Source organism: Arthrobacter sp. 'calajunan', from assembly GCF_046940185.1.
GTDB lineage: Bacteria > Actinomycetota > Actinomycetes > Actinomycetales > Micrococcaceae > Glutamicibacter > Glutamicibacter soli.
On sequence record NZ_JBKZDY010000006.1, the window covers coordinates 172363 to 230033 of the forward strand.

Here is a 57671-nt window from a genome sequence, read left to right on the forward strand (position 1 = left end):
CGAGCAGGACGGCCTGTTCTATGTGTGGCACGACCCGCAAGGCAATCCGCCGCCGCAGGACCTGTCGATACCCCGCCTGCGCAGCGGCACCGGCTCGGAAGACGACGAAGACCTTGAATGGTCGGCTTGGGCGTGGAAGGAAACCACGCTCGCCGCCAGCACCGGCCAGGTCATGGAGCACGTAGTGCATCTGGCCGATTCGCCCCACGTCACCGAAAGCGAGCAGCTGTACTTCAAGAATGTTTTCGAAGGACAGCTGGCCACGCAGTACTTCGAGGGGCCGCTGCACCACAGCTATCAGCTGCAGGATCCGGGGCCGAATGCTGCGGCGATCCAGCTGGCGGACTCGGTGGCCGGCTACTACGGGCCGGCCGTCATGATCGCGCAGCTGGACTACGTGATGGAAGACCGCAATCTCGACGCCATCGTGCTCACCGCGCACTACCCCATCGACGAGCAGCACCTGGTGCTGATGACCGGGGTCATGGTCCGCACCGAGCAGCCCCCGGCCCCGGAACTGAAGACCGCCGCCGCCGGGCACGCCACGCAGATCCTGCGCTCGATCACCGGGGCCGTGCGCGCGCAGCTGGACGACGCGGCCGCAACGGGCTGCAGGGCCGCACGCGGGGCCAGCAGCCCCGTCGCGGCGCTGCACCGCTGGTACTCCCAGTTCTTCGTCGACGAGCAGGACGTTTCCCCGCAGATGACCGAGCGCTTCGAGTACGAGGTGGACACCACCATGCCGATGGACCTGTGGACCAGGTCCTCGGCCCGCAACCTGATCCTCCGCCGAGTCAACGGAAAGCAGCTGGCGTAATGTCGAACCGCGAGCAAGAACTAGACACCGCAATGCAGCAGGTGCGCTGCATCGAATGCCTGGCCAAGGTGCAGGTGCGTAAGAGCGCGTGGGAGCAGACCAGCGTCCAATGGACTGAAGAGGCGCTGGACCTGTGCCGCGAGCGCCCCGCCCGCGCTACGGGCAACCTGCCGCGCGACCAGTTCGTGGGCTGCGAGACCCTGCGCGCGGCGGTGCGCGATGAGACGGTGCAAGGCAACCTCAAGCTCGCAGATCGGGCCGCGGCTTCCTGACCGGGCCCAGCTGCTGCGGTTGCCCGGGGATTGCCCCGGCCTGCCCCTGCGGGCTCGCTGTAACCCGAAGTCATACCACCAGCCCCAGTGCCGCCTTCTGCCTGGCGACGGGTCACGGTTCCCTCCCCTGGTGAGCCACTGCGCCGGAGTGGAGCGCTGCCCTCCTGCCACCAGTTCCGTATTCTCCGACGAGAAGAACCCTTCGGTCGCCTGCGGATGGATTCCCACCGGGAGTGGCGCCATCACGTAGGAGAGCCCCGGCTGCGCTGCAGCGCCTAACCGCGGCCAGACCAGGCCAAGCAGCTCGACTGTTTCCCGGGCCGAGAGGGTGGAATCCAAGAATTGGGCGCGAGCGACGGCATTCTTTGCAGATGCCCGCGCAACGTCGAGTTTTATGCCGCGAAGCCCCTCATCCCGAACTTTCCGCTCCTCACGGGCAAATCCTGCGGTGTCGATGCGATCCCCGAGGGTCCCGGCATCATCACGAATCTTCTTTTCGAGCGCATACAGCACGTGGGGCATCGAGGTCATTGGAACCCTCTCCTTGCATGCACTGCACAACAGCGGGGAATGCTGCGGGAATCCCGATAGAAGAATTTCAGCCAAAAACAGCAGATGCCCCGCCATTGGCGGGGCATCTGCTGGTGGTTCTAGCCTTCGTAGGTAATCTTCACCTTCGGGCTCAGCGCCTTGGCCTGGCAGGCCAGGATCAGGCCCTCTTCCAGGTCCTGCGGTTCGAGCACCTCGTTGCGCTCCATCTCCACTTCGCCTTCCAGCACGATGCAGGTGCAAGCGCTGCAGGCGCCCTCGCGGCAGGAGAACGGGGCGTCGATTCCCGCGTTGAGCAGGACGTCGAGCAGCTTGTTGCCGGCAGGCCAGGCAACGTTGCTGATCTTGCCGTCCAGTTCCACCTCGACCTGGGCCGTTTCGCCATCGGCATCCACCACCAGCGGGTCCACCGGGGCGAACGGATTCGCCTCCAGCGAGTTGAAGCGCTCGATGTGGATGCGCTCCGGGGCGGCGCCCAGGTTCTGCAGCACTGTCTCGATGCAGTCCATGAACGGGCCCGGGCCGCAGATGAACGCTTCGCGCTCCGCGTAGGGCTTGGCCAGCGCGGTCATCGAGGCGAGGTCAGGGATGCCCTGGACGCTTTCCAGCCAGTGGATCACGTGCAGGCGGCCCGGGTTGGCCTTGGTCAGCGCGACCAGCTCGTCCTTGAAGATCACGTTCTGCTCGTCGCGGTTTGCGTAGATCAGGGTGATCGACCCGGTGCCGGCGATCAGCGCGGACTTCAGGATGGAGAGCACCGGGGTCACGCCGCTGCCTGCAGCGAACAGCAGGAAGTCGGTGTCCAGGGAGGACGGGACGAAGGTTCCAGCAGGCTTGAGCACCTCAAGCACGTGGCCGGCTTCCACGTTGTCGCAGATCCAGTTGGACGCGTACCCGTCGCGAGTGCGCTTGATGGTGACCTTCAGGCGTTCGTCCTCCTCCGGGGAGCTGCACAGCGAATAGCAGCGCGCGGCGTCCTGGTCGCGGTCGCTGGGGATGCGCAGGGTCAGGAACTGGCCCGGGCGGTAGCGGAAGCTGTCGGCCTGCTCGGCCGCAGGCTCCAGCACCAGGGTGTGGGCGTCGTGGGTTTCCTTGATGACCTCGACGACGCGGGTTTGCAGCGCGGTGATCCGCGGGGTGCTGACGATGCTGGTCATGACGTGCTCTCCTCACGGTTCAGGAATTCAACGACAACGCTTTCGAAGGCGGCCTTCTGCTCGATCATGGCCCAGTGCCCGCACTTCGGGAACACGTGCAGTTCCACGTCCGGGATGGTGCGCATCGGGATCAGCGAGGCGTCCATCGGGGTGACGCGGTCATCGCGGCCCCACAGGATCAAGGTCTTGGCCTTGACCTTGTGCAGCATGGACCACGCCGGCGGATCATCGGATTCGGCCTGGGCAGTGATCTGCGCCTTCATGGCGGCGGAGCTGTACATGCGGCGCGCGCTTTCCAGGGTCTTCGGCTCGGTGGCCAGGGCCCAGCGCTTCTCGATCAGTTCCTCGGTGACGGTTTCCTCGTCGAACACCATGGAGCGCAGCCACTGGATCAGCCGCTCGCGGGTCGGGTCCTCGGTGAAGGCGATCAGCAGGTTGATTCCCTCGGCGGGGAACGGCGCGAAGGCGTTCAGGCCCAGGCCGCCCACGGTCACCAGGCGGCGCACGCGCTCGGGGTGGCTCATGGAGAACAGGGTGCCGACCATGCCGCCCATGGAGTTGCCGATGATGTCGACCTTGTCCAGGCCCAGCCCGTCCAGCAGGTCGATGACCGCCTGGCTGGCCGCCGGCATGGGGTGCTTGTCGGTGGGGTCACTGACGCCGAAGCCCGGGAATTCAATCACGTAGCAGTGGAAGTGCTCGGCGAAGGCCGGCAGCACGTCGCCGAAGTTCTGCCATCCGCTGACGCCCGGTCCCGATCCATGCAGGAACACCAGGGGGCGGCCCTGGCCGGCTTCCCAGTAGCGCAGCGTTCCCTGCTCGGTGGGCAGTTCACGCAGGATTGCGTCGGCGCCGGCTGCAGGCGATCCGCCCGGCGCATTGCGAAGTTCCGTAGTCATCTGATTGGCTCCTCGATCTGCGGATACAAATTGGTCTTTGGTGAACCTTATTGCGGTGGAGCAAGCCAAAACAGGGCGGATCCCGATGACCGGGATGCCGCATTCCAGCCCGGGAAATCGAGTCGAAATCGACAATCCCGATGGCTGAGACATAGGTCACGTTAAGACGATTCTTTGCCTAGATTTTAGCCAGCAGCAAAGTTTGACGAGCTTGATTAGGAAGCGAGAATTCCATGACGATTACCACCGTGAGCGACGTCCTCACCACCCGTGCCGATGAGCTGCGCGCATTGGCCTCCGTCAACGAAGAACTGGGCAAGCTCAGCGACGAGACCGTGCAGATCATGCGCGAGTCCGGCGTCATGAAACTGCTGGCACCGGTGGAGTACGGCGGAACCCGCGCCCACCCTGTGGAATTCGCCGAAACCGTCATGAAGCTCGCAAGCCTAGACGGCTCCGCCGGCTGGGTTGCCGGCGTCGTCGGCGTGCACCCGTGGGAACTGGAACTCATGTCCCCGAAGCTGCAGGAAGAAATCTGGGGCGAAAGCGACGAAGTCTGGGTCTCCTCGCCATATGCACCGATGGGCACCGCCACCCCGGTCGAGGGCGGCTACCGCTTCTCCGGCCACTGGCAGTTCTCCACCGGCACCGACCACTCGGACTGGGTCATCCTGGGGGCCTTCCTGGGCGACTCCGAGGGCAAGCCGGTCCAGCCGCCCCGCTTCCTGCACGTGGTGGTTCCGCGCAAGGACTACACCATCGTCGAGGATTCCTGGGATGTCGTGGGCCTGAAGGGCACCGGCAGCAAGGACGTCATCATCGATGACGTCTTCGTTCCCGAGTACCGCGCCATCGACCAGGCCGAGCTGTTCGCCGGAGAGGTAGCCCGCAAGGCAGGCAAGCAGGAGCCGATCCACCGCCTGCCGTTCTATAGCATCTTCCCGGTCGGCCTGACTGCCGCCGTCATCGGCATCGCCGAAGGCGCACTGCAGGCCCACCTGGACTACCAGCGCGAGCGCGTGCAGATCAACGGCTTCAAGTCCGTCGAGGATCCGTACACCATGTACGCGGTCAGCGAGGCGGCCGGTGAGATCAGCGCTTCCCGCGACACCCTGCTGGCCAGCATCAACCGCCTCTACGACACCGTGGCAGCCGGCGGCGAAATCAGCCTGGAGCAGCGCGCCCTGGCCCGCCGCACCCAGATCCAGGCCGCATGGCGCGCCACCAACGCCATCGACATGATCCTCTCCCGCTCGGGCGGCAACGGCCTGCGCATGAACAACCCGGTCCAGCGCTTCTGGCGCGACGCCCACATGGGCCTGGCCCACGCGATCCACGTCCCGGGCCCGAGCTACCACGCCGCCATCATGACCCAGATCGGTGTCGAACCACCAGCAAATCTCGCCGCCGGCGTCTAGCCAGCCGCCGCGGAACTGAAAGGAAAACCCCATGGCACGTCAAACAGATTGGACGAAGCTCGCAGGCAAGCGGGTGGAACTGCGCAAGGGCGGACAGATAGTCCGCACCGGATTCGTCAAGGACGTCCTCGACTCGGCCGATGTCCTCTGGCTGGAGCCCGAACGCTTCCGGCAGCGCACGCTGATCGACAAGAGCATGGGGTTCACCATTCGTCCGATGCAGGATCCTTCACTGAACTAGCGGGCCATGCCCGCACCGCAAATCACCGATACAAAACAAACGAGGGAACATCATGACCCACATTCGTGGACTTGGATATCTCAAGGTCCAGACCCAGCACATCGCCCGCTGGCGCGAACTGACCGTCGAAGCCCTGGGCTTCGCCGAAACCGTAGGCCCGAACCCGGACGGCCTGTACCTGCGCATGGACGAGCGCGAAGCCCGCCTGATCGTGCTCCCGGGCGACGTCGACCAGGTTGTCGCAGTGGGCTGGGAGGTCCGCGACCAGTTCGCCCTGGCCGCCGTGGCCAAGGACGTCGAGGCCGCAGGCATCGCGGTGACCTGGCTGACCGAAGAGGAAAACGACGAGCGCGGCCTGGAGCAGGTCATCACGTTCACCGATCCAGCCGGCCACCCGGTGGAGATCTTCTTCGGCCCGCGTATGGACCACACCCCGCTGATCACCGGCTACGCGCAGAAGTTCATCACCGGCGCGCAGGGCATGGGCCACGTCGTGCTGCCGACCACCAAGATGGAGGAGACCACCTCCTTCTACACCGAGGTGCTCGGCTTCCTGCCGCGCGGCGCCGTCCGCCTGGGCCCGGAGCGCCCGGCCACCCGCTTCCGCTTCTACGGCTGCAACCAGCGCCACCACTCGCTGGCCATGGGCCCGGCACCGCACGGCGAGGCACCGGGCCTGGTGCACCTGATGGTGGAGGTCGAGGACCTGGACACCGTGGGCCGCGCCTACGACAAGGTGCGCCAGATGGACTTCAACATCACCGCATCCCTGGGCCGCCACACCAACGACCACATGGTTTCCTTCTACGTCCGCGCACCGGGCGGCTGGGACATCGAGTACGGCACCGATGGCATGCTCGTCGACGAGTCCTACTACACCGCCGAGGAAATCACCGCTGAGAGCTACTGGGGCCACTCGCACGAGGGCGCCGAACCGCTGGCGGCCTTCATGCCGCCGGCAGCAGTCGCCGCGGCAAACTAGTCGCAGACGCGCAGGACGCTCCTCGGGGCCTGGTTGGAAACAGCCAGGCTCCGGGGAGCGTTTTTCTGTCCGGGACGACCCGTGGGGCGGATGCGCAAGACCGCTGGATGCTGGCAAGGTGGAGGCATGAAAGAACACGGACCGCGCGGCGGGTGGTTCCACCGCTCCGCGATGCGCCCCTGGCTGGCGCCGACGGCACTCGGCTCGGCGCTGCTGCTGGGCGCCTGTTCGAACACCGAGCCCCCACCACCGACCGAAAGCGGGCAGCATACCGTGGACACCGAAGACCAGACGGCAGCGCTGCAGGCGGCGGTGGACTCCGGAAATCTGGCGGCAGCGCAGGCGGCCATCGCGGCCGGAGCGGATGCCAATGCCCGCTACGCCGACCGGATGCCCCTGCTGGTGCGCGCGGTGAAGAACGAGGACACCTCGCTGGCCGCAGCGTTGATTGAAGCCGGCGCTGACGTGAACGCAAAGGATCCGCTCGAGGACTCGGCATTCCTCTATGCAGGTGCCGAAGGCCTGGACAACATCCTGGAACTCACCATCGCGCACGGCGCCGACGTCGCCAGCACCAACCGCTACGGCGGGACCGCGCTGATTCCCGCCTCGGAACACGGCTATACCGAAACCATCAAGATCCTGCTGGCTGCCGGGGTGCCTGTGAACCACGTCAACGACCTGGGCTGGACCGCGCTGCACGAAGCCATCGTGCTCGGCGACGGCGGCCCGAAGCAGGTCGAGTCGGTACGGCTGCTGCTGGACGGCGGGGCTGACCCGGGCATTCCTGACGGCAATGGTGTGCTTCCCCGCGAACTGGCAGATCTGCAGGGGTATACCGAAATCGTCAACGTGCTGGATGAGCACCTGGCGGAGCATTGAACCGCTAGTTGCTGGCCGCCGACTCCTGCTGGCGCTCCTGTTGGATCTTTTCCACCGTAGCCACCGCATCCGGGGCGAAGGCGTAAAGCTTGCCGTCGCTCTGGTGGACCCAGAAGCGTCCGCACAAGTCGGTGGTGCGGGACTGCGCTTCGTCCGGCCACCAGTCGGCTTCCAAGGTCCGCGTTGCTGAAATCTCTTCCGGGTCCATGCGCTTGACCCGCTCATCCGTGGCATAGGCCGCGGCAAGTTCCTTGCCGCTCGGCTTGCCCGGTGTTTTCACCGGGGTGCAGGACTTGCCCGGAAGTTTCCCGGCATAGTCCATGACGAAGATCCGTTCGCTGCCGGTGTTGCGCTGGACCAGTTGGACGTTGCTTCCGCCGGACGGGACCCAGCCCGGCAGGATGCCGTCCTTGACGGCCTGCTCAGAGGTGGCCGCGTTGCGGGTGGTCGACTTATCGGCCTTGTCCTGCATCAGTTCGCCGACATCGCAGCCGGTCAACGCCGCGGCGAGGGGCAGTGCCAGCAAGCTGGCCATCACATACTTTTTCTTGGGCATGCTTCAACCCTATGAATTACCGCCGCGGCGAGCATCAACGCAGGGGCGGAACCATCCCGGATACGTCTCCTACCCTGGGTGGACTCGATGCGGGACGGTTTCCGCACCGGCCCCGGTTTGGCTTCGTGTCTCGGTTCGGCTGCCTACTGTTGGCGCGCCAGCCGAGAACGCTCTTCCGGAAGGGCAAAAAACCGGGGCCAGTGCCCGGCGACAACCCGTACGCCAGTTCACCACGTCCGAGCAAAAAGAAACATCACTGGAACATGAGGTGGACATGGTGCGCCGACGTACGGCGGGTTCTCGCGGGCTCCGGCCCCGGAGCTCTAGGTGGAGATCAAGCTACAACGTGATCTGGCGGTTCTGGTCCTTGTACAGCAGGTAGCGGAAGTTGCTCGGTCCGCCGGCGTAGCAAGCCTGCGGGCAGAAGGCGCGCAGCGCCATGTAGTCGCCGGCTTCGACCTCGACCCAGTCGTCGTTCAGGCGGTAGACTGCCTTGCCCTCCAGCACGTACAGGCCGTGCTCCATGACGTGGGTTTCGGCGAACGGGATCGATGCGCCCGGCTCAAAGGTCACGATGTTCACGCCGAAGTCGTAGGCCAGGTCCTGCGGATCTAGCATGCGGGTGGTGCGCCACTTGCCGTCGGTGTCCGGCATGTGGCCCGGCTCGATGTCCTTCTCGTTGCCGACCACTGCCTTCGGTGCCGGCACGTAGTCCAGCGCCTCGTAGCGCTTGCGGATCCAGTGGAAGGTCACGATCTCGGACTCGTTGTTCTTCAGCGACCAGACGGCGTTCGGCGGAACGAAGGCGAAGCCGCCCTCGTCCAGCACATGCTCTTCGCCGTCGAGGGTCAGGGTCAGCGCGCCGCCGACCACGAACAGGAAGCTGGAGACCCCTGCCTGAGGTTCCGGCTTGGCGGCGCCGCCGCCCGGGGCGATCTCGACGATCACCTGGGAGAAGGTGGTGGGGCCGCCGGCGACCGGGCGGTTCAGCACCCAGGCGCGGGTGTCGGTGAACTCCGGGAACACGCTGGTGACGATGTCGCGCAGCACACCCTTGGGGATCACGGTGTAGGCCTCGGTGACGATCGCGCGGTCGGTCAGCAGGTCGGTCTGCGGCGGGTGGCCGCCGTAGGTGTTGTAGTACGCGCTCTTGACCTGGGCTGGAACGGTCATGGGAAAATCTCCTAGTTTGCGTGGGAGCGATTCAGTGCGATCGCTTCCAGTTCGGCAAGTGTAATTTGGGCAAGATCGGTGACTTCCTGGGCGGTCACCGCGCCGCAGGCCACGCCGCGGTGGATGTAGCGCGCCAGGGCACGGGCGGTGGCGGGCTCGTCCATGATGGCCGATTCGATCTTGTGCACGTAGTTGCGCAGCCGGGTGCCGGCAGCTTCCAGCCCTTCGCGGAAGAAGGCGAAGGTGGCCAGGTAGCGGGTCACCAGGTGGTTTTCGTGCATGTCCCAGCCCTGGTAGATGCCGCGGGTGAGGTGGCGGTTGACCAGGCGGGCGTGCAGCGCCCAGGCGGCGGCGATGTTCTCCGGGTCGCCGGCCGGGATGATGTTGGTGGAGCCGTCGGACAGTTCCACGCCGGTGCCGGCCACGGCGACCTGCATGACGTCCTTGGCGAAGTCGGCCGCCGGGTGTTCCATGGACTGGTAGCCGGCGGCCACCCCCAGCGAGGCCGAGTAGTCGTAGGTGCCGTAGTGCAGGGAGGAAACGCGTCCCTGGCCGGCGTGGATCAGGGCGGCGACCGGGTGGCTGCCGTCCGCGGCGATGATCACCTGCGGGGTCTCGACCTGGACCTCGAAGCGGATGCGCCCGGCTTCCAGGCCGTGGGCTTCCTCCAGCTTCTGCGCCAGGAAGACCATGGCTTCGACCTGGTCCACGGTGGTGACCTTGGGCAGCGTCAGGCGCAGCCCCTCGGGAAGGGGGCCGTTGGCGAGAAGCCGCGAGATGAACAGGTCCAGGGTGCGGATGCCGCGGGCCCGGGTGGGGGCCTCGAAGCACTTGAAGCGGATGCCGATGTAGGCCGGGGCCTTGCCGGCGGCTACGGCGGCGGATACCGAGTCGGCGGCGGCCAAGGCCGCTGCATCCTCCTCGGCATCCGGCCGGTTGCCGTAGCCGTCTTCAAAGTCCAGACGCAGGTCTTCGATGGGTTCGCTTGCCAGCTTCGCGGCCACCAGGTCGCCCAGGCGCGCAGGTTCGGCCAGGTTCAGCTTGGCGGCCAGCTTGGCCAGCCCCGCGGCGTTGCCGGCGGCGGCCAGGGCGTTGGAGCCCCAGGCCTCCGGCAGGCCGATGGTGAACTTGTCCCCCGGCACGTACACGGTGTGCACGGGCTGGCGGACGCCGGTATCCCCCGGGTAGGCGGATTCCAGCAGCTGGTCGGTAGCGGCCAGCTTGGCTTCTACCGCGGCGAGCGTTGACTCATCGAAGACGTTGCTCATGGCTTGGTCACGTATTCCTTTTCCAGTAGTTCGTAGGCGCCGGTGGTGAGGAAGTCGGCGAAGTCCTCGTCGCGTCCGGAGACCAGGGTGCCGATCAGCGTGGCGGCCGGCTCGTAGTACTTTGCGAAGCGCTCGGCGTCGTTGACCTCCCCGCGCAGCTTCTCGACTTCTTCGTCCAGGATGCTTGCCACCAGTTCGGCGGTGATGGTGTTGCCGGTGTCGGCGGCCACGACCTTGTTGCGGATCTGCTGCCAGATCTGCGAGCGGGAGATTTCCGCGGTGGCGGCGTCCTCCATCAGGTTGTGGATTGCCACGGCGCCGTTGCCCGAGAGCCACACGGCGGTGTAGGCCACTGCCACGTAGAGGTTCAGGCGCACGCCGGCCTCGGTGACCGAGCCCGGGGCGCTGGCGATGTCCAGCAGCTGCTCCGCGGTGACCTCGACCTCCGGACGCTGCTTGTCCAGCTGGTTCGGCTTGCTCCCCAGCACGGAGTCGAAGACCTCCATGCAGGTGCCGACCAGGTCCGGGTGGGCAACCCAGGAACCGTCGAAGCCGTCGTTCGCTTCGCGGGTCTTGTCCGCGCGCACCTTCTCGAAGGCCGCGGCGGTGACTTCAGGTTCGCGGCGGTTCGGGATGAAGGCCGCCATGCCGCCCATGGCGAAGGCGCCGCGCTTGTGGCAGGTCTTGACCAGCAGTTCGGTGTAGGCGCGCATCATCGGGGCGGTCATCGAGACATCCGCGCGGTCGGGCATGATGAACGCGTCGCCGGCTTCGCGGAAGGTCTTGATGATGGAGAACAGGTAGTCCCAGCGTCCGGCGTTCAGGCCCGAGACGTGGTCGCGCAGCTCGTAGAGGAACTCGTCCATCTGGAAGGCGGCAGGGATGGTCTCGATGAGCATGGTGGCGCGCACCGTGCCGTACTCGATGCCCAGTTCGGCCTGCGCGAAGGTGAAGACCTCGTTCCACAGGCGCACCTCCAGGTAGTGCTCCATCTTCGGCAGGTAGTAGAACGGGCCCTGGCCGGATTCGGCGAGCACCTTCGCGTTGTGGAAGAAGTGCAGGCCGAAGTCGACCAGCGCGCCGACGCCCGGCTTGCCATCGATCAGCACGTTGTTCTCCGGCAGGTGCCAGCCGCGCGGGCGGACCACCACGGTGGCCAGCGGCGCATCGGTGCGCAGTGCGTAGGACTTTCCGGTCTTCTCATCGGTGAAGGCCAGCTTGCCGCGGGCGGCGTCCGACAGGTTCTTCACCGCGTCGATGACGTTGTTCCAGCTCGGGGTGGAGGCGTCCTCGAGGTCCGCCAGCCACACCTTGGCGCCGGAGTTCAGTGCGTTGATTGCCATCTTGGCGGGGGTGGCCGGGCCGGTGATCTCCACGCGGCGGTCCTGCAGCGCTGCAGGCGCCTCGGCGACCTTCCAGTCGCCGTTGCGGACATCTTCGGTGGCCGGGTCGAAGTCGATGGCCTTGGCGTCGGAGAACTGCTTGCGGCGCACGTCGCGGGCGGCCAGCAGCTCGTTGCGGGTGCCGGCGAACTTCTGGTGCAGCTTCTCGATGAATGCCAGCGCGTCATCCGAGAGGATGTCTGCCGCGCCGTCGAACTCCGGAATGCGGGATAGTGAAATGCTCATGTGGGTTGCTCCTTAACCTCTGTGCTCTGTTCCAGTGATGCGGCCCGAAAGGGCCAGGGGTGACTAGCCCCGGGTTGTGGTTAGTCCTTTGCCGCGGCGAGTTCCACCGCGACGGCCACGTCGGTGGCGACCTGCGGGTCGAACACCGAAGGGATGATGAAGCCGGGGTTCAGCTCATCGTCGGTTACCCGGGCGGAAATCGCGTCTGCGGCGGCCAGCAGCATCTCATCGGTGATGTCTGCGACGCCGGCATCCAGCAGGCCGCGGAAGAAGCCCGGGAAGGCCAGGACGTTGTTGATCTGGTTCGGGAAGTCACTGCGTCCGGTGGCGACCACAGCCGCGTGACGACCTGCAACCTCCGGATCCACCTCTGGATCCGGGTTGGCCATGGCGAAGACGATCGCTCGCTCGTTCATTGCGGCGATGTCGGCTTCGTCTAGGACATTCGGGGCGGAGACGCCGATGAAGACGTCGGCGTTGACCACGGCTTCCTTCAGCGATCCGGAGAAATTCTCGGGGTTGGTGTTCTGCGCCAGCCACACGCGGTGCTCGTCGGAGTACTGCTCGTCGCGGGTGATCGCGCCGTTGCGGCCGCAGGCGATGATGTTCTTCGCTCCGCGGGCCGCCAGCAGCTGGATGATGGCGTTGCCTGCGGCGCCCACGCCGGAGACCACGATGCGCACGTCCTCGATCTTCTTCTCGACGACCTTCAGCGCGTTGGCCAGGGCGGCCAGGGTGACGATGGCGGTGCCGTGCTGGTCGTCGTGGAAGACCGGGATGTCCAGTTCCTCGCGCAGCCGGGCTTCGATCTCGAAGCAGCGCGGGGCGGCGATGTCTTCAAGGTTCACGCCGCCGTAGACCGGGGCCAGTGCCTTGACGATCTTGACGATTTCGTCGGTGTCCTGGGTGTCCAGGCAGACCGGCCAGGCGTCGACGTCGGCGAACTGCTTGAACAGCGCGGCCTTGCCTTCCATGACCGGAAGGGCCGCTGCCGGGCCGATGTTGCCCAGTCCCAGCACGGCGGAGCCGTCGGTGACCACGGCGATGGTGTTGCGCTTGACCGTCAGGTTGCGGGCATCGGCGGGGTTCTCCGCGATGGCCATGCAGACGCGGGCCACACCCGGGGTGTAGGCGCGGGAGAGGTCGTCGCGGTTGCGCAGGGCGACCTTCGGGACGACTTCGAGCTTGCCGCCAAGGTGCATCAGGAAGGTGCGGTCCGAGACGTTGCGGACGTTGACGCCGTCCAGCCCGTTGAGCGCGTCGCGGACCTTCTCGCCGTGGGCGACATCCATGGTGTTGCACGAAACGTCGACCACCATGTGGGTGTGGTGCGATTCGGTCACGTCGAGGGCGGTGATGTGGGCACCAGCCGAGCCAACCGCTGCAGCCAGTTCGCTGGTCGCGGTAATCGACGCTGGGGTCTCTACGCGAAGCGTCAATGAATATCCCGGGCTAGGTGCTGCCATGAGGTCCTCCTGTAAAAGTTTCCGTATAGTGGATACTAATATCCTCAAAATGAAAACGCAAGGCCATTTTGTGCAGTATGACACAACTTTTCTCACTAATATTTCTCGCATCATGGAATCCTTGCTCGTCATGGGGCTATTCTTAGAGAAAAGATTTCGCATCGCAGAAGTTAAGTGCCGACAACTTCCACGATTCAGAGGCACCGAGGAGTCGTATATGACGCAGACAACCAGCAAGTCGACCACCGGCGGCGTCCAGTCCGTCGAGCGCGCCTTTGAATTGCTCGAAGTCATCGCCCGAGCCGGCGGCGAAGCCGCGCTGAGCGAATTGGCCGCCGACACCCCGCTGCCGCTGCCGACCATCCACCGCTTGCTGCGCACGCTCGTGGGCGTGGGCTACGTGCGCCAGCTGCCCAACCGCCGCTACTCGCTGGGTCCGCGCCTGATCCGCTTGGGCGAGGTCGCCAATCGCCAGCTGGGCGCCCTGGCCTCGCCAGTGCTCAAGGAATTGGTCTCCAAGCTGGGCGAATCAGCGAATATCGCCGTGCTGGACGGCGACATGGTCACCTATATCGCCCAGGTGCAATCCCCGCACTCCATGCGCATGATCACCGAGGTGGGGCGCCGCGCCATGCTGCATAACTCCGGCGTCGGCAAGGCGGTGCTCTCGGTGCTGGACGACGAGCGCGTCCAGCGCCTCGTGGCCCAGGCCGGCATGCCGCCGAAGACCGCCAACACCATCACGACCCTGGGCAAGCTGTTCACCGATGTGGAGGCTACCCGCGAGCGCGGCTACGCCATCGACGAGGAAGAGCAGGAGCTGGGCGTGCGTTGCATCGCCGTTCCGGTGCCCGGAGCGCCAACTCCGATGGCCATCTCGGTCTCCGGCCCCGTCACCCGCGTCGACGAGGCATTCATGCAGCATGCGGTCCCGGAACTGCAGGAAGCCGCGCGCGAGCTCGGCCGCCAACTGGTGGCCGCCGCCGACTAGCCATTCAAGCCCTGCTGCCCCGGGCCGCCGGCATGTCATCATGCGGCGCCCGGGCAGTTTCTTGTTAATAGGCGTGGAGCTTGATGCGCGCTATTCGAGGATCTCGCTGGCAAAGCTCACTGAGCCCGAGCTGGTCTTGGTGCTCCACGCCAGGGCCTTGTCGTTGCCGAAAATATTCTCGAAGTTGTTTTCCGGGCTGAAGGCGAACAGCTCGCCCGTCGACGCATCGAGAGCTACCGCTTCGTTGCCAAGAGACCCCAGTTCCTCCATCTGCTCCGCAGACCAGGCAATGAAGGAGTAGGATCCCGAGGTTGACTGCCCGAAGGGGATCCGGCCATCCGGTATCTCGATGAGCCAAGCCTGCTTGGTCTCGAAATTCAGCACGGCCACGTTGAAGCTGTTCTCGCCCCTGTCAAGGTTGAAGCTCAGGGTGGAACCGCCATTCATGATCGGCCTCGGGCTATACGGATCGCCGCTGAATCCACCCAGTTCGAACTCTTCCGTGGCGTGGAGCAATTCAGTGCCGTCGAGCAGCTGCACGCCGCCGATCTGGTTCATTGTGTCCTCGGATTGAGGATCTTCCTGCGTGAGCACGGCGACACCCCGGTCGGTGCGGTAGACGGCCCCCGCGTTCTCTGCTTCCACTTTTTTGCTTCCGCCGGCCAACGGGATCGATACCACCCGGCGGCTCTTCGCGTCCGCTTCGCTCCAGTACACCTTGCCGCCGTCCAGGACGAGGGACTCGCTGTTCGAGTCGCTGGCCTTCTGGAAGTCCTTGATCTCCTGGATCCCGTCCTTGTCGTCGTAGGCCATCAGGGTGGTTGCGCTTCCGCCGTCGACTCCGCGGACCGTAGCCACCACGGTATCGCCGTGGATGGACCAGGAGGTGTCGTCAGTGGCGGCGTCCCGCTTGGAATCGGGCCAGTACTGCGAGTACTTCCCTGTTTCGTCGACGGTGTACGGCAGGCCCTTGCGCAGTACGACGGGCCGGGCATCACTCAAGACGCCCAGCAGTTGCTCCCCCTCGGGAAGATCGTGCGTTGCGCGATCGGAGATGGCGTCGCCGGGCGGCTTCACCGCGTCCCCCACTGAAACAACGGAAGCCTCAACCGGCGTGCCATCCGCCCAGCTCAGGCCCTCGATCTGGCGTCGCTGTTCAGCCGCAGGCTGGCTGGCATCCTCCGTCGTCGGGGTGCCCGAAGCGCTGGAAGAAACGCTGGGAGGATTCGAGGCTTCCGCAGACTGCTCCACGCCACTTACTCCGCTGGAGCAGGAGGCCAGGACGAGTCCAAGTCCGCATATTCCTGCGATAACGGTCGGAGGACGGATTGTTCGAGTCGATGGTGGCATGGATGGATTACCTCCATAAATATCGGATTAGGTCCGTTCCGCCCATGGTTCATTAATCTATCGATGTTTACAACCCCTGGCCGGGAATCGTGATCTTCGCGCTACCGCACGTTAACCAGTCCCCGGCCAACAAGCCAGGTCCCCGCCGGGGAAGCGCCGCCGCACCCCTATAGGACAGTTCCCCGGCCATCAGGCTGCAGATCCCTGTTATCGGGACTGCGCGACGGACAGGGCTGCCGCTTGGCTAGCATGAACTAACTCAGGACCCACTTCCCGGCGTCGTTCATAGGAGACCGCTTCATGGCATCGAAAACCGTTCTTGCACCCGTCAAAATCGATCAGCTCGAAGTCGACCTGCTGGTCATCGGTTCCGGCACCGGGCTGGCCACTGCGCTGGCCGCCAAGGAGCTCGGCCTCAACGTTGCCGTGGCCGAGAAAACCAAGTACGTGGGCGGCTCCACCGCCCGCTCGGGCGGCGCCTTCTGGATTCCCGCCAACACGGTGCTCAAGCGCGACGGCGCCGTTGATTCCCTGGACCGCGGCGAGAAGTACATCGAATCCGTCGTGGACGGCTCGGGCCCGGCGGAGCGCTGGAAGGCCTTCCTGGAATACGGCGACGAAACCGTCAAGATGCTCGAACGCATGACCCAGCTGAACTTCTTCTGGTCCAAGGGATACTCGGACTACCACCCCGAAAAGCCGGGCGGCAGCGCCGCCGGACGCTCGGTCGAATCGCGCCCCTTCGACCTGAACAAGCTCGGCGACCAGCTCGGCCGCTTCCAGCCGGCCACCATGGCAGCGCCCATGCCAATGCCGGTGACCGGCGCCGACTACAAGTGGATGAACCTCATTGCCAAAGCGCCGCACAAGGCATTCCCGCTGATCGCGAAGCGCCTCATCCAGGGCGCCGGCGGACTGCTTCTCGGCCGCAACTACAGCGCCGGAGGCCAGGCCATCGCCGGCGGCATGTATGCCGGGGCCCTTGATGCCGGCATTCCCGTCTGGACCGAAGCGAAGCTGGTCGACCTTGAATTCACCGATGGCGTTGTCACCGCGGCGGTCCTGGAACAGTCCGGCGAACGCGTGAGCGTGCGCACCAAGTACGGCGTGGTGCTTGCCGCCGGCGGCTACGACCACAACATGAAGATGCGCCAGGAGCACCAGAGCCCCTCGCTGGTCGAGGACCTGAGCCTGGGCGCCAAGGGCAACCACGGCGATGCCATCGAATTGGCGCAGAAGCACAACGCCCAGCTGGCAATCATGCAGCAGTCCTGGTGGTTCCCGGCCGTGTCGCCGCTCAAGCCCGGCGGCTCGGCCAAGATCCTGCTGGCCGAGCGTTCGCTGCCCGGATCGTTCATGGTGGACCAGTCGGGACGCCGCTTCATCAACGAGTCCACCGACTACATGAGCTTCGGCCAGGAGATCCTGCGCCGCGAGGCGGACGGCGATCCGGTGGGCGAGATGTGGCTCATCTTCGACCAGACCTACCGCGACAGCTACATCTTCGCCGGGCAGTGCTACCCGCGCATGGCCCTGCCCGAGTCCTGGTACAAGGCGGGCATCGCCCACAAGTCGTCCTCGATCAGCAAGCTCGCGAACAAGATCGAGGTTCCCGCGCAGGCGCTGGAACAGACCCTGTCGGCATTCAACGAGGGCGCCGGAACCGGCATCGACGACCAGTTCGGCCGCGGCGAGTCGGCCTACGACCGCTACTACGGCGACCCGACCCAGAATCCGAACCCGAACCTGCGCGCGCTGGACGGCAAGACCTACTACGCGGTGAAGATCGTGCTATCGGACCTGGGCACCTGCGGCGGCGTAATGACCGACGCCCATGGCCGCGTGCTGGACAATTCCGGCGACGTCATCGAGGGGCTCTACGCCCAGGGCAATACTGCCGCGAACATCTTCGGCAACGTGTACCCGGGGGCCGGCGCCACGATTGGGCAGGGGCTGGTCTTCGGCACCATCATCGCCACCCATGCAGCGCAGAAGGCCCGCGAACTGGTCCGCAGCGCCTAGCCTTCGTTATCTTCCGAGACCGGCCGCGCCGGCTGGACAGGCAGCAGTGAACACCGGATCCTTCGGATCCGCCCACTGCCGCCCCAGCCTGGCGCGGCCGTCTGCGTTTAGGAGGAACCGTGCACCGGTCCACCACGGTGCCTGCGGCTACTGGGCGAACTGCGTCTCGTAGAGTTCGGTGTACTTCCCGCCCAGGCCCAGCAGCTCGCTGTGCGTTCCGCGCTCGATGATGCGCCCGCCCTCGACCACCAGGATCTGGTCCGCGGAGCGGATGGTCGACAGCCGGTGCGCGATGATCAGCGCGGTGCGGTTTTCCAGCGCCTCGGTCAGGGCCGCCTGGACTGCTGCCTCGTTGGCGGAGTCCAGCGCGGCGGTGGCCTCATCCAGGATCACGACCTGCGGGGCGGCAAGCAGCAGCCGGGCGATGGTCATGCGCTGGCGTTCGCCGCCGGACAGCCGGTAGCCGCGCTCGCCCACCACGGTGTCCAGCCCGTCGGGCAGGGCGGCGATGACCGGCTTCAACCGCGCGCGTTCAAGCGCTTCCCAGATCTGCGTATCGTCGGCCCCGGGTCGGGCGAGCAGCAGGTTGGAGCGGATCGACTCGTGGAACAAGTGCCCGTCTTGGGTGACCATGGAGACGGTTTCGCGCAACGAGTCGAGCTTCAGCTCGCGGATATCGGTTCCCGCCAGCTCGACGGCTCCGGAATCCACGTCGTAGAGCCGGGCCAGCAGCGAGGCGATGGTCGACTTTCCGGCGCCCGAGGAGCCGACCAGGGCGACGGTCTGACCTGCCTTCACCTCGAAATCGATGTCATGCAGGACTTCCTGCCCGCCGCGGGTATCCAGCACCGCGACCTCTTCCAGGGACGCGAGCGAGACCTTGTCAGCGCTCGGGTAGGAGAAGTTCACGTGGGAGAACTTCACGGGCACCGGCCCGGGTTCCAGGCGGCGGGCGTCGGGCGCATCGGTGATCAGCGGCTGGAGGTCCAGCACCTCGAACACGCGGTCGAAGCTGACCAGCGCACTGGTGATTTCCACGCGGGCATTGGCCAGCGCGGTCAGCGGAGCATACAACCGGGTCAGCAGCATACCCAGGACCACCACGTCGCCAGCGGCCAGGTCGCCACGCACCGCATACATGCCTCCGAGGCCATATACCAAGGCCAGCGCCAGGGCGGCGACCAGAGTCAGGGTCGCGACGAAGTAGTACTGGCGCATGGTGACCTTGACGCCGATGTCCCGCACACGGCCCGCGCGCAGCGCGAACTGGTGGGATTCGTCCTTGGGCCGGCCGAAGAGCTTGATCAGCGTCGCTCCGGGCGCCGAGAAGCGTTCGGTCATCTGCGTCCCCATTGAGGCGTTCAGATCCGCGGATTCCTTGCGCAGCAGCGCCACCGACTTGCCGAAGTGCCGCGCCGGCAGCAGGAAGACCGGAAGCAGCACGAGCGCGATGGCGGTGACCTGCCAGGAAGTCGTGAACATGACCGCCGCGGTGAGGATCAGGGCCACGGTGTTGGACACCAGCCCGGACAGGGTCCCGGCGAAGGCCGCCTGCGCGCCGATGACGTCGTTGTTCAGGCGGCTGACCAGCGCCCCGGTGCGGGTTCTGGCGAAGAATGCCACCGGCATCTTCTGCACGTGGTCGAACACCGCGGTGCGCAGGTCGTAGATGATTCCCTCGCCGAGCTTGGAGGAGAACCAGCGGACCACGACGGAAACGATCGCGTCCAGCACCGCCACCAGCGCGATGACCAGCGCCAGGTTGACGATGATCCGGATGCCGCTGCGGGCGACGATTTCATCCACGATCCGGCCGGCGAGCACCGGCGTGATGACGGCAAGCACCGCCGAGCAGATGGAGAAGAGCACGAAGATGAGCAGCCGGGTCTTGTAGCCTGCGGCGAATTGCAGAACGCGTTTGGGTGTTGTCGGCGCGTAGGCCTTGCCCTTGTCCCCCGACAGCTTCCAGAGGGAATGCCAAGCGGCATTTTCCATGCTCATTGTGTCTTCTCGCGTTCCTACTCGGGCGAATGCTGCAACCTACCTGCCCATGGTGCCAGCTGGCAGGCAGTTGGTTCCAGCTAGGGTCAGCTTAGGCGACGGCGTCAACGACGCCCCGGCGCTGGCTCGAGCGGAGGTCGGCATCGCCATCGGCGCCGGCACCGACGTGGCCATGGAATCCGCCGGCGTGGTGCTGACGGGCAGCGATCCGCGTGCGGTGCTCTCCATGATCGACCTGTCCCGCGCCAGCTACCGCAAGATGCTGCAGAACCTGGCCTGGGCCACCGGCTACAACGTGCTCTCCGTGCCGCTGGCCGCGGGCGTGCTGGCGCCGGTCGGCTTCGTGCTCTCCCCGGCGGTCGGCGCGGTGCTGATGTCGCTGTCGACCATCGTCGTCGCACTGAACGCGCAGCTGCTGCGCCGGGTGCAGCTCGACCCGCGGCAGCTGGCTTGAACCACGGCGCACTGACTCTGGATAGACTGGTGCGGGTGAGCGACGACCAAGAATCCAGCACTGGCGCACCGACCCCCGCCAAACGCGGCCGCCCCCGGCAGGCGGGGAAAAACGAGCAGATCCTGGGCGCAGCGCAGCAGCTGCTGGCCGAATGCGGATTCGCGGCATTCACCATGGACGCCGTGGCCACCCGCGTCGGGGCCTCCAAGGCCACGATCTACCGCCGCTGGGCCTCCCGCACGCAGCTGCTGGCCGAGGCCATCAGCACCCTTGAGTGGTCCGCAAAGGCACCGGACACCGGGAGCCTGCGCGCCGACCTGATTGCGTTGGCCGACGTATGGTTCGCCGAGGACCCGCAGCGCGATGCGATCTTCGTGAACCTGCTCGCGGCGCTGCCGCAGGACGATACGCTGCACGAGCTCTACATCTCCAAGCTCGCCGGACCGCGGGCCGAATTGGTGAAGCAGGTCCTCGACCAGGCGGCGGCCCGCGGCGAGCTGGCCACGACGGCCGCCGTGGAGAGAACCCGCGGCATCATCCCGGGACTGGTCTTCCACCGTTTGGCGGTCGAACGGCTGCCGATGGACCGCGCCTACATCACCTCGCTCATCGACCACGTGATCCTCCCCGTGCTGCAGCGCTGCGCCATCGAAGCCTAGGAATCCGACGTTCAAGGCGTTGGACCGGTCCACGAGCCGTGGATGCCAAAGATCTTCCTGACCGGAATACTGCTGTGTGCCATCGCCTGCCCCGCCCAAGCTACTCTGCGAAACCCCGTTGCCAACGACCCGCTGACAACCGGTCAAGCCGCGCGCCGAGACCCACGCTCCAGTTCATTTCGAGGCCTCGGCGCGTTTTCATTCCCGCGGGGCAATTTGCCTGCGGAACCCAGCACGATACCGATCTGGCAATATGGCGGCTAGGACTCCAAGAGACTTTCTTGCAGCACATCCACGGTTCCCAGCTATTGATTTACCTGGCGGGATGACCTAGAGTTTTTGTGTGTCAAAATGTCAGGACATATTCACATAGTTCGCTCACTTGCCTCAATCCAAGCAGCGCCCCTGAAGGGAAAACCCGTGCCCAACCTCTCCATGAATGTCACCACCACGTTTTACGGCAACGTCGCTACCGACATCGCCACGGCGAAGGCGGCCGGCTTCGGCGGCATCGAATTGCAGAGCCCCAAACTCTACCGATACCTGAATGCCGGGTATTCGATGCATAGCCTGCTCCCTCTTCTGGAGGGGCTGGAAGTCACCGGAATCGGCGCGGTTCTGGACATGGAACGTCAGGGCAGTGCCCGCGATGAATTTCTGGCCGAGGTCGAACGCATGGCGAAGATCGCCACGGTGGTCGGTGCACCCATCCTCCAGCTCTGCACCGGCCCCGTCGACTGGAACGTAGTCAAGGACTTCAAGGCCGGAACCCTGGCCGCAGCCGACCCCCGCTACCGCGGAACCCTGGGCCTGCCTGAATCTGAGGCCATCGACGTCGCCGCGCGGAATGTCAGCGATGCCGCAATTATCGCGGAGGCCCACGGCCTCGACCTCTACTTGGAGCCGCTGGCGTGGTCGAATATCAACCGCTGCGCACAGGCGCTGGAAATCATCGAGCGGTCGGGACGTGAGAATGTCGGCATCGCATTGGATACCTGGCACTTCTGGACGGTCGGCGACACCCTGGACGAGGTCGCCGCGCTGCCCAAGGAACTCATCAAGGCCGTGCATATCTCCGACGGGCTGGATCTCGACCGCGAAAACGAAGTGCCCACCCAGGATGTCCATCGCAATGTGGTGATCGGCGGCGGCGCCATTCCGTTGCAGGAGTGGGCTGATGCCGTGAAGTCCACCGGATACGACGGCTGGTGGGTCTCCGAGATGTTCTCAGACAAGGCCAATGAACACGATTTCCTGAAGGTTGCGAGCACCATGCGCAATCTGCTGGACATCATGGTTTCCTAATCCGCACTCGAATCCCCAAGGAACTTCACCATGCAACGCTTTGCACTGATCGGCGCCGGATTCATCGGTTCCGTCCATGCGCGGAACCTCGCCGCCAACCCCGACGTCGATTTCAGCTTGGTCTACGACGTGGATGGGGAACGGTCCACATCGCTCGCCCGCGCCCACGGAGCCCGGGCCGCCAGAGACCTGGATGAGGTCTTCGACCCCGCCCGCATCGATGCGGTGTTCATCGCATCCTCGACCAACACGCACGCCGCCAATCTGCGCCGGGCAGCCGATGCCGGGATCGCGGCCCTGGTGGAGAAGCCCATCGACATGGACTTGGCGCAGGCCAGGGAAACCGTCGCCTACGTCGAACGCGCAGGCATCCGCGCCATGGTCAACTTCAACCGCCGTTTCGACCGGGACCACGCAGAACTCAAGCGCCTGGTTGACTCCGGAGACCTGGGCCCGCTTTCCCTGCTTCAGCTCACTTCCCGCGGGCCAGCCCTTCCGCCCTTGGACTACCTGAAAGTGTCGGGAGGACAGATGCGGGATCAGACAGTGCACTTCTTCGATCTGGCCAGGTGGATCCACGGGACTGACCCGAAGGAAGTTTTCGCGGCCGGTTCCGCCCTCACCGATGCCCGCGTGGCGGAACTCGGAGATGTAGATACCTCCGCCGCGACACTTCTCTTCGATTCCGGGGCCCTGGCCCAGATCGACAGTGTCCGGCACACCGGGTACGGCTATGACGAGCGGATCGAAGCCCTGGGTTCCGACGGCATGGCTGAGTCCGGCCGGATGCGTTCGGGCAATGTCACCCTGTTCCGCGGTCCGCAGTCCCGTTCTGACGGCCTGCACGGCAACTGGTTCGAGCGGGTGGCGCCCACCTACGCCGCGGCTCTACAGGGTTTCACCGATGCCCTAGAGCGTGGCGAGGACGTTCCGGTGACACTTCGCGACGGCCTGAAGGCCCAAGCCATCGCCGAGGCGGCCACCCGCTCGCTGAGCAGTGGGCGCAGCGAACGGATCAATTACGAGTTCTGACGCATGGGTTGCGACAAGGGACCCTGACGGGAAGAACGGCCGCGGCCATCTCCCGGTCGGGTCCCTGCCCCCGCCGCTTGGGCAGGATGCTACCTGATCCCCTCCTGAGCGAACTTCAAAACGTCCGCACCGTTGGTCGAATCGACAATCGCCGGACCGGTCAGGATATTCTTCCCACCGCCGATTTCAAACCCGCCGCGGTGGTTCTGCCATAGGGAATCAACCGCTAAGTACCCTTGCAGCCACGGCTGTTGATCCACGGTGAACAGGATCTTTTGATCCACGATCCCCTGGACGAGCTCGGCGTTCAAGTCGAAGGATGCGATCACCGCCTCGCTGCCGACCTCCGCTTTCGATGCGGCGGCAGTCAGCGCTATGGGCGCATCCAGCGCGACCAAAGAATCCACTTCCCGGGCGGTCTGCAGTTTCGCCGTGATCGTCGAGGCAACCTGGGTCATGTCGGTGCCCTGGACGTAGAGGTTCTCCGTCTCCGGAATCACCTCCTTGACGCCTTCACAGCGGGCTTCCAAGCCCACGTTGCCCTGTTCGTGGATCACGCAGATCGGAGATGTCTTGCCGTCCTGCTTGAGCCGTTCTCCCACCGCCTCGCCGGCCAGTTTTTCGTCGCTCCCGAAATGGGCAAAGGCGCCCATGGCCGCCGACACGTCGCCACCTGAGTTGATGGACACCAGCGGAATACCAGCTTCCTCGGCCTTGGCCAAGACGTCTTCCAACGCGCCAGGCTTCGCCAATGTGACGATGATGCCGTCAACACCCTGCACCACATACTGCTCGACAAGTTGCGCCTGCCGCCCGGCTTCGGAATCCGAACTGTAGATCAGCTCAACATTGTCCTTCGCTGCGGCCTCCTCGGCACCCCGCCGAATGGTGTCCCAGAATGTGTTTCCAGGAGCGCCATGGGTGATCATGGCAACCTTGATCGGATCGGTGGAGGCAACCTGTCCCGCGGGCGACTTGTCTTCCACCACCTGCCGGCCACCCTGCGACGAGCATCCGGCCAGGATCAGCGCTCCGGCGAGCGCCAGCCCTGCAAAACGCGAACTCTTCGATTCAATCCAACGCATGTTGTCCTCCCTCGATCCGATGCTGGCTAGCTGTGGGCCACGAGGCCCTTGACGGTCGCGGGTTCCTTGCGCTGGTGCGACTCGTAGGCGGCACCGACAACGTTCATCATGCGTTCGGCGGTGCTGAAATCGGTGCTCATCGGCTGGTCATCGCGCACGCACCGCACGAATTCCTGAATCTCAGCCACAAACGCCTCGGCGTATCCGGTGCCCACTCCGGCCCCGGGCATGGCCGCCACGTCATTGAAGTACGGGTGGCTCGGGCCCGTGTAGACGGTGCGCGGCCCGTTGTATACGCCGTCGGAGCTAGCTGCGAAGATCTGGAATTCGCCGCCGCGAATGGAGTCGAAGGTGATGCTACCTGCATCGCCGAACAGCTCCACGCCAAGGGAGTTCGGGACGCCGTGCGCGATGCGGCTGAGCTGGACTTGCCCTACGGCGCCGTTCTCCAGGCCCAGCGTCAGCAGGGCCACATCGTCGTTGGTGACCTCGCCCAGCTGTCCGGTGACTGCCCCGCCATGGCCCACTGCGCCGGCGGCGGCAAGCGGGCGCTGCTTGATGACCGTGTTCAGCGTTGCGTTGTGCACAGCTTGAATACGTCCGGCCACGAATTCGACCGCATCCAGGGCATGGGCTCCGATGTCCAGCAGCGCGCCGCCACCGGATTCTTCCTGGGAATAGCGCCAGGTCAGTGCGCCATCTGGATTCGCAGCGTAGTCGGCGTTGTACCAGGCGCGCACCGTATGCACGGTACCGATCAGCCCCTCGCTCACTGCGGCGGCCACGGCAGCCAACCCGGGGAGGCGGCGGAAGGAGAAACCGACGCCGGTCACTGCTTCGCTGGCCTGCGCAAGCCGTGCCAGATCGGCGGCTTCTTGCGGAGTGCGGCCAATGGGCTTCTCGGCGAACAGGTGTTTTCCGCTGGCCAGCACCTTCGGCAGCACCTGCGCGTGCAAGAAGTTGGGCAGGGCAACGCTGATGATGTCGACATCCGAATTGATCAGCGCATCGACGTCCGCTGTGGCCTGCTGGAAGCCGAAGCGGCGTGCCACGGATTCGGCGAGTTCCAGATTAGGGTCCGCAATGCAGACCAGTTCGAGGTCCACGGGCTCGCTGCCGCGCACCATCATGGCGTTGCGGAACCCGAAGGCGTGGGCCTGGCCGGCCATGCCGGCGCCGATGATTCCGATGCGTAGTTTCTTGTTGCTCATTGGTCTGCTCCTTGAAGTCTGGTTGTCTAGTGTGCGGCGACGCGGATTCGCGAGGTGCACGAAGAAATGTGGTTAAAAGTGCGCTGTGCGATGGGCAGTGGCTGGTCCATGCTCTTGAGCGGGTACATGTCCTGCTCGACGATCGCGAAGATCTCCCGATCCAAGTTCGCCGCCGCCTCCAGAACCGGTCCGAAGTCGGGAACGCCGAAAGGCGGCTCTACCATGATTCCCATCTGCACCGCAGTGGCGAAGTCGATGTCATCCTTGAGGATCTGGGCAATCAGCTCCGGGTTGACCTGCTTCAAGTGCAGGTAACCGATGCGGTCCGGGCGCTGCGTGATGAGCTTGACGTTGTCGCCTAGGTAGTAGGCGAAGTGCCCCGTATCGAGACAGAGATTCAAGTATCGGGGATCGGTATTGTCCAGCAGCCGATCGATGTCCTGCCGGGTTCCGATGGGACTGTCCGCATGGGAGTGGAACTGCTGGCGAACGCCGTATTCTTCCAGCAGCCGGCGCCCCAGTTCGTCGTGCCCGGTGCAGAAGTTGTCCCATTGTTCGGCCGAGTAGCCGCGGCGGCCCTTGACGGCACCGGCGGCGTCGCGCAACCAGAGTTCGGGAATGACGATCAGGTGCTCCGCGCCGAGCCGGGTGATCAGTTCCGCAACTTGGCTGACTTCTTGCCAGGCCCGGCTAAGTTCCGCACCGCCCAGATGCAGCGAGGTGAAACTCGTTCCACCGGTCAGGGTCAGCCCGTGCTGTTCCAGCTGATCCGACAGCTGGCTGGCATCAGTGCCCAAATAGCCGTAGGGGCCCAGTTCAGTGTAGGAGTATCCGGCAGCGGCGGCTTCTCGCAAGTACTGGCCGGGAAGCGGCTGCAGCGGATCTTCGGCGTTCCATACACCCCATGAGTCCGGGGCGATTCCCACCTTGATTCCTGGGGCAGGGGCCTTTTCAAGAGACATGTATCCTCCGTCGTTGTTGTGGTGTTGGAGTTAATACTAGAGCGCTCTATATTGCCGGTCAATAGGTTTGTCAGAACATATTCGCCGACATTGTTTCGCCAAGTCAGAATGGCTATTAAGATTCGTTTCGAGACGCTCAGCAGCCCCGGAGGTGCCATACTTCCCATAAGCTAGGTGCTATGGGGGCCAACCGGCCGTCTACCGAAGAAAATTTTCAGGAAAGGGATCTGCCGTGAAGTCGGTGACCATGGAAGACGTCGCACGTGCGGCCGGAGTCTCTCGTGCGCTGGTGTCCTTGGCCTACCGAAATGCTCCGGGAGTCAACGCGAAGACCCGGGAACGCATATTCCAGGCCGGCCGCGACCTGAACTACCAGCCGAACCGCATCGCAGCTTCCCTAGCCAGCAAATCCCAGAATTCCATCGGGGTTTTCCTCTCGGATCTGCACAACGACCTGTTTGCAGACATCTTCGACGGACTGCGCGAGGGGTTCGGCGAAAGCGCCAAGCAGCTGATCCTCGCCATCGGCAGCATCGACGGCCAGCGCGACACTGCAGCCCTCGACACGCTGGTGCAATCGCGCGTAGATCTGGTCGTTGCGGCCGGACTACTGCTTCCGGACGCCGCGCTGTCAGGTTACGCCGCTGTAACCCCCATGGTCAGCACGGCCAGAATCGCTCCGGGCACGGATAACGTCTACGCCAATAACTTGACCGGCGCCGCTTTGGCGACCAACCACCTCATCGAGTTGGGGCACCGCCGAATCGCATTCCTGGCCAACCCGCAGTCGGACGGCTACCGCGAACGCGGCACCGGCTATCGCACGGCCATGCAAACGTCAGGCCTTGAACCCTGGATCATCGCTTCGTCCTACGCACGCACGCAGGCCGCCGTCGACATCGGGGAAGCCCTGCGTTCATCGCAACGACCTACTGCCGTTTTCGCGCACAACGACCAGAGCGCCTTGGGCGTGCTGGACGCCGCCGCCCATTACGGGATACATGTTCCTTCGCAGCTTTCGGTGGTCGGCTACGACAATTCATCTTCCAGCCTGGTACCCGGGATGGCGTTGAGCACCGTGGACATCCATGCCCGCGAGCTCGGACTGCGTTCCGCGCAGGCGGCCTTGGCTCGATTGGAAGATCCGTCGGCACCATTGCAGTCCATCTCGATCGAACCCTCGCTGCTGGTTCGCGGCACCAGTGCCCGCAGCGAAGATGCCCGCAATACCTGACCCGCACGGCAAAATCCCTGGAGCACGGGATGAATTTCCCGTGCTCCGGGGATGAAGTCCTCAGATAATCGGAGCTACGACGAGGTTCCGGCGGCAGCGCCGGCTTCAGCTTCAGCCAGCTCTTCCTTGTGGCCGCCGATCTGCTCCAGCTCGTGAGCCAGCTCGGCCAGCTCGGCGCCGCCGGCCATCTGGGCGGTGAGCTCCTCAACGGTGATATCCGCTTTGGGGTAGTAGCCGATGGAGCGTCCACGTTTGAGCAGGAGGAATGAATCCCCCACTGGATAGGCATGATGCGGATTGTGCGTAATGAAGATGACCCCCAGCCCGCGGTCGCGCGCCTGCAGGATATACCGCAGCACGACACCAGACTGCTTCACACCCAATGCCGCCGTGGGCTCATCCAGAATCAGCACCTTGGCGCCGAAATACACCGCACGGGCAATGGCCACGCACTGCCTCTCGCCGCCAGATAGCTGGCCGATGGGCTGCTCCACGTCGCGCAAGTCGATACCCATGTCGAGCAATTCCTTCTTGGCGATCTCCTTCATTTTCTTCACGTCCAGCTTCTTGAACGGACCAACACCCGTGGTCAGCTCAGAGCCCAGGAAAAAGTTGCGCCAGATGGGCATCAGCGGGACGACGGCCAAGTCCTGGTAAACCGCGGCGATGCCGGCGTCCAGAGCCACGCGGGGGCTCTTCAACTTGATGTTCGAGCCGTGCAGCGTAAATTCGCCTTCGTCATGCTGATGCAGGCCAGCGATGATTTTGATCAGCGTGGACTTGCCCGCACCGTTGTCACCCAGCACGCAGGTGACTTTCCCCGGGTCGACCTGCATATCCACGCCCCGCAGGGCGATGATGCTTCCGTAGTGCTTGCCCACGTTTTTCAAGGTCAGAAGATTGTCGCTGGTCTTTGGTTCCAGCTTCTCAAGCAGCTGCTCGTTGGTGAGTCGAGATTTCATAGTCCTTTTTCCCTTTCGCTACTTGCTGGATTCCGCGCGCTTCTTCACCACGATGTTCACTACCGTGGCCAGCAGGAGCATCAGGCCCAGGAAGAACTTGAACCAGTCCGGGTTCCATTCGGCGTAGACAATGCCCTTGTTGGCCATGCCGAAGATGAAGGCGCCGATGGCGCCGCCGATGGCTGAGCCGTAGCCGCCGGTCAGCAGGCAGCCGCCGATCACCGCGGCGATAATGTAGAGGAATTCGTTGCCGATGCCTTCGCCGGATTGGACAGTGTCGAAGGCGAACAGGTTGTGCATGCCCAGGACCCAGCCGCAGAAGCCGACTGCCATGAACAGTCCGATCTTGGTGCGTACTACAGGCACACCGACCGCGCGGGCGGCCTTTTCATCGCCGCCGATGGCGAAAATCCAGTTGCCCACCTTCGTGCGAAGCAGGATCCAGGAGGCGATGACGACCATGATCAGCCAGATGAAAACGGTGACCTTCACGTCGATTCCCGCAATATTCACGGATGAGGCGAAAACTGCCTTCGCGCTTTGGAAACCATCCATGTTGGCGATCGATGGCGAGGAGACCGAGCCGCCGATTGCGCGAGTCAGGCCCAAATTCAAGCCAGTCAGCATGAGGAAGCTGGCGAGCGTCACGATGAACGAAGGAAGCTTGGTCTTGATCAGAATGATTCCGTTGATGAAGCCGATCAACAATGAGACGACCAGGGCCAACACCACTCCGACCCAAACGTTCAAACCGAAGTACCAGGAAAGCAGCGAGGCGCTCAAGGCGGAGGAAATCACTGCGACACCGGTGGACAGGTCGAACTCTCCGCCGATCATCAGCAGGGAGACGCCCACAGCCATGATGCCGATGGTCGAAGCGCCGTACAGGACGGTCGCCATGGAGGCCGGTGCCAGAAAGACAGGTGCGACGATGGCGAAAAAGATGAAAAGTGCGACGGCACCGACAAGGGCGCCGATTTCCGGACGACCCAGCAGGACTGACAGCGCGCTTTTCTTGGCGACGCGTTCATCTCCTGGTTGTGCCGAGGTTTTACGAGAGGTGGAAGCTGTTGTGAGTGTCATGGTGTTTTCTCCTGGTCCGGTGTTCCTGCGCCGCTAACTCGATGCCGGATTTGGCGGCGCAGGATCGAGGGGACGTGCTTAGCGGATGCCTTCCTGGGCAAAGGTGGAAATACGGTCCGCGACTTCCTTGTCGACAATGGTTGGGCCGGTCAAGGTGGCTTGGCCGCCGCCGATGGTGAATCCTCCCCGGTGATTCTGCCACAGCGAGTCGACGGCCATGTAGCCTTGCAGCCATGGCTGCTGGTCTACGGTGAACAGCACATTGCCTTCCTGGATTTCGGTGACCAGCTGCGGGTTCATGTCAAAGGAGACCACGTTGACTTCCGAATTGGCGGTGGCCTTTGCCTTGAGCAGTGTCATGGTGATCGGCGCTCCCAGACCGATGATGGCGTCGGCTTCGGCATCAGCCTGCAGCTTGGCCGTGGAGGTCGATTCCACTTGGGTCATGTCGGTTCCCTGGACGTAAAGTACCTCCGTGGCCGGAACGACCTTCTTGACGCCGGCGCAGCGGGCTTCAAGACCAACGTGCCCCTGGTCCTGGATCACGCAGATCGGCTTCTTGATGCCTTCTGACTTCAACTTTTCGCCGGCGGCTTCCCCAGCAAGCTGTTCGTCAGAACCGAAGTGGGCAAAGGCGCCAAGGTCCTTGAAACGGTCTTCGCCCGCATTAAGGCTGACGATCGGAATGCCTGCGTCGGTAGCCTTCTTCAAAGCGCCGGCCATCGCGTCCGGCTTGGCCAGAGTGACGGCAATGCCATCGACACCTTGGTCCACTGCCTGCTCGATGAGCTGCGACTGGCGTCCGCCGTCGGGGTCGCCAAGATACTGCAGTTCGACATTGTCCTTCGCCGCAGCTTCTTCTGCACCCTTGCGGATGATGTCCCAGAAGGTGTCCCCTGGAGGAGCGTGGGTGATCACGGCAATCTTTATGCGATCAGTAGAAGCAACCTGCCCGCCACCTTCCGCCCCGCTAGCTACCGGCTCGCGACCACCCTGGCCCGAGCAAGCGGCCAGTCCGAGGGTCGGAACAATCGCGAGCGCAAGCGCCGCTTTCCGCCAAGTTGTCATTCCCATAGTCCTGTTCCCTTCAGGTAACCGTCGGCAGGTTCCGTCATCCCCTGGATCATGCCGCCTACTCAAAAATGCTCGTGATGTGAATCACAGGTCCCCTAAAGTCTGCGCCAAGAATGTCGATCCGTCAATACTTTGTAAAGACATAAGGATGTTCTTACGAGAAATTCGCTTAATTGGGGCAACACCGAGCTCGCCCGGTCACGGCGCAGGACGCCTCCGACGGGACGATTCACGCACAACCAACTCAGGCGAAACCAGGATCCGTCGAGAAAACTGGCCATCGGGCGCACGGAGCATACGCAGCAGCAAGCGTGCGCCGCATCTGCCCAATTCATCGGTGTCAGGGTCCACGCTCGTCAGAGAAATCCGAGACATGCCCGACAGCGCGATGTTGTCGTACCCGGTGACCGCGACCTGTTGCGCAGCTTCATCCAAGGCCTGCAACGCTCCGAGCGCCACAAGATCGTTGAAGCAGATCAGCGCTTCCGGGACCGGCCCCACCAACAGCATGTCCGCCACGGCCTTCCGGCCGGCTTCCAATGTTGGCCCTGCCTCAAGCACTCGCGCATGCCCCTGCAGCCCATGCTGTCCCATTGCACGATGGTAGGCCGATTCCCTGTTGCCGGACACCGAACCGGAACCGCCGGATACATGAGCAATGCGGGAAAACCCGGCGGCCACCAGATGCTCCACAACCCGCGCAATACCCTGCGCGTCGTCCACTTCGACGACGCCTATAGAACCCTGGGTAGCCCGGCCGCTGCCGATGAACACCGCCTGCGCGCCATCCAGGACAACCTCGAATCCAGAACTCTCGTCAACGGTTCCCACCACCAGGAAGCCACTCACCCGCAAGTCGCGCAATGCCTGAAAAGACGATGCTTCCACACCCCTTCCTTCGTGGGCCGGGGCGGCGCTGAACAAGACATCGAATCCCGTTTCCTGCAGCTCGTCCCGGACGACTTCGGCGACTTCAAGAACCCATGGGTTGTGAAGCTCGCCAAGCACGACTCCGATCACCCGAGGGTTCTCCGAGGCCAGCGAGCGAGCAGCGAGATTTGGCTGGTAACCCAGAGCCCGAATGGATGCTTCAACTTTTTCGCGGCGCTGAGGACTCACACGATCCGGATTCGACAGCACCAGCGAAACCAGCGACTTGGAGACACCCGCATGACTGGCGACGTCGCGGATGGTGGGTCGACGGCGCAACGACTCAGCCATGGCGCCGCCCTACCGGGCGCACGTGGCGCCGACTTGCTGTTCCACCGAATGCCAGGACCTAGTCTGCGCTGACTGCTCGGCGGCCTCCACCACGGCGGCCGCGGCTACCGCGTCATGAATATTGGAATTCAGCTCCGCCCCGCCGGCCACGGCCGCGAGAAATTTCTTGGCCTCGATGATCTTGAGATCATCAAACCCCATGGCATTGCCGGGACCAGGCTGAAAACGCGCATAGTCGCCGTATTTTGGCGAGGCAACGGTGGTGGTATATCCCTGCTCTTCGTTGGCACGCCCGAGCACCACCTGGAGCTCGTTCATGCGCTCGAAATCCCACTTCACCGACCCCTCGGTACCGTAGATTTCCAGCCGGTACCCACACTCGGGGCCCACCGCGACACGCGACGCTTCAATGGTGCCCACCGTCTTGAGCGCCCGGTCCGGCCCGGCGAACTGGACCAGCGCGGCTGCGTAGTCTTCGTTCTCAACCGCACCCAGCTCGCCTCCCTCGATCACGTCGAAATGCGTGCCGCGCCCCATCGATAGCTTCGGGCGGGCTTCAAACATGATGCTGGTCGCCGCGGTGACCTCGCTGATCGCCCCAACCGTGTACTGGCAGAGGTCTACCGCGTGACTGAAGAGGTCAGCCAGCACCCCGCTGCCAGCGAGCTTCCGTTCGAACCGCCACGACAATGCGCCGTTCGGCTCCGCCGCATAACCCGCCAAGAAGCTTGCCCGAACGTTGGTGATTTCGCCCAACCGCCCATCGACCACCAGCTGGCGCACGTGCTCGATGGCAGGGGCATGCCGGTAGTTGAACCCGATGGAGGTTTCCACTCCGTTCCGCTCGACAGCCGCTTGGATCGCGGCGGTCTCAGCAAGGCTTCGACCGGCCGGCTTTTCGATCCAGAAGTGCTTGCCTGCTTCGGCCGCCGCCACAGCCATCTCGGCATGGAGGAAGTTCGGCGCACAAATGGACACGACATCAACTTCAGGGTCGTTGAGCACCTCGCGGTAGTCCTTGGTTCCCCGCTCGAACCCCAGGACTGAGATCGCGAAGTCCACCCGGGACTGCTCGGCATCCGCGGCAATCACCAGTCGCGGAATGATGCCCAGTTCCGGATAAACGTATGGAACCGAGGTATAGGCGCGGGCGTGGAGTTTCCCCATCCACCCCACCGAAATCAGACCGACACCAATGCTTTTCTGCTCTGTCATTTTCACTCCTGCTGCTCTGCCGGGCTTCCCGGGGCGCATCGCCTAGATGCATCCTTCGACCAAAATTGGACCGTTCCACACAGACCTTATGAGCGCTTTGTCGAGTTAATCAATAAAAATCCCAAAGTTTTTTGTCAGGACAATTGGACAAGTAGACCTTCCTGTCCAACGAGCCATGTCGAAGGCTATTTTCAGCATTCAGCCAGCCACCCTTGAAACCCCATGTACCAAGGATTCGAGTGGCCTCGAGAGGCTGAAAAGCGCCGATTTTCAGCAGATTCCCACCACCCGGATGCCCAATTGGCGAACTTTCGGATATATTTGTCCTGTCAAAGCGACATTTGACGGCAAGGTCGCCAGACAAGGGAGTTAACCGTGAGCGCACCACTGAGCATCAAGATCGATCGATCTTCACCGATTCCCCTGTACCACCAGGTAGTGCAGGGGATTGAAAAGGCCATTCACGACGGATCGCTGGAATCCGGCTCCCGCCTTGAAAACGAAATCGAGCTTGCCCAGCGCCTGCGGCTCTCGCGTCCGACCATCCGCAAGGCCATGGACGATCTGGTCCAGTCCGGCCTCCTAGTCCGCAAGCGTGGTGTTGGGACGCAGGTCGTTTCCAGCCAGATCCGCCGTCATCTGGAGTTGTCTAGCCTGAACGACGACCTCGAACGGGCTGGCAAGAAGCCTTCCACGACCCTGCTGAGCTTCGAACACACGCAGGCCCCGGCCGAAATCCAGGAATTGCTGGCACTTCCCAAGGACGTTTCGGTTTACCACTTCACCCGACTGCGTTCAGCTGGAGGCAGCCCGCTGGCGCTGATGGAAAACTGGGTCCGCGACGACATCGTAGAGCTCAGCGAGGAATCGCTGCGCGAGCATGGCCTCTATGAGCTGCTGCGCAGCGCAGGTGTGAACTTCCGTCTGGCCCAGCAACGTATTGGTGCCACCATCGCCGACAAGTCGCAGGCCGAAGCGCTGGATACCGACAAGGGCTCCGCCCTGGTCACCATGCAGCGTACCGCCGTGGATGACACCGGACGCAATGTCGAAACCGGTTCCCACGTATACAGGGCTGATTCCTACAGCTTTGAAATGACCTTGGTGCAACGCTAGGCGTTTACGCACCGCTCCTGAAAGGAACGATGCATGACCGATTGGATTTACCCCGCCGGCTCCGCAGCCGACGGCGACTGGAGCGTTTCGCTCGGAGCCCATGATTCAACCATGTCCGTTGAGGGCTGGGCCCATACTGGGCTCAAAGTCGCAGAGCTATCCCCGGGACAGGTTCTCGAAATGGACGCCGCCGCCGAGGAACGTATCGTTGTTCCGCTTTCCGGGGGATCTTTCACTGCGACGGTTGACGGTCGGGAATACCAGCTCTCGGGTCGCAGTTCGGTATTCGCCGGGCCCGCAGACGTGCTCTACACCGGGATCGACACCACCCTGACGCTGGCCTCGGCCGGAGGCGGCCGCGTGGCAGTAGCTTTGGCGCCCGCGAAACAGCAGTACCCAACCCGGCTGATCACCTCCGAGCAGACCCCGGTCGAGTTGCGCGGCGCGGGCAACTGTTCGCGCCAGGTGCACAATTTCGGTACCCCCGCAGCGCTTGAAGCCGATCGCTTCATCGTCTGCGAGGTCATCACTCCCGCCGGCAATTGGTCTTCCTATCCTCCGCACAAGCACGATGAGGAGAAGGAGGGCGAGACCTCGCTGGAGGAGATCTACTACTTCGAAACACAACTGGCTGCCGGTATGCCGACGCCTGCGGCCACCGACCCCATCGGCTACGCCCGCGTGTACGCCTCCGACGAGCGCCCCATCGACGTGAATACCGAAGTTCGCACTGGCGACGTGGTGCTGGTTCCCTATGGCTGGCACGGCCCAGCGATGGCCGCTCCTGGCTACGATTTGTACTACTTGAACGTAATGGCAGGCCCTGGCCGCGTGCGCGACTGGCTGATCAGCGACGACCCGCATCATGGCTGGGTCCGGCAGACTTGGGACGAGCAGCAGATGGATCCACGACTTCCCTTCGGCTCTTAGCCTGGCAAGTACTGGAATTACGGCGATGGCCGGGATCGCTCTCGCGGTCCCGGCCATCGCCATACTTCGGTTTTCTTCTAGAGCATGCCAGCCCACGGCTCAAAGGCGGCGCGGAAGGCTTGTATTGCCTGAAGGCTGTCCCCACTGGCATAGGCTTCGAGGCCCACTGGGCCTTCGTAGCCCAGGCGTGATAATGCCGAGGCAACCGAACGGTAATTAATCTCCCCGGTGCCCGGCTCGCAGCGTCCGGGAACGTCAGCCACCTGCACCTCCCCGATATGCGGCAACGCGCGTTCCAGCAGCGCTATCAGATTGCCTTCGCCAATCTGCGCGTGATAGAGATCCAACATCATCTTCACCCGTGGATGCCCCACTGATTCCACCAGGGCCAAGGTGTCCTTGGCCCGGGCCAGCGGGATTCCAGGATGGTCCACAATGGTGTTCAGGTTCTCGAGAAGGAAACCGACGTCGTGTTCCTCCCCCAACTTGCCCAGCTCCTCCAGGGTTTTCGCAGCAGTCAGCCACATGTCTCCGGTGCTGCGGTAGCGCGGCACCGCGGCCTGCCCGTTGACCAGTTGAGCGGGGTGCACCACCAACCGGCTGATGCCCAGCCGGTGAGCGGTCGGGATCAGCTCGCGAGCGGACTCCACCACGCGATGGGCGGTCTCGGGATCGCACAGGCTTCCGTCGCTGTACCCGCTCATGGAGCCGAAACGCGCTCCACTGCGTTCCAGCGCCGCCAGGTCCTTGCCTTCGGTGTCCCACAGCTCAACCTCGAAGCCGGCTTCATGCAAGGCAGCGGCCCGCTGGTCGAGGGGAAGTTCGGTGAATACCATCTCTGCGCAGACGGCCAGCTTCCGGGTCATCCGGCCACCGCCAGGCGCGACGCGGCATCCAAGCGTACCGGTAGGCCGGATTCGTGGGATTCCAGGGCCGCGAGCGCAATCCGCAGAGCTGCGCGCGCGTCGGATCCTCCGGGCACCTCCAGCGCCGCGTGCGCGGTTCCCTGCCGGGTGCCGCGCACCTTGAGCACAAAAACGTCCAGCTGCTTGCGGTAGGCGTCGGCGAACAAGTCGATGTTCAGTCGAGAAGTTTCCGCCTGCGCACCCTGCGCGTCGAACAATATCGCGGATTGGTGGGCAGGCCCGCCGGCTTGGAGCATCCCTCCGCTGCCGAAGACCTCGCCGCGCACGTCGTACCCGTAGCTGGCGGAGAAACTTGCCTCCGCAATGGCGATGGCCCCATTGTCGTAGCGAACGGTGACGACCGCGGTATCCAGCAATCCGGAGTCCTTGTGTTCCGGGGCGACCAGCGCAGCGGCGACCGTATGCACTTCAACGGCCTGGGCGCCCGGATTAAGCCAATTCAGTGCATCGAAATCGTGGATCAGGGTTTCGGTGAAGATGACGTGGCTACGGATGGCACCGGCGTTGGGCAGTCCCCCGGCGACGGCCGGGTCGCGGGTCACCGAACGCAACAGCTGAACACGCCCAATGGCTCCGGCACGCACCTGCTCCCCGGCGTAGGCGAAATCCGCGGAGAACCGTCGGTTGAAACCGACCTGAAAAACTACCTGCGCTCGCTCGACCTCCTCCAGCGCCGCATCCAGATCGTTGACGGCATGCGCTGTCGGCTTTTCGCAGAAGACGTGTTTTCCGGCCCGCGCAGCCTGGGTGATGAGCTGCGCGTGGAACGCAGAAGGCGCTCCGATCACCACGGCGTCAACTTGTTCGTCTTCAAAGACGTCCTCGATGCGCTGCGTTGCCCGCGGGCAGCCGACTTCTGCTGCAAGGGCCGCCGCTCGGCCCTCGGCCGGATCCGCTACGGCATACAGCTGAGCGCCCGGAATATGGTCGGCCAGACTGCGGGCGTGGAAGGCCCCAATCCATCCGGTGCCAATCACGGCGATCCGCAGCGCCTCGGGCCGCTCGGACGGGATATTTTCGTAGCTCAACGTAGCCTCCTAGAACGTTCTAATTGATGTGTCGATACAAAGCATGGCACACTGGAGAGCACACGTCTAGAACGTTCTAGAAGAAAGTTTTGCGGTGACCGAAACCAAGCCATCCCAGAAGCGCCCGACCCTCGCGGACGTCGCTAGCAAAGCCGGCGTCTCAGTGGCGCTGGCGTCAATCGTGATGCGCAATGCCGAAGGAGCCAGCGAAGCCTCGCGGCAGAAGGTCAAAGATGCAGCCGCGGCGATGGGCTACCGACCGGATTCGCGCGCACGCTCGCTGCGCAGCCACCGCAGCCGGACATTGGGGCTGACCCTGATGCTGGGCGAACCGCTACATGCGGAACTCGCCGACGCCCTTTATGTCGAAGCGGAAAACAAAGGTTATGAGTTGATTTTAGGCGCAACTTCGGAGCGGCGGGATGAGCAGCGCACTATGGACACGCTCATCGATGCGGGGGTCGAGGGGATCATCGCGGTTTCCAGCTCACTGCCGCCAGCAGCCATGGCGCAGCTAGCCTCGCAGGTTCCGGTGGTCAGCCTGCTGCGAAACTACTCCGGCATTCCCTCGGTGCTCACCGACGAAGCTGCCGGCATTGAACAGCTTGTCAGCCATCTGGCCTCCGCCGGGCATACCAGGCTGCTGCACCTGAACGGCGGCGCCGCGGTGGCCGCTCGGCAACGCGCCGCGGCCTTCAACAGGGCGATCGAGGGCAGCAACGGGCAACTGCACGGAGAACAGGTACTCTCGGGTCCTTGCGAACAGGTCGCCGCCCAGGCGCTGGGTGATTATCTGGAACATTGCGACCCCACCCAGATGCCTACCGCGGTGCTCGCATTCAACGACCGCAGCGCCCTCGGTGCCCGTCAGACGCTGCTTTCCCGCGGGCTGCGCATCCCACAGGATGTGGCGCTGACGGGTTTTGACGACAGCGAGTTCGCCCGCCTGGCGTTTGCAGACCTCACTACCTCCCGCCAGGACGTCAACGCACTGGCCGCCTCCGCCATGGGCCTGGCAACGAACCCCGCGTCGAAGGTGCGCACGGTCAAGCACCCACCCCAGCTGGTCGTCCGCAGCAGCGCGCCGGGCGCCTGAAAGACCGGGCCCCGCAGCCCTTTCGGGACTGCGGAGCCCGGGAAAACGTGGTTCCGCGTCTAGGCTTCCTGCAGCGAGGAGTCGGCGATCTGCACTGCAGCTCCGGAAGACTGCGCCGAAGCCGCCACCGCGTCGAGGATTTCCATGTTGCGCACGCCGTCCGCGAAGGTGGCGCAACGTGGCAGCGACCGCTCTACGGAAAGCCCTGCGACTTCTTCGAGAAATGCCCGAGCCTGGTAGCCGAAGGCGTCGTTCTGGCCGAATCCGACCATCGGGGCGTCCATGGCCAGGCCGCCGCGCAGGTACGGGTGCTCTGGGCCCAGGATGATGCGGCGGTAGCCGTTGGTACGGTCTGATTCGCCGTGCAGGTACAGCTGAATCTCGGATGGCCGAGACTGGTCGAACACCGCAGCGCCGTTTTCGCAGAAGACCTCAACGATCAACGCATTGGCGTGTCCCGCGGCCACGCGGGACACCTGCAGGGTGCCGATGCCCTGTTCGAAGCGGACACCGAAAGAAGCCACGTCGTCGTTCTCTACTGGTTCGGTCACGTCGGAGACCTCGGCGTGATCGTGCCCCAGCACAGCGCCAAGCGGCAGCGGACGCTCGGTAATAACGGTGTCCAGCAGGCCGCCGGATACCGACCGGATCGGGCCGCAGAGGAATTCGGAGACATAGGTCAGGTGGCTTCCAACGTCGGCCAGCGCACCGGATCCGGCGCCGCCCTTGTAGCGCCAGCTCATCGGAGCCTGTGCATCGCAGCCGTAGTCGGTCCAGTAGCGGCCGGAAAAATGCAGCACCTTGCCCAGCGTGCCGTCCTGGATCAGGTTGCGGATCGCAGCCAGGCCCGGGGTGCGGTGGAAGGTGAAACCGATGCGGCCCAGCACGCCGCGGGCTTCGGCCTCGTCAGCGGCCTGCGCCATGGCGCGGGCGTCCTCCAGGGTGTCCGACAAGGGCTTTTCGCACAAAACGTGCTTCCCGGCGGCCAACAGGCCCTCGACGACCTCGCGGTGCATGGAGTTCGCGATCACCACGGACACCACGTCGATGTCATCGGCCTCGGCAATAGCCCGCCAGCTGGAATCATGGCGCTCGTAACCGAAACGATCCGCGGCGGCCTGGCCGAATTCGGCGTTGACATCGCCGATGGACACCAAACGGATCTCCGGCAGGGTCGGGCTGTACAGGGTACTGGCGGCGCGGTAGGCCGCAGCGTGGGCCTTGCCGGCCATGCCTGCACCGATGACGGCGACGCCGAGGGATTCCTTCATTTCTGCTCCTTGTTGAGTGCACCGCGGAATGCGGTTGGTTTACTAGTTTTAGGTCTGCGGCCGGACCGCAAGGACCGGCACGGGGGAATTCAGCAGGATGCGCTGGCTCAGGCTCCCCAAGAGGGCCTTGCCCATGGGTGAACGTTTGCGCAGGCCGATGACCACGCGGGTCACCGTCCGGTTTTCGGATATTTCCTCGAGCAGCGCGTCGACCGGATCCCGGTCCGCACGGCCTTCGCGTTCGATGGCCCGCCAGGAGATGTCGGTGGGAACATCTGCGGGCTTGATCGGAGTGAGGCCAAGGTTGAAGATAATCAGGTCCTCGCGCCGGGTGCGCGCTTCCTCGATCCCCGCGTGCAGGGCAAGTTCGCCTTCCCTGCTTTCTGCGACTGCAGCGATGATGCTCACGGGTTATCCCTTCACTTTTTCGATGAAACCGGTTTGGAATTCCTCTTCGAACTGCTCCAGAGATTTGTTCCCGGTCTCGGGAAGTTCCTTGTACAACACGATGACTGCCACGATGCCCACCGCGAAGAAGCAGTAGAACGTGCCGGCGATGCCGAGCCCTGCGATCATCGGCGGGAAGACGAAGGCGACTACCGCGTTAGCCAGCCACAACGCGGTCACCGCGGTGCCGGTGGCAAAGGTGCGGATTTTCAGAGGAAAGAGCTCCGAGAGGATCAGCCAAGACAGCGGGCCGATAGCGCCCTGCATGGAGATGACGAAGCATAGAACGAAGACCAGGATCATCCACATCTTCGCATCGCCTTCCGGCATGAGCGTTGCAGTCAGCGCGATCAGCAGATGGAAGGTGGTGGTCAGCACGAAGCCGGTGATGATCATCTTGCGGCGGGAGATCTTGTTGATCAGGAAGATGCAGATCAGCACGCCGGAAACCGAGAAGAAGCCGTTGAGGGTGTTGAAGACGATGGCTGCGTCTGCAGAGAAGCCTGCGTTCTGCAGCAACTGCGAACCGTAGTACATGACCGCGTTGATACCCGAGAACTGGGAGAACACACCGACCAGGGCTCCGATGATGACCAGTCGGCGCACCCACGGCACAGCCAGGTCGGACCAGCCCGCAGTCTGGGTTTTCTCCTCTTCCTGCGCCAGATGCTCGACTTCCGCGATTTCAGCTGCGGCACGTTCCTTGTCACGGACCTGTTCAAGAACCATCAGCGCGTGCTTGTGCTTGCCCTGGGAGATCAGCCATCGCGGTGATTCCGGCAGGAAGATCATGCCGACCAGCAGAGCGATCGCCGGGAGCACCGCCACAATGAGCATGTAGCGCCAGATGAAGTCATGGTGGCCCCAGATCTGGTAGATCACCGCGTTGATCACGAAGGCGGCGAACTGGCCGGAAACAATCATGACCTCATTGCGGGTCACCAGCGAGCCACGCTGTTCCTGCGGCGCGATCTCGGCCAGGTAGACCGGGACAATGGCCGAGGCCCCGCCCACGGCCAAACCGAGGATGAAACGGCCCAGCGCAAGAAGCTGCCACGTCGGGGCCAGCGAACACAAAACGGTTCCGACGACGAAGACGATGGCCAGGTACAAGATGGTTTTGCGCCGGCCTGCCTTGTCGGCCAGCCGGCCGCCGAGCAGTGCGCCGACTGCGGCGCCGAGGATCAGGATGCTGACAACAAAACCTTCGGTGGTGGCGTTGATCTGCAGCTCGCGGCGCAGCGGCTCCAGGGCGCCGTTGATCACGCCGGTATCGTAGCCGAAGAGCAGGCCGCCGAAGGTTGCCACGTAGGCGATGATTCCCAGACGCCGCGAGTGCGGCCCCTTGGTCAGCGGGGGCAGCTGATAATGGCTGCCCTTAGTTTTCGATGCCAACATGCGCTCCTTTGCCGCGGGCCACCATAAGGTGACTGCAATCACAAGTTCATTTGTTATGACATTACGTCATTAAGATCAACCGGGCAAGGCTAGTAACGACAAAGTTAACTTCTTTTTCTCCCCGTCAATGATTGCGCCAGGGCAGCGCAAAAGCACCGAAAAGCCATGCTCTTCGGTGCTTTTGCGCAGGATGGATTCCGGTTACGACAGCACGCCGACCTTCTGGATGTACTGCTTCATCGTGTCCATTTGGTAGCGCGCAACCTCGGCCGCGCGCTCGTTTTCTGCGAATACGCAGGTCGCCATGACGGTCTCTTCCCGGTCCAGGAATCCGTTGGAGGCCAGGCCGCCGAAGAATTCGTCCCAGTTCACATCACCATCGCCGATGCGCAGGTGCTGGTGCACGCGCACCGCGTTGCCCGGCGGGTTGGTGATGTACCGCAGGCCGTGCGAGGCGTTGTGGTTCAGGGTGTCGGCAACGTGGACCACGCGCAGGCGGTCTCCCGCCGCCTGCATGATTTCCAGCGGCTCGTCCTTCATATGGAAGGTGTGCGCGGCTACATATGCGAACCCGAAGTTCGGGGAATTGATCCCGCGGATCATCCGCCATCCGGCCAGGCCTTCTTCGACGAAATCGTCCGGATGCGGGTCGATGGCCACGTGGACACCTTCGCGCTCGATCAGCGGTACCAGTTCCTCCATGGAGCGGTAGAAGGCAGCTTCGGATTCCTCCGGTTGTTCAGGGCGTCCGGAGAACTCCGTATTCATCTGGGTGACACCCAGGTCGACGGTAATCTGCACGGCGCGCTTCCAGTAGCGCACCGAGGCTTCGCGGATGACCGGATCCGGGGAGGACCACTTGAGCACAGGCAGCACTGACGCGATCTCGACACCGTGCTTCTTGCATTCAGCGGCCAGCTTGGCCACCAGTTCGTCGTCGGCCTTAGGATGTGAAAAGAACGGCAGGAAGTCCTTGTGCGGAGTGATCTGCAGATAGTCGTACCCCAAATCCCGAGCCAGCTTGGGAAATTCCAACAGCGAGTGGCTGTGGTGGAACGGGGTGGGATCCAATGCAATTTTCATGGATTCGTCCTCTTAGGCGTAGAGCTCGGGCTTGTTCTGGAGTTTTACGTCAATCTTGGCACCGCTGTGCAGCGCTTCAACACCCGCCTCGCAGCAAGCTGCGGCGGCATAGCCGTCCCACGCGCTTGGTCCAGCGATTTCACCGCGCAGCGAGGCATCAACCCACGCTTGGACTTCGGTGTCATATGCCGCAATAAATCGTTCTTCGAATCCCGGAGTGACGTTGCCACCCCAGCGTCCTGCGCTGCGGATATAGGCCCCGGAGTCTCCGCCGATGTTCACGATGCCTTCTTCGAAGGAGGCTTCGGTGGCCACCTGGTAGCCGAACTTGGCCTGCACGAAGATCTCCACGTCGGCGAGCACACCGGATTCGGTTTCAATCAGCACGTGCTGCGGGTCGGCCAGCTTGCCGTCGTTGGTGCGGGTCTTCTTGCCGGTGCGCACCTGGACCGAGGTGATTTCCTCGCCGGTGAAGAAGCGGATCGCGTCGAATTCGTGGACCACGGAGTCTGCGATCATGTTTTCGCTGGTGAAACCCGGTGGAATGTCGGGGTTGCGGTGCTGATGGTGCAGCATTAACAGCTCACCCAGCTCGCCGCCGGCCACGAGGTTGCGCAACTGGATGTATTCCTTGTCGAAGCGGCGCATAAAGCCGACCTGGATGCGTTTGCTGCCCAGCGCGGCCTCGGCCTGCACGACCTCCCATGAGGTGGCAGCGTCCATGGTCAGCGGCTTTTCGCAGAGTACCGGAAGGTCACGCTGGAGGATTGCCAGCAGCGCATCCTTGTGCAGGAATCCTGGCGTGGCCAACAGGACCGCGTCCACCTCACCCGAATCCAGCGCCTGGTTCAGGTCGCTATATCCGGTGGCGCCCGGGATGCCCTCGATGGCGGCGTTCACCCGGTCCAGATCGATGTCCACCACTGCGGTCACTGCCGCCCCGGTAATACGGCGGTGGAGCCGCTGGATGTGGTCCGTGCCCATTCGGCCGGCTCCGACCACGGCAATACGCAGCGTCTGTGCCACGGCGTGTCCCTTCTGTGTGGTTTCCTGTCGTGCGGCGGGAACGGTTCCCGCAGTAGTAACGTTCATGGCGTAGGCCTTTCCAAGGGTTCTAGACGCGGGTCCGCGAGCCGCAGCTAAGCAGGTATTGGCGGGTTCGGGTGGCGATGGGCAGCGGAACCGAGAAATCGGCCACCGGGTACATGTCCTGCTCGACAATGCCGTAGATCGGCCTGCCCAGCGCTTCCACCTCGCGCAGCACCAGCTCCAGGTCCGGAATGCCAGCCGGGGGCTCGCACATGACGCCGGCCAAGTTGGCGGCGGCCCATGTCATGTCCTCGGCCCGCACCCGCTCCAGCACTACTGGGTCGACCTGCTTCAGGTGCAGGTAGCCGATGCGCTCCGGGTACTTGCGGATGAGCTCGAGACTGGAGGCCCCGCCGTACTCTGCATGGCCGGTATCCAAACACAGATTCGTGTACTCCGGGTTAGTCAGCGCCAAGAACTTCTCAATATCCGGCTGCCCGCAGACGTGGGAGTCCGCGTGCGAGTGGAACTGCTGTTTCAACCCGAAGTCCTCGGCCAGAATCCTGCCTAGGCGGTCGTGCCCGGCCGCCAGCGCCTCCCAGGCCGCATCGTCCAGAACACCGGATTCAATGGCCTGCCCGGTCACGTCGTCGCGCCACATCGCCGGAATGACCACGATGTTTTCACCGCCCACTGCAGCAGTCAGCTCGGCGACCTTGCGGGCCGGTTCCCAAGCTTCGTCCCAGGCGCCGGCCGAACCATCCACGCCGCGGTGGAATGCGGTGAAGACGGTCCCGGCGCTGACCTTCAGGTTGCGCTGGGCCAGCTCGTCGGCCAGCTTTGCAGGGTCTGCCGGCAGGTAGCCGTAGGGGCCGAGTTCGATGGTCCGGTATCCAGCCTCGACTACTTCATCAAGAAAACGCTGCCAGGGGGTCTGCTTCGCGTCGTCGGCGAACCAGACGCCCCATGAATCCGGGGCCGTGCCGATGGTGATGTTGTTCTGTGACATGGGTCTTTTCTCTTCATTCAAGCTGCCGGGGCGACCCGGCGTACGACGTTAGTTGGACGGGAAATTGAAGCTTGCGGTAGATGCCTGCGCAGGTTCGGGCCAGCGCTGGGTGACGGCCTTGCCGCGGGTGTAGAAGCGCACGCCGTCCGGACCGTAGATGTGGTGCTCGCCGAACAGCGAGTCCTTCCAGCCTCCGAAGGAGTGCCAGGCCACCGGAACCGGGAGCGGGATGTTCACTCCGACCATGCCCACGTGGATGCGGCGGGTGTAGGTGCGGGCGTGGGCGCCGGAGGATGTGAAGATCGCGGTGCCATTGCCGTACGGGTTCGCGTTGACCACTTCGATTGCTTCTTCCAGCGAAGCCACCCGCAGCACCACCAGCACCGGGCCGAAGATTTCCTCGGTGTAGGCGCTCATCTCGCGGCTGACCTTGTCCAGGATGGTCGGACCGACGAAGAATCCGTTCTCGTGGTCCTTGACCACCAGGTCGCGCCCGTCAAGAATCAGCGCGGCGCCGGCTTCTTCTGCCTCGCCGACGATCTTCTGCAGACGCGACTTGGAGGCCGGGGTGATGACCGGGCCCATGTCGGCCTTTTCGTCGAAACCGTGGGAGACGTTCACGCCGCGGCCGCGTTCGGCCAGCTTGTCCACCAGCGCGTCGGCGGCATCGCCCACGGCCACCGCCACGGAGATCGCCATGCAGCGCTGGCCCGCGGAGCCGAAGGCCGCGGCGTTGATGTGGTCCGCGGCCAGTTCCATGTCCGCATCCGGCATGATGACCGCATGGTTCTTCGCGCCGCCCAGTGCCTGGACGCGCTTGCCGTGCTTGGTGGCGGTCTCGTGTACGTACTTCGCGATCGGGGTGGAGCCCACGAAGGAGATGCCGTCTACGTCCGGGTGGGTCAGCAGCCCGTCCACGGTTTCCTTGCCGCCGTGCAGCACCTGGAATACGCCGTCCGGCAGGCCTGCCTGCTTGAACAGCTCCGCGATCAGCAGTGCCGCGGACGGGTCACGTTCAGAGGGCTTGAGGATGAAGGCGTTGCCGGTGGCAATGGCCACCGGAGCCATCCACAGCGGCACCATGACCGGGAAGTTGAACGGGGTGATGCCTGCGACGACGCCCAGCGGCTGCCGGAAGGAGAACACGTCGATTCCGCCCGAGACCTGGTCGGAGAATTCGCCCTTGAGCGCCTGCGAGATGCCGCAGGCGAATTCGACAACCTCGATGCCGCGGCCTATTTCGCCTGCGGCGTCCGAGAGCACCTTGCCGTGCTCGCTGGTGACGATGCGGGCCAGCTCGTCGGTGTGTTCGGTCAGCAGCTGCTGGAAGCGGAAGAGGATCTTGGTTCGCTTGACCAGCGAGGTCTCGGACCAGGATGCGGCGGCGGCCACGGCAGCGGCCACGGTTTCATCCAGGTCGGCTGGGCTGGCCAAGCGAAGCTGGCCGGTGACCTCGCCAGTGGCCGGGTTGTAGACCGGGTGGGTTTCGGTGCCGGCGCCAGCTGTGGCTTTGCCGTTGATGAAATGGAGGATTTCGGTGACTTCGGTGGCGATTGCGCTCATGGTGTGTTGTTCTTTCCTTAATTCAAGAATTGTTGCTTAGCCCAGGTACGGCTTCTGGCGGGCCTTGTGGCTCTCGTAGACTTCTCGAGCCTTGAGCGTGGAATCCAGTTCTGCGACTTCCGATACCGGAACGTCCCACCAGGATTCGCTCGACGGGGCATCGGCGTAGAGGTCCGATTCAATGTGGATGAGGATCGGCCCCGATCCTTCCGGGGCTGCCTTGGCCTCGGCCACCGCAGCGGCCAAGTCGTCGATGGCGTTGTGTCCCGGTGCGATGCGGATGACCTTGACGCCCAGCGACTCGGCGTTGGCCGCCAGGTCGATGGGCAGCGTCTCGCCTTCGTCAAAGGAATGTGCGCCCGCATCCAGCTTGCGGTACTTGGTGCCGAAGCGCTGGGAGCCCAGCGATTCGGATAGCGAGCCGATGGAAGCGTAACCGTGGTTCTGGATCAGCACCGTAATCAGCTTGATGCCCTCGGCCACTGCGGTGACCAGCTCGGTGTGCATCATCAGGTAGGACCCGTCGCCGACCATGACGACCACGTCGCGGTTCTCCGCCGCGCCGCGCGCGGCTTCGTCGAGCACCGCACGCTTCAGCCCCAGGCCGCCGGCGATCTCGTAGCCCATGCAGGAGAAGCCGTATTCCACGTGATATCCGAAGGGATCCGAGACCCTCCACATCTTGTGCAGATCGCCCGGAAGCGAACCGGCAGCGCAGACCACCACATCGCGTGGGTCCATGGCCCCGTTGACTGCGCCGATGATCGAGTTCTGGCTGACCAGCGGGCTGAATCGCTCGGCGAAGGCTGCATCCACGGTGGCGTCCCAGCGCTTTTTCTCTTGTGCGGTCGCCACTTCCAGGGCCCCCTCCACGCTGTAGCCGCTCAGCTCCTCGCGCAGGGCGACCAACGCCTTACGCGCATCGGCCACGACCGGCAGCACGGTGGCATGCTTGTAGGCGTCCAACGCCGCTACGTTGATGTTCACGAACTTCACGTCAGGGTTCTGGAACGCAGTGCGGCTAGCGGTGGTGAAGTCCTCGTAGCGAGTGCCGATGCCGATCACCAGGTCCGCCTCGGCGGCCAAGGCGTTGGCGGCAGTGGTGCCGGTGGAGCCGATGGCGCCCAGCGAGTACTTGGAATCCCATGGGAGCACGCCCACGCCGGCCTGCGTGTTACCCACCGGGATGCCGGTGGCCTCGCAGAAGGCAGCGAGCTCGTCGGTGGCGAATGCGTAAAGCACACCGCCTCCGGCCACGATCAGCGGACGCTTTGCCTCGCGGATCATGCGCGCGGCCTGGGCAACATCTTCCGATTCCGGCGCGGGGCGACGGATCCTCCACTCGCGTTCGGCGAAGAATTCCTCGGGGAAGTCGAATGCCTCGGCCTGCACGTCCTGCGGCAGGGAAATGGTCACCGCACCGGTTTCCGCTGGGTCGGTGAGTACTCTCAGCCCGTGGTGGAGTGCGCTGGCCAGCTGCTCCGGCCGGTTGACACGGTCGAAATACTTGGACAGCGGGCGGAATGCGTCGTTGACCGTGATGTCGTAGCCATGGGGCATTTCGAGTTGCTGGAGCACCGGGTCCGCGGCACGGGTGGCGAAAGTATCCGAAGGCAACAGGAGCACCGGCAGACGGTTCGCCGTGGCAAGCGCCGCACCAGTGAGAAGGTTTGAGGAGCCCGGGCCGATGGAAGTGGACACCGCGTAGGTGGCTCGGCGCCGGGTGTGCCGTGCGTAGGCAACAGCCTGATGGGACTGCGCTTGTTCATTGCGCCCCTGGTAGTAGGGCATCAGTGAAGCGTCCTTGGCCTGCCACTGCTTCAGTGCCTGGCCAACGCCGGCCACGTTGCCGTGCCCGAAGATTCCGAACATGCCCGGAATCAGGCGTTCGCGGTACCGCTCCCCGGCGACGGTGTCGACGGTGTACTGGCGGCCCAGGAACTCCACAACCGCCTGAGCGACGGTCATTCTGCGGGTAGTCATGGTGTTCGTTTTCTCCTTAGTTTCCGGCAGGTGCGATGACGGAAGGTTCGATATCCGCCGTGGCGGGGGTGTGGTTCAGCAGCGATGCGGCGGTGGCCACGGCTCCGGCTACATCCCCGTCCGCCGGATACAGCAGTGTGCGGCCAACGGTGAGGCCTTGGACTCCGGGCTGGGCCAGGGCGTCGCGCCAGCTGGCGAATACCTCCTCTGGGCTACCGGCAGGGTCACCGCCCAGCAGGACCGTGGGCAGCGTGGTGGAGGACATCACCCTGTCCATCTCCGCGACAACTGGGATTTTCAGCCATGTGTAGGCGCTGGATTCGCCCAGGCTGGAGGCTATTCCCATGGACTTGATGACGGCATCGGGGCTCAGGTCATTGGAGACCCTGCCCTCGATGCGGCGCGAGATAAACGGCTCCACCATGGCTACCAACCCGTGGGTGGCCAAGTCCGAAACCGCATGGGCGGTGGCTTCCAGGGTTGCGACGGTGTCGGTGTCCTCGTAGCTGATGCGGGTGAGCATCTTGCCTCCGTCGGCGCCGATCGCAGCCAAGGCCGAAGCAGTGTGGCCCGTGAAACGGTCGTCCAGCTCGTTGACAAGCCCCGTCAGTCCACCGCGGTTCATCGAGCCGAACACCAGTTTCCCATCCAGGGCTCCCAGCAGCAGCAAGTCGTCCAAGATGTCAGGGGAGGCCAGCACGCCGTCGCAGGCAGGGTTTTCCAGCGCGATCTGCAGCCGGTCCAGCAGCTCGCGGCGATCGGCCATGGCCATGCGGCGGCTGCCTACCGACAGGGCTCCGCGGGCCGGGTGGTCGGCGGCGATGATGAAGTTCTGCACACCGAGCTTGGCGCCGGTGTGGCGCAGACGCCGGTCCGCCGCGCGTTGCACAGCCTGCGGATCCTCCAGCCGCTGCCGGGTCAGCGACTCATAGCGGCGCGGGTCTTCACGGTCGATCCGTGATTCGAATGCCTGGCTCATGGTCTACACCAAGTCCTTCTGCGAGTTGGGAACGGTGCGGCCGCGCTCGGCCAGCAGCGAGATGACTTCAGCAGTGGTGGGCATCGCGTCCGAGCAGGCGACCTTCGATGCCACGATGGCGCCAGCCGCGTTGGCGAAGTCCAGCACCTGCTCCAACGGCCAGCCCGCCAGCAGCCCATGGCAGAAGGCTCCCCCGAAGGAGTCCCCGGCACCCAGCCCGTTGGCGGTCTGCACCGGCACGGGTGCGGAGACGATGCGCTCGGTTCGGGTCTTTGCCATGACTCCTTCAGGGCCCAGCTTGACCACAGCGATCTGCACTCCCGCAGCCAGCAGCCGGTCGGCCTGTTCGTCTGGCGTACCCTCGCCGACTGCCACCGCGCATTCCGTGTCGTTGCCGATCGCAACCGTGGCATAGGGCAGCACCCGGGCGACCTGCTCGCGAGCCTGCTCCACCGAGTCCCAGAACATCGGGCGGTAGTCCAGGTCGAGGATCGTGTGCTGTCCTGCGGAAAGCGCCTCGACGGGGCGGGCTTCATGGGCCGCGATCTGCGCCGAGCGCGAAGGTTCGCGACTCAAGCCAGTAACGGTGGACCAGAAGATTCCTGCACCGCGGATAGCGTCCAGATCCAGTGCGTCGGGTTCGATGTTCCAGTCCGGCGCCATGGGGAAGCGTCCATAGAAGTACAGCGGGAAGTCTTCCGGCGGCTGGATGGCACAGAAAGTCACCGGCGTCTGCAACGAGTCGTCACGAGCAACCAGTGTGCGGTCGACGCCGAACTTGTCCAGTTCGCGCTCCAGGAACGTTCCGAAGTCGTCGTCGCCAACCTTGGTGATGACACCTGCTGCACGTCCGTGCCGGGCTGCGGCGACCGCGACGTTGGTCGCAGACCCGCCTAGGTATTTGCCGAATGAGGTGACATCGGCCAGGGGGACTCCGATGTCATTGGGGTAGACGTCAACGCTGATGCGTCCGAGGGTGAGTACGTCGTAGGTCACGCAGATCGACGTCCTTTCGTTCCAGAAGTTCATGTGGTCCAGCCCGCCAATTCACTGTGAGGCGAGGCACACATAACACTTTGCACGAAAAAGTTTGGCCTGTCAAAGGTTTGTACTGACATATTGACAAGTGTCGTCACTTTGAATGGACAACCCCCGGAATTCCGCGGTTTTTCCGCAACAGCTCTGGGGCAACCAACCCAGATCTTGCAAAAGTATTGTTTGTCCTATCATTCTTACCTAGTATGCTTTCGTAGTGCGGGTCACAGGAGCCCGCGCACCCTCCACGCCTTCCGGGGCGCCGTCACCCTAAGGACCACAAATGAAACTTGGCGTCTACAACGCAATCCTGCACGACCGTCCGTTGCCCGAGGCGCTGAAGGTCATCGCAGACCTGGGATTGTCCGGCATCGAACTGAACACCGGAGGCTTCCTGCCAGCCGTCCACGTGCCCGTCATGGACGAGATCCTGAGCAGCGATGCAGCCCGAGATGACTACCTGGCTATTTTCGAGGGAACCGGCGTTGAGATTGCCGGCCTGAATTGCAACGGCAACCCGCTGCACCCGAACCGCATCATCGGCGACAAGCACGCAGAAGACATCCGCCGTTCGATTCGCCTTGCCGGCCGACTCGGCCAGACCCGCGTGGTCACCATGTCCGGCCTGCCCGGTGGGGAGCCCGGAGCTACCAAACCCAGCTGGGTGGTCAACGCTTGGAACTCCGCAGCGCTGGATCAGCTGGACTACCAATTCGAGGTAGCCAGCGCCTTCTGGAAGGAAACAGACGCCTTGGCCGTGGAACACGGCGTCAAGGTCGCCCTGGAACTGCATCCCCAGAACATCGCCTTCAATCCAGCCAGCTTCCGCGAACTTATCGAACGCTCCGGAACCAGCAACATCGGTGTTGAGCTGGATGCATCCCACCTGTTCTGGCAGCAAATGGACCCGGTCGCCGTAGTGCGGGACCTGGGCGCCCATGTCGTGCACGCTGCGGCAAAGGACGTACGAATCAACCCCAATGCGGCTATCCAGGGCGTTCTGGACAACAGCTTCCGCAAGTTGCGCGAGGACGAGCCGCGCACCAATTTGGGCGGCGACGAATGGGCCAACGAATGGCCCAAGAACTCCGCCTGGGACTTCGTGGCCCTGGGCAAGGGGCACGACACCGAGTTCTGGTCCGAATTCCTGCGCGCCCTGCACGAGGTGGACCCGGACATGATCGTGAACATCGAGCATGAGGACACCGAGCTCGGCCGCGTGGAGGGCCTCGAAGTGGCAGCCAAGGTGCTGCTGGATGCCCGCGCGCTGCACGAAGAATCGCTCGCACCCCAGGCCTAGCCGGCCCGGGGAGTCCGGGGCCGCAGGTCCAGGGTTGGACGCTCCATTTGCACACACGGTGCGTGCCCCGCCAGGTTGGCGTGGTACGCACCGTGTTGCATTTTCGGTGAAGTCAGCTGCTGAGCGGCACGCTGCGTCCTAGTCGGTCGCTTGCCCGGGCCGCATCAAGGATGTCGATGGTATGCAGCGCCTCGTCAAGATCGACCGGCAGTTCCCCGGCGCCTTCCAGTGCAGCGAACAAGCGGCGGTAGTACTCCGCGTAGTTGCCTGGCAGCGGCTGCACCCGACGTTGGCTGTCAGCCGTGCGCAGCACTCCGAAGTCCTCCCGCTCAACCATGCCCCAGTCACGGGGCTCCGCGGCGGGGCGCTGCCCGGACAGCATTTGATCGATTTGGCGATCCGACATAGCTGAAGAATAAGATCCCTCGCTCGCATACAGGTCCATCAGCCGAGCCTCGCGGCCACAGAGCTTGCTTGCGGAAACCTGCGAATAGGTGCCGTTCTTATGGTGCAGCCCGAGGCTGAATCCCACGTCAACGCTTATTTCCTCGCGCGTCAACCAGTCCAGTGACGCATCCACGCGCGCCACCGGACCCAACAGCTGCACCGCTTGGTCAACCAGATGGGTTCCCAGATCCCGCAATAGACCACCTTCCGGGTCGAAGTCCAGGGTGCTGGGATCCGCCTGATCCATCACCAGATGGGCGCGAAAGATTTGTCCGAGCTCGCCCGACGAGGCCACCTGCCGCAAAGTCAGGAAATCCGTGTCCCACCGCCGGTTCTGGTACACGGTCAGCACCTTGCCAGCGGTCCGAGCCGCAGCGGCAAGTTCCCTGGCCGTGGCCGCGTCCGGTGCCAACGGTTTATCGGAAACCACGTGCACCCCGCGCGCAAGCGCACGCAGCACCAGCTCACGACGGGTCTGCGGCGGAGTAGAAATGACAACCACGTCCACCCCGGCATCCAGAAGCTCGTCCAATGAGTCGAAAACCTGCATTCCGGGATACTCGGCATCCAGCTGTAGACGGCGTTCGTGTGAACGGGTGACTACCCCCGCGATGTCCCAACACCCCGCGGCTTCAATGTAGGGCAGATGGAAATGGCTTCCACCGAATCCATAGCCGGCTAATCCTATACGCATGCATCCTCCTGAAGTTAGATCAAGGGTTCCCCACCCCGGCGGCGAGAAGGCACCGAAAGCCTAAGATGAAGTGCAGCGCAGAGAACTGCGCTGACAACAACGGCGGCTCCGAACCAGCTGACCGCTTGCGCTTCGCCGAAAAGCTCACCGACCCAGCCCAGCCCCAAAGCACCCGCCGCAGTCAGCGCGTAGCCCAACACCCAAAAGGCGGAACTGGCGCTACCGCGCTGGCCGAGCGGAATATCCTGCAGAACAATGCCCAACCCCACCGGGAACAAGGCACCGTGGCTCAATCCGGCCGCCGTCAACCCAGCTAGGTAGATGGCCACCGCTGACATTCCAGGCAATAACGGCGCTAGGCAGATCAGCGCAGCCCCGGAAACCAGCCCGGCATAACCAGCCAGCGCATGACGTCGAACCAATGCTCCACCGAGCTTCTGGCCGATGGCGGTGGCGGCAAAGATCAGCGAACCGATGAGTCCCAGGACCCGCAGGTCGCTGATTCCGAACGAGCGCGCCACCAGGATGGAGGTCATCGCGGTGCAGCCGCCCATCACAACGAAGCCCAGGGTCATCAATCCCCCGATGGCAAAATTCCGAAGAGCGAATCGGGGCACCAGCGGCAGACTGGGATAAAGGCGCAGTCGACGCGAGGGCACGCTCTCAGGCCCGAAGCATAGAACAAGCAAGCACAGCCCGGAAACCACTGCATGCGCCGTAAAAGCGATCATGGGCACGGTCGGGACTGCGAAAGTCAGCCAGGCGGCCAGCACGGGGCCGCTCCCCAGGCCAACCATGTTGGCGACGCTGGAAACCGCGGCCCCACGACTGGGGCTGCCTACCAGATCCGTCAAATAAGCCGTAGCCGTTCCGGTGACCAGCCCGGCGCAGACTCCGGAGAGCACGCGGGCTGCAAATAGCATCGGTGCGTCATCCGCAATCGAATACAGCACGCCACTGGCCAAGGAGGCGCCCAACCCGAGCATCATGACCGGCTTTCGGCCCAGCGCATCGGACAGAGAGCCGAATGCGCACAAAACAAGCAATACGGTGACCGCGTAGATCGCGAACAGCTGCGTCGCCGCGGCGGTGCTCAGACCAAAGTCATCCTGAAGCGTGGGGTACAGCGCCGTGGGCATCGTGGTGCCGCACATCGCTACGGCATAGGTCGCCAGCACCCCGAACAGGGCCCCGCGGCCGGGAGCCTTGGGGCGCGCAAAAGGTTCCGCAGGGATCTGCGCTGGGCTTCGACGGGCCATCTGGCTACCTCGCACTGGTGTAAGCTGACAAGCCGAGCCTAGATAAGTCCTAATGTCCTGTCAATGTTAATTCATCGAGCTTGCCGTCGCGCGAGGTCCGCGGCGCCAATCAGCCCAGCCGAAGGCCCCAGCTGCGCCCGGCAAATCTGGGCGAAGGGGCGGTATCCGCGGCCGGATAGGGTACGCCGATAGTGCGCTTCGGCCACGGCAAGCAACTCGGTCTTAGCCGAACCCAGGCCGCCGCCGATGACGACCATGCCCGGATCCAGCACCGAGACCAGATTCGAGATGCCAAGACCAAGCCATTGGCCCATTTCCTCGATCAGGTCGCGGCAGGCGGCGTCTCCCTGCACCGCAAGCTCGGTCACCAGAGCTCCAGTTACCGTGGAGGGGTCGTCATTGCAGGCTTCGCGCAGGCTATGGGCGACGGGCGACTTCGAGCGCACCAGTTCGGCGCCGTCGCGTCCCAGAGCATTGCCGGAGGCATATTGCTCCCAGCAGCCGCGGTTGCCGCAGGCGCAGCGATGGCCGCCGGGAACAATCGTCTGGTGTCCGAATTCCCCGGCGATTCCCGAGCTTCCGCGGTACACCTCCCCACCGAGGATGATCGAACCGCCGATCCCGGTGCCCAAAGTCAGGCAGACCATATCATTGACTCCGCGGGCGGCGCCGAATCGGTATTCAGCCCACCCTGCGGCATCCGCATCGTTGACCAAGGTGACAGGCCGGCCCAGCTGGCTTTCCAAACGGTCGCGCACCGGTTCATCGCGCCAGGACAGATGCGGGCTGAAGAGCACCCGGCTTGAGTCGCGGTTCATCCAGCCTGCGGCGCCTACTCCCACGGGACAGCTTGGCTCCCCGTCGCCCAGCTCCTGGACCAGTTCAGCGATGGCCCGCTCGGTGGCGGGGACATCCCGGGCAGGGGTAGGTCGGTGCAGTTGCCGGGTGATCATGCCGTCGGCGTCAACCAGCGCCGCAAGGATCTTGGTTCCGCCGATGTCGACGCCGATGGAAGGTTCGGAGGATTGCATAGTCACACAGCATAAACCCGATGGCGTCCATCGTTGAAAGCAGCCGAGATTTTTGACGGCGGCAAGCAGCCACGGCTGTCAGTGCTACGCCACCTGCGCGGCAGCCCCATGCTCGTCGGTTTCGCGGACTCCCGACGCCTCGATCAGCACAACCAACGCCACCATGATCGCCGCCGCCCCCAGCACCGATATCACGACGATCTGCACGTCGGACGCGTCAGTGGGCGTCAGCTGGGGAAGCAGCGGGGCGACGGCGATGAACAGCGCTCCGACGGGGAAAGCCCACTTGAAGAAGCCGCGCAGGCAGTGCCGCAGGATCAGCGCCCAGACTCCCAGCAGGAAGATCGAGACCGGGACGCTCAGCGTTGCCACCGCCATGGCCGAGGTCAACCCGGAATTCCCGGCCTCGTGGTCGAGCAGCACCTTGAACCCCGCCGAGTACGCGCCGGCGGCCGCGAAAACGAAGTAGTGCCCATAGCCGAAGATCATCGGCGCCGTGCGCCGGCGCAGCCAGACGCTGGCATCCGAGGAGAAGTACACCCACCACAGGCCGGCGACAAGGATGAATCCGCCAACGCCTAGCAGCGAGAACTGCAGCAGCTGGCTGGCGTTCTCGAACGCATTGGCCGCGGCCACGGTGGAAGCCAGCACGGATTCGCCCAGCACGATCAGCGTGAAGGAACCGTAGCGGTCGGCGATGTGCTCCGGATGCCACGGGTTCTGTCCCGCTCGCTCCGCGATGATCGGCACCAGCAGCTCGCAGGCGACCAATACCAGGAACACCGGCAGCGCCCAGTCGGCCGGCGCCAGCGGATAACAGACCCAGAACACCTGCACCACGACGATGCCCACGGCGTAGCGCAGCGCTGTTTTCCGCAGCCCGGCATGGCTTCGCGAAGCCCTGATCCACTGCACGACCAGCGCCAGCCGCATCACCACATAGCCGGCGATGATCAGGTGGAAATCCCCCTCGGTCATCGCCGGGGTGGTGCCCACCGCGAGGATCACTACGCCGGCCATCTGGGTCAGCGCCAGCACGCGGTAGAGCCAGTCGTCCGCGTCGAAAGCGCTGGCGAACCAGGTGAAGTTCATCCACGCCCACCAGACCGCGAAGAACACCATCAGGTAGGCGACCAAACCGCCCGCCACATTCGCATGGGTCTCGGCATCCACTAGCTGGGCCGAGGCCAGCGAGACCGATACCGCGAAGATCAGGTCGAAGAACAGCTCCAGCGGGCTGGAGGACCTGAAGATCTCGGAGGGATCCCTCGAGCGCATGCGCTTCACCCGCAGTGTGCGCGAGGCGTAGTGATGGTTCTCCGGCATGGCGGCCCGGCTTCGTTCCTGAGTCCAAAAAACATGTTCTGCTCAAGAATACGAAGCTCGGCGGCAAATATTCCACGTCCGGCGTGAATGACCTGCGTTTGGGTCGGCTGCCGGGACAGCATGGGATGCACAGCTTTTCCGCCCCGGCGAGCGCACCGCTGCCGCTCTGCCAAGGTGGTCTGGCGTGGAGCATTACCGACGGCTTTGCGGACAAGGACTACACCCTGCCTTATCAAAATGCAGGCCGTGCTTGTCTGGGCGAATGTCGATCTGCAGCAGTCCGGTCTCGCAGGGCTTTCCGGTGCTTGGGAAACAGTAATGCCTGCACCCGTCGCGGGGTCGGCGCCTTCCCTGGCTTCCGAGGCCGGCCGCCTGCGCTCCTGATCGACCGCACTGGAAAAACCGGCGTCCGGCATGAGTCGAGTCACATGGCCGCCTGTCCGGTCCGCCTTTCACCACACCGTGCCGACGTCCTGGATCGAATCACCCGCCAAATCACGACTAGGGTTGTTCGATGTGCATGAAAACGGAAAGCACCGCATACCAAAGGAGAGCTCCGTGGCCCCGAAATCACCCAAACCACCGCAGCAGGACCATTCTGCGGTGCCCGAGGCATCGGAAGAAATGCGGCGCGGACTGAAAAACCGCCATCTTCAGCTGATCGCCATTGGCGGTGCTATCGGCACCGGCCTATTCATGGGGTCAGGCCAGATCGTATCGGTGTCCGGGCCTTCGAGCATCTTCGTCTACGCGATCATCGGCTTTTTCGTTTTCCTAGTCATGCGCATGCTCGGCGAGCTGCTGTTGTCCAATCTCCACTACAAAACCTTTGGCGATATTGCCAAGGATTTCCTCGGACCTTGGGCCGGCTTCTTCGTGTCATGGAACTACTGGTTTTCGTGGGTGGTTGCCTGCGTCGCCGACATTACCGCCATCGTTGCCTACACCCAGTTTTTCTGGGAAGAAGTGCCCCTTTGGCTACCGGCCCTCGCCGCTGCCCTTTTCCTGCTGGTGTTGAACCTGCAGCCCGTCCGCTGGTTTGGCGAAATGGAATTCTGGTTTGCGATCATCAAGATCGTCGCGATCCTGGCCTTGATTGCAGTTGGCGCGGTACTGATCTTCACCGGGTTCACCCATGATGGATTCCAGGCTTCAATCACCCACCTCTGGGACCAAGGGGGCTTCTTCCCCATGGGGATCAGCGGCTTCGTGCTCGGTTTCCAGATGGGCGTGTTCTCGTTCATCGGTGTTGAACTGGTGGGCACCGCCGCCGCTGAGGCTGAAAACCCGCGGAAGAATCTGCCCAAGGCCATCAATTCGATCGTGGTCCGCATTCTTGTCTTCTACGTCCTCTCGCTCGCCGTGATCATGAGCATTTCGCCGTGGACAGCGCTGGAAGCGGGCAAGAGCCCATTCGTGCAGACTTTCCTGCTTGCCGGATTTGTCCCGGCCGCGCTGGTGATCAACCTCGTGGTGCTCAGCTCCGCGGCATCCAGCGCGAACTCCGGCGTCTACTCCGGAACGCGTATGCTGTTCGGCTTGGCCAAAGACG

The 57671-nt window shown here is 63.8% G+C and carries 50 protein-coding genes and 1 pseudogene (2 of these 51 only partly in view); 18 read left to right on the forward strand and 33 right to left on the reverse strand.

Going from position 1 to position 57671, the window contains the following annotated elements:
• Positions 1 to 817, forward strand: the 3' portion of a protein-coding gene (locus tag RF641_RS11535; protein ID WP_424573222.1) for a hypothetical protein. It extends 224 nt beyond the left edge of the window; only the last 817 of its 1041 coding nucleotides appear in the window; its start codon lies beyond the left edge, outside the window; its stop codon occupies positions 815 to 817.
• Positions 817 to 1089: a ferredoxin gene (locus RF641_RS11540; RefSeq protein ID WP_120991750.1), complete on the forward strand. Its 273-nt coding sequence runs from the start codon at positions 817 to 819 to the stop codon at positions 1087 to 1089. Before RF641_RS11535 ends, RF641_RS11540 begins: the two co-directional genes overlap by 1 nt.
• A gap of 650 nt (positions 1090 to 1739) precedes the next feature.
• Here RF641_RS11540 and RF641_RS11545 read toward each other — a convergent pair.
• Entirely contained in the window at positions 1740 to 2795 is a 1056-nt protein-coding gene (locus RF641_RS11545) for a 2Fe-2S iron-sulfur cluster-binding protein (RefSeq protein WP_424573223.1), read from the reverse strand.
• Positions 2792 to 3694: an alpha/beta fold hydrolase gene (locus RF641_RS11550; RefSeq protein WP_424573224.1), complete on the reverse strand. Its 903-nt coding sequence runs from the start codon at positions 3692 to 3694 to the stop codon at positions 2792 to 2794. The genes RF641_RS11545 and RF641_RS11550 overlap by 4 nt, the downstream gene beginning before the upstream one ends.
• 233 nt (positions 3695 to 3927) lie before the next feature.
• Here RF641_RS11550 and RF641_RS11555 point away from each other — a divergent pair, with 233 nt between their 5' ends.
• From RF641_RS11555 to RF641_RS11570, 4 genes are all read left to right on the forward strand, one after another.
• A complete protein-coding gene (locus RF641_RS11555; RefSeq protein WP_424573225.1) occupies positions 3928 to 5112 on the forward strand; it encodes a hydroxylase in 1185 nt (394 codons plus the stop codon).
• Positions 5113 to 5143: 31 nt separating this feature from the next.
• Positions 5144 to 5353, forward strand: a complete 210-nt coding sequence (locus tag RF641_RS11560; protein ID WP_424573226.1) for a hypothetical protein — start codon at positions 5144 to 5146, stop codon at positions 5351 to 5353.
• A gap of 52 nt (positions 5354 to 5405) precedes the next feature.
• Positions 5406 to 6335: a VOC family protein gene (locus tag RF641_RS11565; RefSeq protein WP_047120477.1), complete on the forward strand. Its 930-nt coding sequence runs from the start codon at positions 5406 to 5408 to the stop codon at positions 6333 to 6335.
• 126 nt (positions 6336 to 6461) lie between these two features.
• Positions 6462 to 7217, forward strand: coding sequence for an ankyrin repeat domain-containing protein (locus RF641_RS11570; RefSeq protein ID WP_424573227.1), 756 nt, complete (start codon positions 6462 to 6464; stop codon positions 7215 to 7217).
• A gap of 4 nt (positions 7218 to 7221) precedes the next feature.
• Here RF641_RS11570 and RF641_RS11575 read toward each other — a convergent pair whose 3' ends face one another.
• From RF641_RS11575 to RF641_RS11595, 5 genes are all read right to left on the reverse strand, one after another.
• A complete protein-coding gene (locus RF641_RS11575) occupies positions 7222 to 7773 on the reverse strand; it encodes a hypothetical protein (protein WP_047120478.1) in 552 nt (183 codons plus the stop codon).
• A 339-nt stretch (positions 7774 to 8112) separates the two neighbouring features.
• Positions 8113 to 8946, reverse strand: coding sequence for a bifunctional allantoicase/(S)-ureidoglycine aminohydrolase (locus RF641_RS11580; RefSeq protein ID WP_053799164.1), 834 nt, complete (start codon positions 8944 to 8946; stop codon positions 8113 to 8115).
• A gap of 11 nt (positions 8947 to 8957) precedes the next feature.
• Positions 8958 to 10214 (reverse strand): DUF6986 family protein, encoded by a 1257-nt coding sequence (locus tag RF641_RS11585; RefSeq protein WP_424573228.1) that lies wholly within the window; start codon positions 10212 to 10214, stop codon positions 8958 to 8960.
• Complete coding sequence (gene aceB, locus RF641_RS11590; protein WP_424573229.1) at positions 10211 to 11842, reverse strand: malate synthase A; 1632 nt, start codon at positions 11840 to 11842, stop codon at positions 10211 to 10213. The genes RF641_RS11585 and aceB overlap by 4 nt, the downstream gene beginning before the upstream one ends.
• Positions 11843 to 11922: 80 nt before the next feature.
• Positions 11923 to 13308, reverse strand: coding sequence for an NAD-dependent malic enzyme (locus RF641_RS11595; protein WP_047120482.1), 1386 nt, complete (start codon positions 13306 to 13308; stop codon positions 11923 to 11925).
• Positions 13309 to 13525: 217 nt separating this feature from the next.
• On the opposite strand from RF641_RS11595, the gene RF641_RS11600 reads away from it, so the two are divergent.
• Entirely contained in the window at positions 13526 to 14299 is a 774-nt protein-coding gene (locus tag RF641_RS11600; RefSeq protein ID WP_424573230.1) for an IclR family transcriptional regulator, read from the forward strand.
• 90 nt (positions 14300 to 14389) lie between these two features.
• Here RF641_RS11600 and RF641_RS11605 read toward each other — a convergent pair whose 3' ends face one another.
• Positions 14390 to 15550, reverse strand: a complete 1161-nt coding sequence (locus tag RF641_RS11605) for a hypothetical protein (protein WP_424573231.1) — start codon at positions 15548 to 15550, stop codon at positions 14390 to 14392.
• A gap of 399 nt (positions 15551 to 15949) precedes the next feature.
• Here RF641_RS11605 and RF641_RS11610 point away from each other — a divergent pair, with 399 nt between their 5' ends.
• Positions 15950 to 17671 (forward strand): 3-ketosteroid-delta-1-dehydrogenase, encoded by a 1722-nt coding sequence (locus tag RF641_RS11610; RefSeq protein ID WP_424573232.1) that lies wholly within the window; start codon positions 15950 to 15952, stop codon positions 17669 to 17671.
• 147 nt (positions 17672 to 17818) lie between these two features.
• Here the strand turns inward: RF641_RS11610 and RF641_RS11615 are convergent, their stop codons facing one another.
• Positions 17819 to 19672 carry an ABC transporter ATP-binding protein gene (locus RF641_RS11615; protein WP_161448988.1) on the reverse strand — a complete coding sequence of 618 codons (1854 nt, stop codon included), beginning with the start codon at positions 19670 to 19672 and terminating at the stop codon, positions 17819 to 17821.
• A gap of 91 nt (positions 19673 to 19763) precedes the next feature.
• On the opposite strand from RF641_RS11615, the pseudogene RF641_RS11620 reads away from it, so the two are divergent.
• The 4 genes and pseudogenes from RF641_RS11620 to RF641_RS11635 form a co-directional block, all read left to right on the forward strand.
• Positions 19764 to 20126 (forward strand): annotated as a pseudogene (locus RF641_RS11620) (heavy metal translocating P-type ATPase); the annotation flags it as partial.
• 35 nt (positions 20127 to 20161) lie between these two features.
• The gene (locus tag RF641_RS11625) at positions 20162 to 20785 is read left to right on the forward strand and encodes a TetR/AcrR family transcriptional regulator C-terminal ligand-binding domain-containing protein (RefSeq protein ID WP_424573233.1); all 624 of its coding nucleotides are present in this window, start codon (positions 20162 to 20164) and stop codon (positions 20783 to 20785) included.
• 420 nt (positions 20786 to 21205) lie between these two features.
• Positions 21206 to 22090 carry a sugar phosphate isomerase/epimerase family protein gene (locus RF641_RS11630; protein ID WP_424573234.1) on the forward strand — a complete coding sequence of 295 codons (885 nt, stop codon included), beginning with the start codon at positions 21206 to 21208 and terminating at the stop codon, positions 22088 to 22090.
• Positions 22091 to 22120: 30 nt separating this feature from the next.
• On the forward strand, positions 22121 to 23122 hold the full coding sequence (locus RF641_RS11635; RefSeq protein WP_053799155.1) for a Gfo/Idh/MocA family oxidoreductase: 1002 nt from the start codon (positions 22121 to 22123) through the stop codon (positions 23120 to 23122).
• A gap of 89 nt (positions 23123 to 23211) precedes the next feature.
• On the opposite strand, the gene RF641_RS11640 is transcribed toward RF641_RS11635, so the two are convergent.
• Genes RF641_RS11640 through RF641_RS11650 form a run of 3 tightly spaced genes read right to left on the reverse strand, consistent with a single transcriptional unit; the run spans position 23212 to position 26380 of the window.
• Entirely contained in the window at positions 23212 to 24207 is a 996-nt protein-coding gene (locus RF641_RS11640; RefSeq protein ID WP_424573235.1) for a substrate-binding domain-containing protein, read from the reverse strand.
• A 26-nt stretch (positions 24208 to 24233) separates the two neighbouring features.
• Complete coding sequence (locus RF641_RS11645; protein ID WP_424573236.1) at positions 24234 to 25418, reverse strand: Gfo/Idh/MocA family protein; 1185 nt, start codon at positions 25416 to 25418, stop codon at positions 24234 to 24236.
• 26 nt (positions 25419 to 25444) lie between these two features.
• Positions 25445 to 26380, reverse strand: a complete 936-nt coding sequence (locus tag RF641_RS11650; RefSeq protein WP_053799152.1) for a sugar phosphate isomerase/epimerase family protein — start codon at positions 26378 to 26380, stop codon at positions 25445 to 25447.
• A gap of 232 nt (positions 26381 to 26612) precedes the next feature.
• On the opposite strand from RF641_RS11650, the gene RF641_RS11655 reads away from it, so the two are divergent.
• Positions 26613 to 27614 carry a LacI family DNA-binding transcriptional regulator gene (locus RF641_RS11655; RefSeq protein WP_424573237.1) on the forward strand — a complete coding sequence of 334 codons (1002 nt, stop codon included), beginning with the start codon at positions 26613 to 26615 and terminating at the stop codon, positions 27612 to 27614.
• Positions 27615 to 27688: 74 nt separating this feature from the next.
• Here the strand turns inward: RF641_RS11655 and RF641_RS11660 are convergent, their stop codons facing one another.
• The 5 genes from RF641_RS11660 to RF641_RS11680 all read right to left on the reverse strand — a co-directional run bounded on the left by RF641_RS11660 (position 27689) and on the right by RF641_RS11680 (position 33169).
• Positions 27689 to 28576 (reverse strand): ATP-binding cassette domain-containing protein, encoded by an 888-nt coding sequence (locus RF641_RS11660; protein ID WP_424573238.1) that lies wholly within the window; start codon positions 28574 to 28576, stop codon positions 27689 to 27691.
• An 18-nt stretch (positions 28577 to 28594) separates the two neighbouring features.
• A complete protein-coding gene (locus RF641_RS11665) occupies positions 28595 to 29659 on the reverse strand; it encodes an ABC transporter permease (protein ID WP_053799150.1) in 1065 nt (354 codons plus the stop codon).
• A gap of 78 nt (positions 29660 to 29737) precedes the next feature.
• Entirely contained in the window at positions 29738 to 30733 is a 996-nt protein-coding gene (locus RF641_RS11670) for a substrate-binding domain-containing protein (RefSeq protein ID WP_424573239.1), read from the reverse strand.
• 198 nt (positions 30734 to 30931) lie between these two features.
• Positions 30932 to 31954: a LacI family DNA-binding transcriptional regulator gene (locus tag RF641_RS11675; RefSeq protein WP_120991732.1), complete on the reverse strand. Its 1023-nt coding sequence runs from the start codon at positions 31952 to 31954 to the stop codon at positions 30932 to 30934.
• Between the two features lie 9 nt (positions 31955 to 31963).
• Positions 31964 to 33169 (reverse strand): Gfo/Idh/MocA family protein, encoded by a 1206-nt coding sequence (locus tag RF641_RS11680; RefSeq protein ID WP_424573240.1) that lies wholly within the window; start codon positions 33167 to 33169, stop codon positions 31964 to 31966.
• A 375-nt stretch (positions 33170 to 33544) separates the two neighbouring features.
• Here RF641_RS11680 and RF641_RS11685 point away from each other — a divergent pair, with 375 nt between their 5' ends.
• Both RF641_RS11685 and iolB read left to right on the forward strand, forming a co-directional pair.
• On the forward strand, positions 33545 to 34285 hold the full coding sequence (locus RF641_RS11685; RefSeq protein ID WP_120991730.1) for a GntR family transcriptional regulator: 741 nt from the start codon (positions 33545 to 33547) through the stop codon (positions 34283 to 34285).
• 33 nt (positions 34286 to 34318) lie between these two features.
• Positions 34319 to 35215 (forward strand): 5-deoxy-glucuronate isomerase, encoded by an 897-nt coding sequence (gene iolB / locus RF641_RS11690; RefSeq protein WP_120991729.1) that lies wholly within the window; start codon positions 34319 to 34321, stop codon positions 35213 to 35215.
• A gap of 77 nt (positions 35216 to 35292) precedes the next feature.
• On the opposite strand, the gene RF641_RS11695 is transcribed toward iolB, so the two are convergent.
• On the reverse strand, positions 35293 to 36081 hold the full coding sequence (locus RF641_RS11695) for a TIM barrel protein (RefSeq protein WP_053799144.1): 789 nt from the start codon (positions 36079 to 36081) through the stop codon (positions 35293 to 35295).
• Positions 36078 to 37169 (reverse strand): Gfo/Idh/MocA family oxidoreductase, encoded by a 1092-nt coding sequence (locus RF641_RS11700; RefSeq protein ID WP_424573241.1) that lies wholly within the window; start codon positions 37167 to 37169, stop codon positions 36078 to 36080. Before RF641_RS11700 ends, RF641_RS11695 begins: the two co-directional genes overlap by 4 nt.
• 94 nt (positions 37170 to 37263) lie before the next feature.
• Between RF641_RS11700 and RF641_RS11705 the strand changes: the two genes are divergently transcribed.
• Entirely contained in the window at positions 37264 to 38265 is a 1002-nt protein-coding gene (locus RF641_RS11705) for a LacI family DNA-binding transcriptional regulator (protein WP_424573242.1), read from the forward strand.
• A gap of 59 nt (positions 38266 to 38324) precedes the next feature.
• On the opposite strand, the gene RF641_RS11710 is transcribed toward RF641_RS11705, so the two are convergent.
• The 10 genes from RF641_RS11710 to iolC form a co-directional block, all read right to left on the reverse strand.
• Complete coding sequence (locus RF641_RS11710; RefSeq protein WP_120991726.1) at positions 38325 to 39536, reverse strand: Gfo/Idh/MocA family protein; 1212 nt, start codon at positions 39534 to 39536, stop codon at positions 38325 to 38327.
• 48 nt (positions 39537 to 39584) lie between these two features.
• Positions 39585 to 39944: a universal stress protein gene (locus RF641_RS11715; protein WP_053799140.1), complete on the reverse strand. Its 360-nt coding sequence runs from the start codon at positions 39942 to 39944 to the stop codon at positions 39585 to 39587.
• Positions 39945 to 39947: 3 nt separating this feature from the next.
• Positions 39948 to 41378, reverse strand: a complete 1431-nt coding sequence (locus RF641_RS11720; RefSeq protein WP_424573243.1) for a sugar porter family MFS transporter — start codon at positions 41376 to 41378, stop codon at positions 39948 to 39950.
• A 204-nt stretch (positions 41379 to 41582) separates the two neighbouring features.
• Positions 41583 to 42464, reverse strand: coding sequence for a sugar phosphate isomerase/epimerase family protein (locus RF641_RS11725; RefSeq protein WP_120991724.1), 882 nt, complete (start codon positions 42462 to 42464; stop codon positions 41583 to 41585).
• 12 nt (positions 42465 to 42476) lie between these two features.
• Entirely contained in the window at positions 42477 to 43490 is a 1014-nt protein-coding gene (locus RF641_RS11730; RefSeq protein ID WP_053799137.1) for a Gfo/Idh/MocA family protein, read from the reverse strand.
• Positions 43491 to 43578: 88 nt separating this feature from the next.
• Positions 43579 to 44502 carry a sugar phosphate isomerase/epimerase family protein gene (locus RF641_RS11735; RefSeq protein WP_424573244.1) on the reverse strand — a complete coding sequence of 308 codons (924 nt, stop codon included), beginning with the start codon at positions 44500 to 44502 and terminating at the stop codon, positions 43579 to 43581.
• Between the two features lie 48 nt (positions 44503 to 44550).
• On the reverse strand, positions 44551 to 46065 hold the full coding sequence (locus RF641_RS11740) for a CoA-acylating methylmalonate-semialdehyde dehydrogenase (RefSeq protein ID WP_424573245.1): 1515 nt from the start codon (positions 46063 to 46065) through the stop codon (positions 44551 to 44553).
• 36 nt (positions 46066 to 46101) lie between these two features.
• Entirely contained in the window at positions 46102 to 48033 is a 1932-nt protein-coding gene (gene iolD / locus RF641_RS11745) for a 3D-(3,5/4)-trihydroxycyclohexane-1,2-dione acylhydrolase (decyclizing) (RefSeq protein ID WP_424573260.1), read from the reverse strand.
• A 31-nt stretch (positions 48034 to 48064) separates the two neighbouring features.
• Positions 48065 to 49027, reverse strand: a complete 963-nt coding sequence (locus tag RF641_RS11750) for a Cgl0159 family (beta/alpha)8-fold protein (RefSeq protein WP_120991720.1) — start codon at positions 49025 to 49027, stop codon at positions 48065 to 48067.
• A 3-nt stretch (positions 49028 to 49030) separates the two neighbouring features.
• Positions 49031 to 50023, reverse strand: a complete 993-nt coding sequence (gene iolC / locus RF641_RS11755) for a 5-dehydro-2-deoxygluconokinase (RefSeq protein WP_053799514.1) — start codon at positions 50021 to 50023, stop codon at positions 49031 to 49033.
• Between the two features lie 322 nt (positions 50024 to 50345).
• Between iolC and RF641_RS11760 the strand changes: the two genes are divergently transcribed.
• A complete protein-coding gene (locus tag RF641_RS11760; protein WP_424573246.1) occupies positions 50346 to 51362 on the forward strand; it encodes a sugar phosphate isomerase/epimerase family protein in 1017 nt (338 codons plus the stop codon).
• A gap of 112 nt (positions 51363 to 51474) precedes the next feature.
• On the opposite strand, the gene RF641_RS11765 is transcribed toward RF641_RS11760, so the two are convergent.
• From RF641_RS11765 to RF641_RS11780, 4 genes are all read right to left on the reverse strand, one after another.
• Positions 51475 to 52503, reverse strand: coding sequence for a Gfo/Idh/MocA family oxidoreductase (locus tag RF641_RS11765; RefSeq protein WP_424573247.1), 1029 nt, complete (start codon positions 52501 to 52503; stop codon positions 51475 to 51477).
• A 14-nt stretch (positions 52504 to 52517) separates the two neighbouring features.
• Positions 52518 to 53762, reverse strand: a complete 1245-nt coding sequence (locus tag RF641_RS11770) for an MFS transporter (RefSeq protein WP_424573248.1) — start codon at positions 53760 to 53762, stop codon at positions 52518 to 52520.
• Positions 53763 to 53833: 71 nt separating this feature from the next.
• The gene (locus tag RF641_RS11775; RefSeq protein WP_424573261.1) at positions 53834 to 54793 is read right to left on the reverse strand and encodes an ROK family protein; all 960 of its coding nucleotides are present in this window, start codon (positions 54791 to 54793) and stop codon (positions 53834 to 53836) included.
• 84 nt (positions 54794 to 54877) lie between these two features.
• Positions 54878 to 56119 carry a low temperature requirement protein A gene (locus RF641_RS11780; protein ID WP_424573249.1) on the reverse strand — a complete coding sequence of 414 codons (1242 nt, stop codon included), beginning with the start codon at positions 56117 to 56119 and terminating at the stop codon, positions 54878 to 54880.
• A gap of 558 nt (positions 56120 to 56677) precedes the next feature.
• On the opposite strand from RF641_RS11780, the gene RF641_RS11785 reads away from it, so the two are divergent.
• A protein-coding gene (locus RF641_RS11785) for an amino acid permease (protein ID WP_424573250.1) crosses the window boundary here: on the forward strand, positions 56678 to 57671 show its 5' portion. Its footprint extends 476 nt past the window's final position; only the first 994 of its 1470 coding nucleotides appear in the window; the start codon lies at positions 56678 to 56680; its stop codon lies off the right edge, out of view.

What these genes read in the sequence shown, in the direction of transcription:
- RF641_RS11540 (WP_120991750.1), top strand. Translation starts at nt 817, where the DNA reads ATGTCGAACCGCGAGCAAGAACTAGACACCGCAATGCAGCAGGTGCGC.
- RF641_RS11545 (WP_424573223.1), bottom strand. Translation starts at nt 2,795, where the DNA reads ATGACCAGCATCGTCAGCACCCCGCGGATCACCGCGCTGCAAACCCGC.
- RF641_RS11550 (WP_424573224.1), bottom strand. Translation starts at nt 3,694, where the DNA reads ATGACTACGGAACTTCGCAATGCGCCGGGCGGATCGCCTGCAGCCGGC.
- RF641_RS11555 (WP_424573225.1), top strand. Translation starts at nt 3,928, where the DNA reads ATGACGATTACCACCGTGAGCGACGTCCTCACCACCCGTGCCGATGAG.
- RF641_RS11560 (WP_424573226.1), top strand. Translation starts at nt 5,144, where the DNA reads ATGGCACGTCAAACAGATTGGACGAAGCTCGCAGGCAAGCGGGTGGAA.
- RF641_RS11565 (WP_047120477.1), top strand. Translation starts at nt 5,406, where the DNA reads ATGACCCACATTCGTGGACTTGGATATCTCAAGGTCCAGACCCAGCAC.
- RF641_RS11570 (WP_424573227.1), top strand. Translation starts at nt 6,462, where the DNA reads ATGAAAGAACACGGACCGCGCGGCGGGTGGTTCCACCGCTCCGCGATG.
- RF641_RS11575 (WP_047120478.1), bottom strand. Translation starts at nt 7,773, where the DNA reads ATGCCCAAGAAAAAGTATGTGATGGCCAGCTTGCTGGCACTGCCCCTC.
- RF641_RS11580 (WP_053799164.1), bottom strand. Translation starts at nt 8,946, where the DNA reads ATGACCGTTCCAGCCCAGGTCAAGAGCGCGTACTACAACACCTACGGC.
- RF641_RS11585 (WP_424573228.1), bottom strand. Translation starts at nt 10,214, where the DNA reads ATGAGCAACGTCTTCGATGAGTCAACGCTCGCCGCGGTAGAAGCCAAG.
- aceB (WP_424573229.1), bottom strand. Translation starts at nt 11,842, where the DNA reads ATGAGCATTTCACTATCCCGCATTCCGGAGTTCGACGGCGCGGCAGAC.
- RF641_RS11595 (WP_047120482.1), bottom strand. Translation starts at nt 13,308, where the DNA reads ATGGCAGCACCTAGCCCGGGATATTCATTGACGCTTCGCGTAGAGACC.
- RF641_RS11600 (WP_424573230.1), top strand. Translation starts at nt 13,526, where the DNA reads ATGACGCAGACAACCAGCAAGTCGACCACCGGCGGCGTCCAGTCCGTC.
- RF641_RS11610 (WP_424573232.1), top strand. Translation starts at nt 15,950, where the DNA reads ATGGCATCGAAAACCGTTCTTGCACCCGTCAAAATCGATCAGCTCGAA.
- RF641_RS11615 (WP_161448988.1), bottom strand. Translation starts at nt 19,672, where the DNA reads ATGAGCATGGAAAATGCCGCTTGGCATTCCCTCTGGAAGCTGTCGGGG.
- RF641_RS11635 (WP_053799155.1), top strand. Translation starts at nt 22,121, where the DNA reads ATGCAACGCTTTGCACTGATCGGCGCCGGATTCATCGGTTCCGTCCAT.
- RF641_RS11640 (WP_424573235.1), bottom strand. Translation starts at nt 24,207, where the DNA reads ATGCGTTGGATTGAATCGAAGAGTTCGCGTTTTGCAGGGCTGGCGCTC.
- RF641_RS11645 (WP_424573236.1), bottom strand. Translation starts at nt 25,418, where the DNA reads ATGAGCAACAAGAAACTACGCATCGGAATCATCGGCGCCGGCATGGCC.
- RF641_RS11650 (WP_053799152.1), bottom strand. Translation starts at nt 26,380, where the DNA reads ATGTCTCTTGAAAAGGCCCCTGCCCCAGGAATCAAGGTGGGAATCGCC.
- RF641_RS11660 (WP_424573238.1), bottom strand. Translation starts at nt 28,576, where the DNA reads ATGAAATCTCGACTCACCAACGAGCAGCTGCTTGAGAAGCTGGAACCA.
- RF641_RS11665 (WP_053799150.1), bottom strand. Translation starts at nt 29,659, where the DNA reads ATGACACTCACAACAGCTTCCACCTCTCGTAAAACCTCGGCACAACCA.
- RF641_RS11670 (WP_424573239.1), bottom strand. Translation starts at nt 30,733, where the DNA reads ATGGGAATGACAACTTGGCGGAAAGCGGCGCTTGCGCTCGCGATTGTT.
- RF641_RS11675 (WP_120991732.1), bottom strand. Translation starts at nt 31,954, where the DNA reads ATGGCTGAGTCGTTGCGCCGTCGACCCACCATCCGCGACGTCGCCAGT.
- RF641_RS11680 (WP_424573240.1), bottom strand. Translation starts at nt 33,169, where the DNA reads ATGACAGAGCAGAAAAGCATTGGTGTCGGTCTGATTTCGGTGGGGTGG.
- iolB (WP_120991729.1), top strand. Translation starts at nt 34,319, where the DNA reads ATGACCGATTGGATTTACCCCGCCGGCTCCGCAGCCGACGGCGACTGG.
- RF641_RS11695 (WP_053799144.1), bottom strand. Translation starts at nt 36,081, where the DNA reads ATGACCCGGAAGCTGGCCGTCTGCGCAGAGATGGTATTCACCGAACTT.
- RF641_RS11710 (WP_120991726.1), bottom strand. Translation starts at nt 39,536, where the DNA reads ATGAAGGAATCCCTCGGCGTCGCCGTCATCGGTGCAGGCATGGCCGGC.
- RF641_RS11725 (WP_120991724.1), bottom strand. Translation starts at nt 42,464, where the DNA reads ATGAAAATTGCATTGGATCCCACCCCGTTCCACCACAGCCACTCGCTG.
- RF641_RS11735 (WP_424573244.1), bottom strand. Translation starts at nt 44,502, where the DNA reads ATGTCACAGAACAACATCACCATCGGCACGGCCCCGGATTCATGGGGC.
- RF641_RS11740 (WP_424573245.1), bottom strand. Translation starts at nt 46,065, where the DNA reads ATGAGCGCAATCGCCACCGAAGTCACCGAAATCCTCCATTTCATCAAC.
- iolD (WP_424573260.1), bottom strand. Translation starts at nt 48,033, where the DNA reads ATGACCGTCGCTCAGGCGGTTGTGGAGTTCCTGGGCCGCCAGTACACC.
- RF641_RS11750 (WP_120991720.1), bottom strand. Translation starts at nt 49,027, where the DNA reads ATGAGCCAGGCATTCGAATCACGGATCGACCGTGAAGACCCGCGCCGC.
- RF641_RS11760 (WP_424573246.1), top strand. Translation starts at nt 50,346, where the DNA reads ATGAAACTTGGCGTCTACAACGCAATCCTGCACGACCGTCCGTTGCCC.
- RF641_RS11765 (WP_424573247.1), bottom strand. Translation starts at nt 52,503, where the DNA reads ATGCGTATAGGATTAGCCGGCTATGGATTCGGTGGAAGCCATTTCCAT.
- RF641_RS11770 (WP_424573248.1), bottom strand. Translation starts at nt 53,762, where the DNA reads ATGGCCCGTCGAAGCCCAGCGCAGATCCCTGCGGAACCTTTTGCGCGC.
- RF641_RS11775 (WP_424573261.1), bottom strand. Translation starts at nt 54,793, where the DNA reads ATGCAATCCTCCGAACCTTCCATCGGCGTCGACATCGGCGGAACCAAG.
- RF641_RS11780 (WP_424573249.1), bottom strand. Translation starts at nt 56,119, where the DNA reads ATGCCGGAGAACCATCACTACGCCTCGCGCACACTGCGGGTGAAGCGC.